The organism is Pseudomonas knackmussii B13 (genome assembly GCF_000689415.1).
GTDB classification, from domain to species: Bacteria; Pseudomonadota; Gammaproteobacteria; order Pseudomonadales; family Pseudomonadaceae; genus Pseudomonas; species Pseudomonas knackmussii.
On record NZ_HG322950.1, the window covers coordinates 2,035,476 to 2,093,146 of the forward strand.

Annotated in this window: 45 protein-coding genes and 2 pseudogenes (2 of these 47 cut by a window edge); 24 read left to right on the plus strand and 23 right to left on the minus strand. The window is 64.4% G+C overall.

All coding sequences use genetic code 11. The features are described 5' to 3' along the window. From tig to PKB_RS29015, 7 genes and pseudogenes are all read left to right on the plus strand, one after another. Window positions 1-1,301 carry the 3' portion of a trigger factor gene (gene tig / locus PKB_RS09770; RefSeq protein ID WP_043251233.1) on the plus strand. The gene continues 10 nt to the left of window position 1, outside the view, so the window shows 1,301 of its 1,311 coding nt (coding positions 11-1,311); its start codon lies off the left edge, out of view; its stop codon occupies window positions 1,299-1,301. A 97-nt stretch (window positions 1,302-1,398) separates the two neighbouring features. Next, window positions 1,399-2,037, plus strand: a complete 639-nt coding sequence (clpP, locus tag PKB_RS09775) for an ATP-dependent Clp endopeptidase proteolytic subunit ClpP (RefSeq protein WP_043251234.1) — start codon at window positions 1,399-1,401, stop codon at window positions 2,035-2,037. A 108-nt stretch (window positions 2,038-2,145) separates the two neighbouring features. Then, entirely contained in the window at window positions 2,146-3,426 is a 1,281-nt protein-coding gene (gene clpX / locus PKB_RS09780; RefSeq protein WP_043251235.1) for an ATP-dependent Clp protease ATP-binding subunit ClpX, read from the plus strand. 130 nt (window positions 3,427-3,556) lie between these two features. Then, window positions 3,557-5,953, plus strand: a complete 2,397-nt coding sequence (lon, locus tag PKB_RS09785; RefSeq protein WP_043251236.1) for an endopeptidase La — start codon at window positions 3,557-3,559, stop codon at window positions 5,951-5,953. A 136-nt stretch (window positions 5,954-6,089) separates the two neighbouring features. After that, complete coding sequence (hupB, locus tag PKB_RS09790) at window positions 6,090-6,362, plus strand: nucleoid-associated protein HU-beta (RefSeq protein WP_003087931.1); 273 nt, start codon at window positions 6,090-6,092, stop codon at window positions 6,360-6,362. Window positions 6,363-6,590: 228 nt separating this feature from the next. Next, window positions 6,591-8,468 (plus strand): SurA N-terminal domain-containing protein, encoded by a 1,878-nt coding sequence (locus PKB_RS09795; RefSeq protein WP_043251237.1) that lies wholly within the window; start codon window positions 6,591-6,593, stop codon window positions 8,466-8,468. Between the two features lie 108 nt (window positions 8,469-8,576). Then, window positions 8,577-9,519: pseudogene (locus tag PKB_RS29015) on the plus strand (transposase). 114 nt (window positions 9,520-9,633) lie between these two features. Here PKB_RS29015 and fabI read toward each other — a convergent pair. The 5 genes from fabI to PKB_RS09825 are packed head-to-tail and all read right to left on the minus strand — an operon-like array spanning window position 9,634 to window position 16,013. Beyond that, on the minus strand, window positions 9,634-10,431 hold the full coding sequence (gene fabI, locus PKB_RS09805) for an enoyl-ACP reductase FabI (protein WP_043251238.1): 798 nt from the start codon (window positions 10,429-10,431) through the stop codon (window positions 9,634-9,636). A 22-nt stretch (window positions 10,432-10,453) separates the two neighbouring features. Further along, entirely contained in the window at window positions 10,454-12,085 is a 1,632-nt protein-coding gene (locus tag PKB_RS09810) for an ABC transporter ATP-binding protein (protein ID WP_043251239.1), read from the minus strand. A gap of 1 nt (window position 12,086) precedes the next feature. Next, entirely contained in the window at window positions 12,087-13,106 is a 1,020-nt protein-coding gene (locus PKB_RS09815) for an ABC transporter permease (RefSeq protein ID WP_043251241.1), read from the minus strand. Between the two features lie 4 nt (window positions 13,107-13,110). Beyond that, entirely contained in the window at window positions 13,111-14,196 is a 1,086-nt protein-coding gene (locus tag PKB_RS09820; RefSeq protein ID WP_043251244.1) for a microcin C ABC transporter permease YejB, read from the minus strand. Next, window positions 14,196-16,013, minus strand: a complete 1,818-nt coding sequence (locus tag PKB_RS09825) for an extracellular solute-binding protein (RefSeq protein WP_043251248.1) — start codon at window positions 16,011-16,013, stop codon at window positions 14,196-14,198. Before PKB_RS09825 ends, PKB_RS09820 begins: the two co-directional genes overlap by 1 nt. Window positions 16,014-16,473: 460 nt before the next feature. Between PKB_RS09825 and PKB_RS09830 the strand changes: the two genes are divergently transcribed. Beyond that, window positions 16,474-17,916, plus strand: a complete 1,443-nt coding sequence (locus PKB_RS09830; RefSeq protein ID WP_043251250.1) for an HDOD domain-containing protein — start codon at window positions 16,474-16,476, stop codon at window positions 17,914-17,916. A gap of 10 nt (window positions 17,917-17,926) precedes the next feature. Here the strand turns inward: PKB_RS09830 and PKB_RS09835 are convergent, their stop codons facing one another. After that, the gene (locus PKB_RS09835) at window positions 17,927-19,516 is read right to left on the minus strand and encodes a LysM peptidoglycan-binding domain-containing protein (protein WP_043251252.1); all 1,590 of its coding nucleotides are present in this window, start codon (window positions 19,514-19,516) and stop codon (window positions 17,927-17,929) included. A gap of 79 nt (window positions 19,517-19,595) precedes the next feature. Next, window positions 19,596-20,375, minus strand: coding sequence for a hydroxyacylglutathione hydrolase (gloB, locus tag PKB_RS09840; protein WP_043251253.1), 780 nt, complete (start codon window positions 20,373-20,375; stop codon window positions 19,596-19,598). Window positions 20,376-20,487: 112 nt separating this feature from the next. Between gloB and PKB_RS09845 the strand changes: the two genes are divergently transcribed. The 8 genes from PKB_RS09845 (at window position 20,488) to nudC (ending at window position 29,976) form a co-directional block, all read left to right on the plus strand. Continuing rightward, window positions 20,488-21,246 (plus strand): class I SAM-dependent methyltransferase, encoded by a 759-nt coding sequence (locus PKB_RS09845; RefSeq protein WP_043251255.1) that lies wholly within the window; start codon window positions 20,488-20,490, stop codon window positions 21,244-21,246. 94 nt (window positions 21,247-21,340) lie between these two features. After that, window positions 21,341-21,787 carry a ribonuclease HI gene (gene rnhA, locus PKB_RS09850; protein WP_043251257.1) on the plus strand — a complete coding sequence of 149 codons (447 nt, stop codon included), beginning with the start codon at window positions 21,341-21,343 and terminating at the stop codon, window positions 21,785-21,787. 59 nt (window positions 21,788-21,846) lie between these two features. After that, window positions 21,847-22,590: a DNA polymerase III subunit epsilon gene (gene dnaQ / locus PKB_RS09855; protein WP_043251259.1), complete on the plus strand. Its 744-nt coding sequence runs from the start codon at window positions 21,847-21,849 to the stop codon at window positions 22,588-22,590. 193 nt (window positions 22,591-22,783) lie between these two features. Then, the gene (locus PKB_RS09860) at window positions 22,784-25,051 is read left to right on the plus strand and encodes an Orn/Lys/Arg family decarboxylase (RefSeq protein ID WP_043251261.1); all 2,268 of its coding nucleotides are present in this window, start codon (window positions 22,784-22,786) and stop codon (window positions 25,049-25,051) included. A gap of 38 nt (window positions 25,052-25,089) precedes the next feature. Beyond that, a complete protein-coding gene (locus PKB_RS09865) occupies window positions 25,090-26,442 on the plus strand; it encodes an amino acid permease (RefSeq protein WP_043251262.1) in 1,353 nt (450 codons plus the stop codon). Window positions 26,443-26,593: 151 nt separating this feature from the next. Further along, the gene (locus tag PKB_RS09870; RefSeq protein WP_043251264.1) at window positions 26,594-27,406 is read left to right on the plus strand and encodes a crotonase/enoyl-CoA hydratase family protein; all 813 of its coding nucleotides are present in this window, start codon (window positions 26,594-26,596) and stop codon (window positions 27,404-27,406) included. A gap of 39 nt (window positions 27,407-27,445) precedes the next feature. Next, on the plus strand, window positions 27,446-29,134 hold the full coding sequence (locus tag PKB_RS09875; RefSeq protein ID WP_043251265.1) for a FimL-related protein: 1,689 nt from the start codon (window positions 27,446-27,448) through the stop codon (window positions 29,132-29,134). Beyond that, entirely contained in the window at window positions 29,134-29,976 is an 843-nt protein-coding gene (nudC, locus tag PKB_RS09880) for an NAD(+) diphosphatase (RefSeq protein WP_043251268.1), read from the plus strand. The genes PKB_RS09875 and nudC overlap by 1 nt, the downstream gene beginning before the upstream one ends. 28 nt (window positions 29,977-30,004) lie before the next feature. Here nudC and PKB_RS09885 read toward each other — a convergent pair whose 3' ends face one another. Continuing rightward, complete coding sequence (locus tag PKB_RS09885; protein ID WP_043251270.1) at window positions 30,005-30,784, minus strand: TSUP family transporter; 780 nt, start codon at window positions 30,782-30,784, stop codon at window positions 30,005-30,007. Between the two features lie 100 nt (window positions 30,785-30,884). Here PKB_RS09885 and PKB_RS09890 point away from each other — a divergent pair, with 100 nt between their 5' ends. Next, window positions 30,885-31,529 (plus strand): hypothetical protein, encoded by a 645-nt coding sequence (locus PKB_RS09890; RefSeq protein ID WP_043251273.1) that lies wholly within the window; start codon window positions 30,885-30,887, stop codon window positions 31,527-31,529. Window positions 31,530-31,590: 61 nt separating this feature from the next. On the opposite strand, the gene PKB_RS09895 is transcribed toward PKB_RS09890, so the two are convergent. The 4 genes from PKB_RS09895 to PKB_RS09910 all read right to left on the minus strand — a co-directional run bounded on the left by PKB_RS09895 (window position 31,591) and on the right by PKB_RS09910 (window position 34,793). After that, window positions 31,591-32,358 (minus strand): SDR family oxidoreductase, encoded by a 768-nt coding sequence (locus PKB_RS09895; protein ID WP_043251276.1) that lies wholly within the window; start codon window positions 32,356-32,358, stop codon window positions 31,591-31,593. A 25-nt stretch (window positions 32,359-32,383) separates the two neighbouring features. Continuing rightward, a complete protein-coding gene (locus PKB_RS09900) occupies window positions 32,384-33,454 on the minus strand; it encodes a phosphotransferase family protein (RefSeq protein ID WP_043251279.1) in 1,071 nt (356 codons plus the stop codon). 259 nt (window positions 33,455-33,713) lie between these two features. Further along, window positions 33,714-34,025 (minus strand): SCP2 sterol-binding domain-containing protein, encoded by a 312-nt coding sequence (locus PKB_RS09905; RefSeq protein ID WP_009619228.1) that lies wholly within the window; start codon window positions 34,023-34,025, stop codon window positions 33,714-33,716. A gap of 57 nt (window positions 34,026-34,082) precedes the next feature. Next, window positions 34,083-34,793, minus strand: a complete 711-nt coding sequence (locus tag PKB_RS09910; protein WP_043251283.1) for a histidine phosphatase family protein — start codon at window positions 34,791-34,793, stop codon at window positions 34,083-34,085. Window positions 34,794-34,998: 205 nt separating this feature from the next. Here PKB_RS09910 and sohB point away from each other — a divergent pair, with 205 nt between their 5' ends. Both sohB and PKB_RS09920 read left to right on the plus strand, forming a co-directional pair. Then, the gene (sohB, locus tag PKB_RS09915; protein ID WP_043251285.1) at window positions 34,999-36,021 is read left to right on the plus strand and encodes a protease SohB; all 1,023 of its coding nucleotides are present in this window, start codon (window positions 34,999-35,001) and stop codon (window positions 36,019-36,021) included. A gap of 55 nt (window positions 36,022-36,076) precedes the next feature. Then, window positions 36,077-37,069, plus strand: coding sequence for a YhdH/YhfP family quinone oxidoreductase (locus PKB_RS09920; RefSeq protein WP_043251288.1), 993 nt, complete (start codon window positions 36,077-36,079; stop codon window positions 37,067-37,069). A 22-nt stretch (window positions 37,070-37,091) separates the two neighbouring features. Here PKB_RS09920 and PKB_RS09925 read toward each other — a convergent pair whose 3' ends face one another. Together PKB_RS09925 and PKB_RS09930 are read right to left on the minus strand one after the other, a co-directional pair. After that, on the minus strand, window positions 37,092-37,943 hold the full coding sequence (locus tag PKB_RS09925; protein WP_043251289.1) for an alpha/beta hydrolase family protein: 852 nt from the start codon (window positions 37,941-37,943) through the stop codon (window positions 37,092-37,094). Window positions 37,944-37,975: 32 nt separating this feature from the next. Then, entirely contained in the window at window positions 37,976-38,413 is a 438-nt protein-coding gene (locus PKB_RS09930; RefSeq protein ID WP_043251292.1) for a hotdog fold domain-containing protein, read from the minus strand. A 111-nt stretch (window positions 38,414-38,524) separates the two neighbouring features. Between PKB_RS09930 and PKB_RS09935 the strand changes: the two genes are divergently transcribed. Continuing rightward, complete coding sequence (locus PKB_RS09935; protein WP_043251294.1) at window positions 38,525-39,103, plus strand: TetR/AcrR family transcriptional regulator; 579 nt, start codon at window positions 38,525-38,527, stop codon at window positions 39,101-39,103. Between the two features lie 45 nt (window positions 39,104-39,148). Here the strand turns inward: PKB_RS09935 and PKB_RS09940 are convergent, their stop codons facing one another. The 4 genes and pseudogenes from PKB_RS09940 to PKB_RS30540 all read right to left on the minus strand — a co-directional run. Beyond that, window positions 39,149-40,399, minus strand: a complete 1,251-nt coding sequence (locus tag PKB_RS09940; protein ID WP_043251296.1) for a sugar MFS transporter — start codon at window positions 40,397-40,399, stop codon at window positions 39,149-39,151. Window positions 40,400-40,438: 39 nt separating this feature from the next. Then, complete coding sequence (locus PKB_RS09945) at window positions 40,439-41,305, minus strand: pirin family protein (protein WP_043251298.1); 867 nt, start codon at window positions 41,303-41,305, stop codon at window positions 40,439-40,441. A gap of 62 nt (window positions 41,306-41,367) precedes the next feature. Continuing rightward, window positions 41,368-41,913 (minus strand): PDC sensor domain-containing protein, encoded by a 546-nt coding sequence (locus PKB_RS30535; RefSeq protein ID WP_408004236.1) that lies wholly within the window; start codon window positions 41,911-41,913, stop codon window positions 41,368-41,370. An 18-nt stretch (window positions 41,914-41,931) separates the two neighbouring features. After that, window positions 41,932-43,005, minus strand: a pseudogene (locus tag PKB_RS30540) (methyl-accepting chemotaxis protein); the annotation flags it as partial. Between the two features lie 254 nt (window positions 43,006-43,259). Here PKB_RS30540 and PKB_RS09955 point away from each other — a divergent pair. Beyond that, a complete protein-coding gene (locus tag PKB_RS09955) occupies window positions 43,260-45,233 on the plus strand; it encodes a DUF1302 domain-containing protein (protein WP_052355226.1) in 1,974 nt (657 codons plus the stop codon). Window positions 45,234-45,256: 23 nt separating this feature from the next. Further along, complete coding sequence (locus PKB_RS09960) at window positions 45,257-46,627, plus strand: DUF1329 domain-containing protein (RefSeq protein WP_043251304.1); 1,371 nt, start codon at window positions 45,257-45,259, stop codon at window positions 46,625-46,627. A gap of 270 nt (window positions 46,628-46,897) precedes the next feature. Here the strand turns inward: PKB_RS09960 and guaD are convergent, their stop codons facing one another. From guaD to PKB_RS09985, 5 genes are all read right to left on the minus strand, one after another. Next, entirely contained in the window at window positions 46,898-48,196 is a 1,299-nt protein-coding gene (gene guaD, locus PKB_RS09965; RefSeq protein ID WP_043251307.1) for a guanine deaminase, read from the minus strand. An 80-nt stretch (window positions 48,197-48,276) separates the two neighbouring features. Next, entirely contained in the window at window positions 48,277-49,128 is an 852-nt protein-coding gene (gene xdhC / locus PKB_RS09970; RefSeq protein WP_043251309.1) for a xanthine dehydrogenase accessory protein XdhC, read from the minus strand. Between the two features lie 79 nt (window positions 49,129-49,207). Then, entirely contained in the window at window positions 49,208-51,598 is a 2,391-nt protein-coding gene (gene xdhB, locus PKB_RS09975; protein WP_043251311.1) for a xanthine dehydrogenase molybdopterin binding subunit, read from the minus strand. Next, on the minus strand, window positions 51,591-53,054 hold the full coding sequence (gene xdhA, locus PKB_RS09980) for a xanthine dehydrogenase small subunit (RefSeq protein ID WP_043251313.1): 1,464 nt from the start codon (window positions 53,052-53,054) through the stop codon (window positions 51,591-51,593). The genes xdhB and xdhA overlap by 8 nt, the downstream gene beginning before the upstream one ends. Window positions 53,055-53,485: 431 nt before the next feature. Beyond that, window positions 53,486-54,619, minus strand: coding sequence for an alkane 1-monooxygenase (locus PKB_RS09985; RefSeq protein ID WP_043251315.1), 1,134 nt, complete (start codon window positions 54,617-54,619; stop codon window positions 53,486-53,488). A 176-nt stretch (window positions 54,620-54,795) separates the two neighbouring features. Between PKB_RS09985 and PKB_RS09990 the strand changes: the two genes are divergently transcribed. Beyond that, window positions 54,796-55,455 (plus strand): GntR family transcriptional regulator, encoded by a 660-nt coding sequence (locus PKB_RS09990; RefSeq protein WP_043251317.1) that lies wholly within the window; start codon window positions 54,796-54,798, stop codon window positions 55,453-55,455. A 10-nt stretch (window positions 55,456-55,465) separates the two neighbouring features. Then, window positions 55,466-57,671, plus strand: partial view of a chromosome segregation protein SMC gene (gene smc / locus PKB_RS09995; RefSeq protein ID WP_043251319.1) — the 5' portion only. It continues 1,283 nt past the right edge of the window; 2,206 of the gene's 3,489 nt are visible here — the first part of the coding sequence; the start codon lies at window positions 55,466-55,468; its stop codon lies beyond the right edge, outside the window.

Genomic DNA, 57,671 nt, shown 5'->3' on the forward strand with positions numbered 1-57,671 from the left:
CCGTAGAAAGCACCTCCGCTCTTGAGCGCCGCATGACCGTTGGCGTGCCGGCCGAGCGTATCGAGACCGAAGTCAACAAGCGTCTGCAGCAGACCGCTCGTCGCGCCAAGGTTCCTGGCTTCCGTCCCGGCAAGGTGCCGATGAGCGTGATCCGTCAGCGCTACGAAGCCGCCGCTCGTCAGGAAGCCCTCGGTGACCTGATCCAGGAAACCTTCTACGAAGCCGTGGTCGAGCAGAAGCTGAACCCGGCTGGCGCTCCGTCCGTCGAGCCGAAATTGTTCGAGAAGGAAAAGGGCCTGGAATACATTGCGACCTTCGAAGTCTTCCCGGAATTCCAGGTTGCCGGCTTCGACGGCATCGAAATCGAGCGTCTGCAGGCTGACGTAGCCGACACCGATGTCGACAACATGCTGGAAATCCTGCGCAAGCAGAACACCCGTTTCGAGGCTGTCGAGCGCGCTGCGCAGAATGACGACCAAGTGAATATCGATTTCGTCGGCAAGATCGACGGCGAAGCCTTCGCTGGCGGTTCGGCCAAGGGCACCCTGCTGGTGCTGGGCTCTGGTCGCATGATCCCGGGCTTCGAAGAAGGCCTGGTCGGTGCCAAGGCTGGTGAAGAGCGCGTGCTCAGCCTCACCTTCCCCGAGAATTACCAGAACCTGGATCTGGCCAACAAGGCCGCAGAGTTCACCGTTACCGTGAACAGCGTCAGCGAACCCAAGCTGCCTGAGCTGAACGAGGCCTTCTTCGCCCTGTTCGGCATCAAGGAAAGCACCCTGGAAGGTTTCCGCACCGAAGTTCGCAAGAACATGGAGCGTGAGCTGCGTCAGGCGATCAAATCCAAGGTCAAGAACCAAGTAATGGAAGGTCTGGTTGCCAGCAACCCGATCGAAGTGCCGAAGGCCCTGATCAGCAACGAAGTGAACCGTCTGCGCGTGCAGGCTGTCCAGCAGTTCGGTGGCAACATCAAGCCCGAGCAACTGCCGGCAGAGCTGTTCGAAGAGCAGGCTAAGCGCCGCGTAGTGCTGGGCCTGATCGTTGCAGAACTGGTCAAGCAGCATGAATTGAAGGCTGACGAAGCCCGTGTTCGCGAAATGATCGAAGACATGGCTTCTGCCTACCAGGAACCCGAGCAAGTTGTTGCCTGGTATTACAAAAATGACCAGCAACTGAACGAGGTGCGCTCGGTTGTACTGGAAGAGCAAGTTGTAGATACTGTCCTGCAGAAGGCCAAAGTGACCGATAAGCAGGTATCTTACGAAGACGCGGTCAAGCCTGCTGAAGCTCAACAAGCAGCCTGATCTCAGCGGTACTTCGTTTGATCGTCATAAGCCAGCCTTCGGGCTGGCTTATGCGTCTTTGAGATATGTCTATTTCAATAGGGAGTGATCGTCGGACATGCCCAATTCTTACATGCCGCAAGTTCCGAACATCCAGGCCGCTGGTGGTCTGGTGCCGATGGTGGTGGAGCAATCCGCACGCGGTGAGCGTTCCTACGACATCTATTCGCGCCTGCTCAAGGAGCGAATCATCTTCCTGGTCGGTCAGGTCGAGGACTACATGGCCAACCTGGTGGTTGCCCAGTTGCTGTTCCTCGAGGCCGAGAACCCGGACAAGGACATCCATCTGTACATCAACTCGCCAGGCGGTTCGGTAACTGCTGGTATGTCCATCTACGACACCATGCAGTTCATCAAGCCGGACGTGTCGACCATCTGCGTCGGTCAGGCCTGCAGCATGGGCGCGCTGCTGCTCGCCGGCGGTGCTGCTGGCAAGCGTTACTGCCTGCCACATTCGCGGATGATGATCCACCAGCCTCTGGGTGGGTTCCAAGGTCAGGCCTCGGATATCGAGATCCATGCCAAGGAAATCCTCTTCATCAAGGAGCGTCTGAATCAGGTGCTGGCGCACCACACCGGCCAGCCGCTCGATGTGATTGCCCGTGACACCGACCGTGACCGCTTCATGAGTGGCGAGGAAGCGGTGCAATACGGTCTGATCGATCAGGTTTTCACTCAGCGTCCCTCTGCTGCCTGAGCCCCCGCCGTTGATGCAGCGGCCGGGAAACCGGCCGCTTCGCGGGCTTGAAAATGCCCGCATTTGCCTTCATCTTGTGTTTCAAGCTTATCCGACTGGAACGATCTAATGACTGATACCCGCAACGGCGAGGACAACGGCAAGCTGCTGTATTGCTCCTTCTGCGGCAAGAGCCAGCACGAAGTGCGCAAGTTGATTGCCGGCCCCTCGGTCTTTATCTGCGACGAGTGCGTTGACCTGTGCAATGACATCATCCGCGAGGAGGTGCAGGAAGCACAGGCGGAGAGTAGTGCGCACAAGCTTCCGGCGCCGAAAGAGATCCGTTCCATCCTCGATCAGTACGTGATCGGTCAGGAACGTGCGAAGAAAACTCTGGCGGTAGCGGTCTACAACCACTACAAGCGCCTGAATCAGCGCGATCGCAAGGACGATGTCGAGCTGGGTAAGAGCAACATCCTGCTGATCGGGCCGACCGGCTCGGGCAAGACCTTGCTCGCCGAAACGCTCGCACGCCTGCTCAACGTACCTTTCACCATCGCTGACGCCACGACTCTCACCGAGGCTGGTTATGTGGGTGAGGACGTCGAGAACATCATCCAGAAGCTGCTGCAGAAGTGCGATTACGATGTCGAGAAGGCCCAGATGGGCATTGTCTACATCGACGAGATCGACAAGATTTCGCGTAAGTCAGACAACCCGTCCATTACCCGTGACGTGTCTGGCGAAGGCGTACAGCAGGCCCTGCTGAAACTCATCGAGGGCACCGTTGCCTCGGTTCCGCCGCAAGGTGGTCGCAAGCATCCGCAGCAGGAATTCCTGCAGGTCGACACCCGCAACATCCTGTTCATCTGCGGTGGTGCGTTCGCGGGTCTGGAGAAGGTCATCCAGAACCGTTCGACCAAGGGTGGTATTGGCTTCAGTGCTGAAGTTCGCAGCCCGGATATGGGCAAGAAGGTCGGCGATGCACTGCGTGAGGTAGAGCCTGAGGATCTGGTCAAGTTCGGCCTGATTCCGGAGTTCGTTGGTCGTCTGCCGATCATCGCCACCCTCGAGGAGCTTGATGAGGCAGCGCTGATGCAGATCCTCACCGAGCCGAAGAACGCCCTTACCAAGCAGTACGCCAAGCTCTTCGAAATGGAAGGCGTGGATCTCGAGTTCCGTCCGGATGCCCTCAAGGCTGTGGCTCGCAAAGCCCTGGAGCGCAAGACCGGTGCTCGTGGCCTGCGCTCGATCCTCGAAGGCATTCTGCTCGACACCATGTACGAAATCCCCTCGCAGACCGATGTCAGCAAGGTGGTCATCGATGAAAGCGTCATCGATGGATCTTCTCAGCCTCTGCTGATCTACGAGAACAGCGAGCAGCCTGCCAAGGCTGCACCTGAGGCGTAAAAAGAGGGGCCGTCAGGCCCCTTTTTCTTTCCCGTCTACCGCGCTTGTTTTTTCCCGGGCCTAACCCCATCTTAGGTCCAAGGGTTTAACCCATCTTTTTTGGCCAAGTGCCGCTGTAGAGCCGAATATCATGAAAACACTCGTCGAGTTGCCTCTGCTTCCCCTCCGTGACGTAGTGGTTTACCCGCACATGGTCATCCCGCTGTTCGTAGGTCGGGAAAAGTCCATCGAGGCCCTCGAGGCCGCCATGACCAGCGACAAGCAGATTCTTCTGCTGGCGCAGAAGAACCCCGCCGATGACGATCCGGGCGAAGACGGCCTGTACCGCATGGGGACTGTGGCCACTGTCCTGCAACTGCTTAAGCTGCCCGACGGCACGGTCAAGGTGCTGGTCGAGGGCGAGCAGCGTGGCCGCGTCGAGCGTTTCATTGAGGAAGATGCCCATTGCCGCGCTGAAGTGTCGATCATCGACGAAGCATCGGTGGGCGAGCGCGAGTCCGAGGTCTTTATCCGCAGCCTGCTGAGCCAGTTCGAGCAGTACGTGCAGCTGGGCAAGAAGGTTCCGGCTGAAGTTCTGTCGTCGCTGAACAGCATTGATGAGCCTGGTCGCCTGGTCGATACCATGGCGGCACACATGGCGCTGAAGATCGAGCAGAAGCAGGAGATTCTGGAAATCACCGAGCTCGCTGCGCGTGTCGAGCACGTGCTGGCCATGCTGGATGCGGAAATCGATCTGCTGCAAGTCGAGAAGCGCATTCGTGGTCGCGTCAAGAAGCAGATGGAGCGCAGCCAGCGCGAGTACTACCTGAATGAGCAGATGAAGGCCATTCAGAAAGAGCTGGGCGACATCGACGAAGGCCACAATGAGGTCGAAGAGCTCAAGAAACGCATCGACGCAGCTGGTCTGACCAAGGAGGCGCTGGCTAAGGCCAACGCCGAGCTGAACAAACTTAAACAGATGTCGCCGATGTCTGCGGAAGCGACCGTTGTGCGCTCCTACATCGATTGGCTTGTGAATGTGCCGTGGAAGGCCGAGAGCAAGGTTCGTCATGATCTTGCCCGCGCCGAAGACATCCTCGACACCGATCACTACGGCCTGGACGAGGTCAAGGAACGCATCCTCGAGTATCTCGCTGTCCAGAAGCGCGTGAAAAAGGTGAAGGGTCCTGTTCTCTGCCTCGTAGGTCCGCCAGGTGTGGGTAAAACCTCGCTGGCTGAGTCCATCGCTCGTGCCACTAATCGCAAGTTCGTGCGTATGGCCTTGGGCGGCGTGCGTGACGAGGCTGAGATCCGTGGGCACCGTCGTACCTACATCGGCTCCATGCCTGGTCGCCTCATCCAGAAAATGACCAAGGTGGGCGTGCGCAACCCGCTGTTCCTGCTCGATGAAATCGACAAGATGGGCAGCGATATGCGCGGCGACCCGGCCTCGGCGCTGCTTGAGGTTCTAGATCCGGAGCAGAACCACAATTTCAACGACCACTACTTGGAAGTGGATTACGACCTGTCGGACGTGATGTTCCTCTGCACGGCCAACTCCATGAATATCCCGGCACCGCTGCTGGATCGCATGGAGGTCATTCGTCTGCCCGGCTACACCGAAGACGAGAAGGTCAACATCGCCTCGAAGTACCTGGTACCGAAGCAGACTGCGGCAAATGGTCTCAAGAAAGGCGAGCTTTCCTTCGAGGAAGGTGCCATCCGTGACATCATTCGCTACTACACCCGCGAGGCGGGCGTGCGCAGCCTGGAGCGGCAAATCGCCAAGGTCTGCCGCAAGGCGGTGAAGGAGGGCGCCAAGGCCAAGCGCATTGAGGCCAGGGTGTCTACCGAGACGCTGGAAAACTACCTGGGGGTACGCAAGTTCCGTTACGGGCTGGCTGAGCAGCAGGATCAAATCGGTCAGGTAACTGGTCTGGCCTGGACACAAGTTGGCGGTGAGCTGCTGACTATCGAGTCGGCCATTGTTCCGGGTAAAGGCTCGCTGACCAAGACCGGTTCACTGGGTGATGTAATGGCAGAGTCCATCACTGCGGCGCTGACAGTCGTGCGCAGTCGTGCGAAAAGCCTGGGTATTCCGGCCGATTTCCACGAGAAACACGACATTCACATTCATGTGCCGGAAGGCGCCACGCCCAAGGATGGTCCGAGCGCAGGCATTGGCATGTGCACTGCTCTGGTATCGGCGATCACTCAGATCCCGGTGCGGGCGGATGTCGCGATGACGGGCGAAATCACCCTTCGTGGACAGGTTCTGGCCATTGGTGGGCTGAAGGAAAAACTTCTGGCCGCTCACCGGGGGGGAATCAAAACTGTGATCATCCCCGAAGAAAATGTTCGAGACCTCAAGGAAATTCCGGACAACATTAAGGCAGATCTCGTTATTAAACCGGTTAAATGGATTGACGAGGTCCTGCAAATTGCGCTGCAATACACGCCGGAGCCCTTGCCCGATGCGGCTCCCGAGATGGTTGCAAAGGATGAAAAGCGCGAGTCTGATTCCAAGGAGCGAATCAGCACGCATTAGCCGGGGGGCTTTCTTGACACTGTTTTTGAGCCCTTGTTATAAAGCGGCACTTGCTTTGTCAGTCAGCAATCCAGCACCTGCTTTTGCTTACACCTAACACATAGAAACATACTCAACAGAAATAAGGGGACTTAGAGTGAACAAGTCGGAACTGATCGATGCAATTGCAGCATCTGCTGATATCCCGAAAGCTGTTGCCGGTCGCGCTCTGGACGCGGTGATCGAGTCCGTTACTGGCGCCCTGAAAGCCGGTGACTCCGTCGTACTGGTCGGCTTCGGTACCTTCGCTGTCAAAGAGCGTGCTGCCCGCACCGGTCGTAACCCGCAAACCGGCAAGCCGATCAAGATCGCTGCTGCTAAGATCCCGGGCTTCAAAGCCGGTAAAGCCCTGAAGGATGCTGTTAACTAAGCGTCTTTTTGGACTCGACCTGTCCGGCTCAGCTATCGGCTGAGTCGGCCGCGGAGCGGCGGTTCGGACCGCAAGGTCCAATACAACCGCTGGGGTCGCAGGCCTGGGCCTGCTGCTCCGCCAGTTACGAGAAGGCGCATCCTCGGATGCGCCTTTCTTTTATCCGCTTATCCATGACCCACGCCAAGCCGACACTGACGGCAGGCCGTGGCCGCTTTTGGGGGCCGCATGCTGCAAAACATCAGGGACAATTCTCAAGGCTGGATCGCCAAGACCATTATCGGGGGCTGCGTCGTTGTCATGGCGCTAGGAAGCTTCAATGCCATCATGCGGGCTTCCCACCACGAGAATGTCGCTGCCAAGGTGAACGGTGAAGACATCAGCCTCGGCGAGCTGCAGCGCGCTCAGGAGAACCAGCGGATGCAGCTGCAGCAGCGGCTGGGCAAAGACTTCGATGCCTCCGCGCTGGACGAAAAGCTCCTGAAGGACGCCGCTCTGAAGGGGTTGATCGAACGCCAACTGGTGCTGCAGGCCGCTCAGGGAGACAAGTTCGTCTTTTCGCAGCAGCAGGTTGACCAGCTGATTCTGCAGACCCCGGAATTCCAGGTGGATGGCAAGTTCAGCGCTGAGCGCTTCGACGAGTACGTGCGTCGAATGGGCGCCAGCCGCATGCAATTCCGCCAGATGCTCGAGCAGGAAATGCTTATCGGGCAGCTGCGCGCCGGTATTGCAGGTTCCGGTTTCGTGACCGATGCGGAGCTGCAGAGCTTTGCGCGTCTGGAGAAGCAGACCCGCGACTTTGCCACTCTGACCTTCAAGGCTGATCCGGCCAAAGCGGAAGTGTCGGACGCTGACCTGAAGAGCTACTACGACGCCCACAAGGCCGAGTTCATGAGCCCGGAGCAGGTCGTAATCGACTACGTGCAGCTGAAGAAGTCGTCCTTCTTCAACCAGGTCAACGTGAAGGACGAGGACCTGCAGGCTCAGTATCAGAAAGAAATTGCCGGTCTGTCCGAGCAGCGCGATGCCGCACACATTCTCGTCGAGGTGAATGCCAAGCAGACCGAAGCCCAGGCCAAGGCCAAGATCGAGGCGCTCAAGGCGCGCCTGGACAAAGGTGAGGACTTCGCCAAGCTGGCCAAGGAAGCCTCCAACGACGTGGGTTCCGCGTCCAATGGCGGTGACCTGGGTTACGCTGGCCGCGGTGTTTACGACCAGGCCTTCGAAGATGCCCTGTACGCCCTGAAGAACAAGGGTGACGTTTCCGCCCCGGTTCGTACGCAATACGGTTGGCACCTGATCAAGCTGATGGGTGTGCAGGCGCCGGATGTACCCAGCTTCGCAAGCCTGAAGCCCAAGCTTGAGCAGGATCTGAAAAGCCAACTGGTCGAGCAGCGCTTCGTTGAAGTAGGCAAGCAGCTCGAAAGCTCCGCTTACGAGGCATCCGACCTAAGCCAGCCGGCCCAGGAGCTGGGGCTGAAGGTGGAAACCAGCAAGCCGTTCGGCCGCGAAGGCGGCGAGGGCGTGGCTGCCAATCGTCAGGTGGTGCAGTCGGCATTCAGCACCGAGGTGCTGGAAGACGGCGCCAACAGTGGTGCGATCGAGCTGGATCCGGAAACTGTGGTCGTACTGCGCGTTAAAGAGCACCACAAGCCTGAGCAGCAGACTCTGGAGCAGGTTAGTGCGCCGATTCGCGAGCAGGTCAAGCGCGACCATGCTGCCGCGGCGGCCAAGGCTGCTGGCGAAGCTCTACTGGCTGGCCTGCGCGATGGCAAGACGCCGATCGCCCAGGCGCAAAACGGTCAGACCTGGAAGGTCGTCGAGGCCGCTTCGCGCAGTCAGGAAGGTGTCGACCCGCAGCTTCTGCAGGCGGTCTTCCGTATGGCGCGTCCGGCCAAGGCCGATCAGCCGACGTTCTCTGGCATCACCCTGAACAATGGCGATTACGTACTCGTTCGCCTGAATGGTGTCAGCGAACCGAGCGCCACCCTGAGCGACCAGGAGAAGGCCATGTATCGCCAGTTCCTGGCTTCGCGCAGCGGTCAGGAAGACTTCGCCGCCTTCCGTCGCCAACTGCAAGACCAGGCTAAGATCGAGAAGTACTGATCTACAGCCTTTATGGAAAGGGCCGCTTATCAGACTGTGTGAAAACCCAGCCGTCTGAGCACAAGCCAAAGACAATGCCCGTATCGATCGATACGGGCATTGTCGTTCATGGGCTATATCCGCGGTGAAGGGCGTGATCAGGGCAGCTTGTTTCCAGTGTCGCTGGATGAGTTGGTTCCCGAAGAACATCTGGTCCGCGTGATCGAGGCCTACGTGGCGCGGCTGGATCTGCAGCGGCTGGGCTTCAGCAAGGCGCAGGCGAGCAAGGTCGGACGCCCGGCCTATGATCCGGCCGACCTGCTCAAGCTGTACCTGTATGGCTACTTCCAGCGCATTCGTTCCTCGCGCCGACTGGAAGCCGAATGTCAGCGCAATGTCGAAGTGATGTGGCTGCTGGGCCGACTGGCGCCGGACTTCAAGACCATTGCCGACTTCCGCAAGGACAATGGCGCGGCGTTTCAGGCGAGCTGTCGTGCAGTTTTGCCGCCAGATCGGGTTGCTCGGTGGTCAGTTGGTGGCCATCGATGGCAGCAAATTCCAGGCGTGCGAGGATGCGGGCATCACGGCGTATGTACCGCCGAACCGTGGCGTTAACAATCATGGCAACGGCACGGCGCTGTTCGATCGCAGCGCCTTTACCTACGACGTGGATCATGACCGCTATCAGTGCCCGGCAGGCCAGTGGCTCCTGCTCAAACAGGTACGAGGCACAGAGAGGCTTTATGCGATCGCCGGCGACTGCCGCGCTTGCCCTTTGAAGGCGCCTTGCACGAATAGCCAGCGTCGCCCTCTCAGCCGTCATTCCCATGAGTCAGCTTTCGAGCGCATGCAGCAAAGCCTGAAGGCCCGGCCGGAGATGATGGCCAAGCGCCGGGCGATCGTCGAACACCCGTTCGGCAACCTGAAACAGTGGGTATTCGGCTACGGCCGCTTCCTGCTCCGACAGCTAGCGGGAGCCAGGACAGAGATGGCCCTGGCCGTGCAGGCCTACAACCTCAAACGTGCGATTCAGGTACTCGGCGCTCGGCGCCTGATTGAGTTGATGGCCTGAGGCTCTCCAGAAACACCAACGCCCCGAATCGGTCGGGGCGTTGGTATGGCCTCGCTCTCAGCGTGTTCTCACACAGCCTGATAAGCGGCCTATCTCGTGGGCGGGAGGGGAGTGTTATTCCTCGTCCAGCTGCCCCATCGCGGTGGTGTTGAAGCCGCCGTCGACGTAGAGGATCTCGCCGCTGATGCCGCTGGCCAGGTCGGAGCAGAGGAAGGCGCCGGCATTGCCGACTTCCTCGATGGTCACGTTACGGCGCAGGGGGGTCTGGCGCTCGTTAGCGGCGAGCATCTTGCGGAAGCTCTTGATGCCCGAGGCGGCGAGGGTGCGGATGGGGCCTGCGGATACAGCGTTGACGCGGGTGCCTTCCGGGCCGAGGCTGCCGGCCAGGTAGCGTACACCGGCTTCCAGGCTGGCCTTGGCCATGCCCATGACGTTGTAGTTCGGCATGGTGCGTTCGGCGCCCAGGTAGGAAAGGGTCAGCAGGCTACCGTTGCGGCCTTGCATCATCTCGCGTCCGGCCTTCGCCAGGGCGACGAAGCTGTAGGCGCTGATGTCGTGGGCAATCCTGAAGCCTTCGCGGGTGGTGACAGCGGTGAAGTCGCCGTCGAGCTGGTCGCCCGGGGCGAAGCCAACGGAGTGGACGATGATGTCCAGGCCATCCCACTTCTTGCTCAGCTCTTGGAACACGGCTTCGATTTCGGCGTCGTTGGCGACGTCGCACGGGAAGCACAGGTCAGCGCTGGAACCCCAGCCGGCGGCGAACTCTTCGACGCGGCCCTTGAGCTTTTCGTTCTGGTAGGTGAAGGCGAGCTCTGCGCCCTCGCGGTGCATTGCCGCGGCGATACCGGAGGCGATGGAGAGTTTGCTGGCGACACCGACGATCAGCGCGCGTTTACCGGCGAGAAAACCCATGTTCGTTCCTTCCTCTTTCAGGTCATTCATCAATCGCTTCTGCCGGGGCCATGAAAGCGGCTTCCAGCAGTTGCTGTGTGTAACGGTGGCTAGGCGCAGTGAAGATATCCTGCGCCGGGCCGCTTTCGACCACCTTGCCCTGTCGGATCACCAGCAACTGGTGGCTCAGGGCCTTCACCACCGCGAGATCGTGGCTGATGAACAGGTAGGTCAGGTTGTACTTGGCTTGCAGATGGCGCAACAGCTCCACCACCTGGCGCTGTACCGAGCGGTCGAGCGCCGAGGTGGGCTCGTCCAGCAGTATCAGCGCCGGTTTCAACACCAGTGCGCGGGCGATGGCGATACGCTGCCGTTGCCCGCCGGAAAACTCGTGGGGGTAGCGGTTCCGGGTTTCCGGATCCAGTCCCACCTCCACCAGTGCCTCTATGATCCTTTGTTGCTGTTCCTTCTCGTCACAAATTCCGTGAATCTCCAGGCCTTCGCCGACGATCTGGCCCACCGACAAACGGGGGCTCAGGCTGCCGAACGGGTCCTGGAAGACCACTTGCATCTCGCGCCGCAGCGGTCGTACCTGAGCCTGGTTCATGGCGTCCAGGGCATTGCCCTCGAAGCGAATGCCGCCGCGGCTGTCGATCAGACGCAGGATGGCCATGCCCAGTGTCGACTTGCCGGAACCGCTTTCGCCGACGATGCCCAGGGTCTGGCCCTGGCGCAGGCTGAATGCGATACCGTCCACGGCCTTGACGTGGTCCACCGTGCGCCGGAACACCCCTTTCTTGATCGGGAACCAGACACGCAGGTCGTCCACCTCCAGCAAAGTCGGCCCCGGCGGATTCTCCACCGGACCTCCCCGCGGCTCCGCCCCGAGCAGTTCCCGGGTATAGGGATGCTGCGGAGACTGGAACAGGTTTTCACAGGACGCTTGTTCGACGATGCAACCGCGCTGCATGACACATACCCGATGCGCAATTCTTCGCACGAGGTTCAGGTCGTGGGTAATCAGCAGCATGGCCATGCCCAGCCGGGCCTGCAGTTCGCGCAGCAGATCGAGGATCTTCAGCTGCACGGTGACATCCAGGGCTGTGGTCGGTTCGTCGGCGATCAGCAGTTCCGGCTCGCAGGCCAGCGCCATGGCGATCATCACCCGCTGTCGCTGGCCACCGGAGAGCTCATGGGGATAGGACTTCAGGCGCGTTGCCGGATCGGGGATGCCGACCAGGTCGAGAAGCTCCAGCGTGCGTTTGCGCGCTGCCTTGCCTTGCAGACCCTTGTGCAGGGCCAGCACCTCGCCGATCTGCTTCTCGATGGTGTGCAGGGGATTGAGCGAGGTCATCGGCTCCTGGAACACCATGGCGATGCGGTTGCCGCGAATGCCCCGCAGTTTGCGTTCCGGAGCCTGCAGCAGATCCAGTTCGCCATAGCGGACGCTACCGCAGGGATGGCGTGCGGTGGGGTAGGGCAGCAGGCGCAGGATGGAGTTGGCGGTTACAGACTTGCCGGAGCCGCTTTCGCCGACCAGGGCCAGGGTTTCCCCCCGGCGGATGTCGAAGCTGACTTTGTCTACCGCATGCACGATCTCGTTGCCGCTGGAGAAATCCACCGAGAGGTCGCGGATCTCGATGAGGTTGTCGTTAGGTTGCACAGAGGCGCTCATCTCACTTCCTCGGGTCGAATGCGTCGCGCGCTGCTTCGCCGATGAATACCAGCAGGCTAAGCATCAGGGCGAGTACGGCGAAGGCGCTGATGCCGAGCCAGGGCGCCTGCAGGTTGGATTTGCCCTGAGCGACCAGTTCGCCCAGGGACGGAGAACCGGCGGGCAGGCCGAAGCCGAGGAAGTCCAGCGAGGTCAGGGTGGCGATGGCGCCGGTCAGGATGAACGGCATGAAGGTCAGGGTGGAGATCATCGCGTTGGGCAGGATGTGGCGGAACATGATGGTGCCGTTCTTCATGCCCAGGGCGCGGGCTGCGCGCACATATTCGAGGTTGCGGCCACGGAGGAATTCCGCGCGCACCACGTCGACCAGGCTCATCCAGGAGAACAGCAGCATGATGCCCAGCAGCCACCAGAAGTTCGGCTGCACGAAGCTGGCGAGGATGATCAGCAGATAGAGCACAGGCAGCCCCGACCAGATTTCCAGGAAGCGCTGGCCGAGCAGGTCGACCCAGCCGCCGTAGAAGCCCTGCAGGGCGCCGACGAACACACCGATGATCGAGCTCAGCGCGGTCAGTACGAGGGCGAAGAGCACCGAGATGCGGAAGCCGTAGATCACGCGGGCGAGCACGTCGCGCGCCTGGTCGTCGGTACCCAGCCAGTTCTCCCGGGTCGGCGGCGACGGTACGGGGACGCGCAGGTCGTAGTTGATGGTGTCGTAGCTATAGGTGATGGGCGGCCACAGCACCCAGGCGTTCTTGTCGGTGAACTGCTGGCGCATGTAGGGCGCCTTGTAGTTGCCTTCGAGCGGGAACTCGCCGCCGAACACGGTTTCGGGATAACGCTTGAACGCCGGGAAGTACCACTGGCCGTCGTAGTGGACGACGAGCGGTTTGTCGTTGGCGATGATTTCCGCACCCAGGCTCAGGGTGAAGAGCACGAGGAACAGCCAGAGCGACCACCAGCCGCGCTTGTTGGCCTTGAAGCGCGCCCAGCGGCGCTGGTTCATCGGGGACAGGCGCATCGCATCACTCCCGGTTCTCGAAGTCGATGCGCGGATCGACCAGTGTGTAGAGGACGTCGCTGACCAGCTTCATGACCAGGCCGAACAAGGTGAAGATGAACAGGGTGCCGAAGACCACCGGGTAGTCGCGGTTGAGCGCCGACTCGAAGCTGAGCAGGCCGAGGCCGTCGAGGGAGAAGATCACCTCGATCAGCAGCGATCCGGTGAAGAACACGCCCAGCAACGCCGAAGGGATGCCGGCGATGATCAGCAGCATGGCGTTGCGGAATACATGGCCGTAGAGCACCTGGCGCTCGGTCAGGCCCTTGGCGCGTGCGGTGACCACGTACTGCTTGCCGATCTCGTCGAGGAAGCTGTTCTTGGTCAGCAGGGTGATGGTGGCGAAGTTGCCTATCACCAGTGCGGTGATCGGCAGGGCGAGGTGCCAGAAGTAGTCCTTGATCTTGCCGAAGGTACTGAGCTGATCGAAGTTGTTGGAAGTCAGGCCGCGTAGCGGGAACCAATCCCAGTAGCTGCCGCCGGCGAACAGCACGACCAGCAGGATGGCGAACAGGAAGGCCGGGATTGCGTAGCCGACGATGATCGCCGAGCTGGTCCAGATATCGAACTGGCTACCGTTGCGCACGGCCTTGGCGATGCCCAGTGGGATGGACACCAGGTACATGATCAGGGTGCTCCACAAGCCCAGCGAGATGGACACCGGCAGCTTCTCGACGATCAGATCGGTGACCTTGGCGTCGCGGAAGAAGCTGGTGCCGAAGTCCAGGTGGCAGTAGTTCTTGAGCATGATCCAGAAGCGCTCGGGCGCCGGCTTGTCGAAGCCGTACATGCGCTCGATCTCTTTCACCAGCTCCGGGTCCAGGCCCTGGCCACCGCGATACTGCGAGGAGCCGCCTGAGGCGAGCTCGCCGCCGCCACCTGCAATGCGCCCGGTGGCGCCGCCGGCAGCGTTGTTGATGCCTTCGAGCTTGGCGATCATCTGGTCCACCGGGCCGCCGGGAGCGGCCTGGATGATGATGAAGTTGATCAGCAGGATGCCGAACAGGGTCGGGATGATCAGCAACAGGCGGCGCAGGATATAGGCCAGCATCAGCGAGACTCCTGCTGCGCCGTAGCGGTGGAAGGTTCGGCGTTTTCACGCGCCTGCCACCAGGTCATCAGCGCATAGCTGTAGGGCGGCAGCTTCTGCGGATGGGCAAGGCGGTTCCAGTACGCCAGTCGCCAGGTGTCCAGGTACCAGTTGGGGACCACGTAGTGTCCCCATTGCAGGGCGCGATCCAGCGCGCGGGCGTGGTGCACCAGCGAGTCACGCGAGTCGGCGGCGATCAGGCCCTCGACCAGTGCATCGACCGCCGGATCGCGCAAGCCGATGAAGTTGCGACTGCCGGGATTGTCGGCACTGCTCGAATGCCAGAACTCACGCTGCTCGTTGCCTGGTGAATTGGACTGAGGCCAACTGGCGACCATCATGTCGAAGTCGCGCGAGCGCAGCCGATTGACGTACTGGGAGACATCGACCAGGCGAATCTGCAGGTCGATGCCCAGCTCGGACAGGTTGCGCTTGAAGGGCAGCAGCACGCGCTCGAAGTCAGCCTGGGCCAGCATGAACTCGAAACTCAGCGGCTTGCCGTCGGGGTCGACCATGCGGTCGTCGACGATCTTGTAGCCGGCGTCGAGCAGCAGGCGATAGGCCTTGCGCTTCTGTTCACGAATGATGCCGCTGCCGTCGCTTACCGGCGGCTCGAAGACGCTGTCGAAGACCTGCGGCGGCAGCTTGTCGCGAAGCGGTTCGAGGATCTTCAGTTCCTCGGCGTCTGGCAGTGCGTGGGCGGCCATTTCGGAGTTCTCGAAATAGCTGCGGTCGCGCTTGTAGGAGCCGAAGAACATCTGCTTGTTGGTCCACTCGAAGTCGAACAGCAGGCTGATGGCTTCGCGCACGCGCACGTCCTTGAATACTGGGCGGCGCATGTTGAAGACGAACCCTTGCATGCCCCAGGGATTGTCGTTGGGCAATTCCTGGCGAACGATGCGTCCGTCGCGCACGGCTGGCGAGTCGTAGGCGGTGGCCCAGTTCTTGGCGATGCGCTCTTCGTTGAAGTCGAACTGTCCGGCCTTGAAGGCTTCCAGGGCGACGGTGAGGTCGCGGTAGGAGTCGACGACCACGGCATCGAAGTTGTTGAAGCCGCGATTCACCGGCAGGTCCTTCGCCCAGTAGTCCTTGACCCGCTCGTAGCGAATCGAGCGTCCCGGGTCGACCTTGGCCACGCGATAGGGGCCGCTGCCCAGCGGCGGCTCCAGGCTGGTCTTGCCGAAGTCGCGGCTGTCCCACCAGTGCTTGGGCAGGATCGCGATTTGCCCGAGGATCAACGGCAGTTCGCGGTTGCCCGCACGCTTGAAGTCGAAGCGCACGCGCAGTCGATCTTCGGCTACCACCTTGTCGACGTCCGCATAGTAGTTGCGGTACATCGGGTCGCCCTTGGTCATCAGGGTGTTGAAGGTGAAGACCACGTCTTCGGCGGTCACTGGGGTGCCGTCGGCGAAGCGCGCCTGCGGTCGCAGATAGAAGCGCACGAAGCGTTGTTGTGGGTCCTTTTCGATCTTCTCGGCGAGCAGTCCGTATTCGGTGAAGGGCTCGTCCAGCGAGTGGAAGGTCAGGGTGTCGTAGACCAGGTTGATCTGCGACGCCGGATTGCCCTTGGGAATGAACGGATTGAGGCTGTCGAAGCCTCCGAAGTCGGAGAGTCGCAGGGTGCCGCCTTGCGGCGCCTTGGCGTTGACGTAGTCGAAGTGCTGGAAGTCGGCGGGGTACTTCGGTGGTTCGTCGTAAAGGGTGATGGCGTGCTGCGGGGCGGCTTGCGCCAGAGTCGCCAGACCCAACAGCGCGGCGGCCAGAATGCGGCGCATCATGGGCGCATCTCCCGGCAGGCAGCGCGTCGGCTTCCACGAATCCCTGCGGCGAGGCTGGCCGGCTCGAGAAGGTGCGCGGGAATCAGGGGCGGGTGCTTGGGCATCATGCAGTCGTCGGGTCCATTCGGGATGGCGTTGTTTGTACTGGGTCCGGTCCGCCTTGCGCAAGCGCGGAAAGCGCCACCCGGCGCATTTGGCGCGGGGCGACCGGGAGGATTCGGCATCAGGAAGCGAATAGACCGGGACTGACCCGCCGAGGTTTCCGCAAAGGGAACGAGATTCGCGTCGCAATTCGTTTGCCGTTGACGGCCACAGGCATGCAGGACGTCGGAGCGCGAAGCTATACCGGCCCGAGTTCTTCTAAAGTAACAGCTTGTTTCTCCAGCAAAAGTATATGCTGAATGGGCATAATGCCATTACAGCGTCAGAGCACCTCAAACGCATTTTCGAGGGTTGTCCCGTGAACACCGCCAAACAGGGGCTGGACTATTGGATCGAGCGCCTCAGCGAGGCCGAGCTGCCGGCCTTGGCCGCGGTGGTTCAGGACCTGCAGCAACTTGCCGCGCACGATCAGTCGTCGGTACGGCAACTGGCGGAAGTGCTGCTGCGCGATGCCAGCCTGACCTCCCAGGTGCTGCGGGTTGCCAACAGCGTCTACTACAACCCCTCGCAGGAAAGCATCCGTACCATTTCCCGCGCGATCGTACTGATCGGCTTCGAGAACGTGCGGCTGATCGGGCTTTCGGCCTGCCTGATCGACCAGTTGCTGGGCAAGGAGCCGCGCGAACAGCTGCTGGAGCTGCTCGCGCGTGCTTTCCATGCTGCCGTTCAGGCGCGCAACCTGGCGGGCTTCGTGCTCGCTCGCGAGCAGGAGGAAGTGTTCATCTCCGCGCTGCTCTACAACGTCGGAGAGCTGGCTTTCTGGGGCGGCGGCGGTGAGCAGGCCGATATGCTTTCGGCGCTCCTTCGGCAACCCGGGCAGGAGCAGGAGGCTGCGGTGCGCCAGGTGCTGGGGATCAGCTTCCGCCAATTGACGACGGGCCTGATGCGCAGTTGGGGATTGGGTGAGAGCCTCGGGATGGCGGCGTCCGGAGGCTCCCCGCGAGTCCCGGCTTCACGCGCCGTGGCTTTGGGGGTGCGGATCAGCGAGGCGGCACTGGATGGCTGGGACTGCCCCGAAATGGAAAAGCTCGTTGACCAGGTCGCGCAGTTCACTCAGTTGCCACGCGAGGAAGTGCTGCCGCTGATTCTGGCAAACGCCGAAGAGGCCGTTAAGGTGGCGGCGACCTTCGGTGCCAGTCGGCTGTGCAAGCTGATCCCGCAGACCGACCCGGAGCAGATCCGTCTGCAACGGGAACGGCGTCGTGCGGCGTTGCTCCAGCCGGATCTGGATCAAATGCGTCGCTGTCTTCAGGAGCTGGGCACGCTCGCCAGTGCGCCGGCGGGCATCGAGGCGGTGCTCGACAATCTGGTCGACGGACTACACCGCGGTGCGGGCCTGGAGCGCGTGATGGTGGCGGTGCTGGCCGAGCAGCAGACGCGCTATCGCGTGCGCCGGGCTGTCGGCGAGGGGAGTGACGCGTGGCTGGCGAATTTCGAGCTGCCTGTCGGCAAGGGCGCCGATGCGCACCTCTTCGACTACGTGCTCAAGAGTCGCGAACCGGTGTGGATGGGCGTTCCCGCCAGCTACGGACTGAGCGATCTGGTCAGCCAGACGCTGCGCCAGCACCTGGGGCAGGGCATGTTCTTCATTGCGCCCTTGCTGGCCGGCAAGCGACAGGTCGGTGTGCTCTATGCCGATAACCGCCCATCGGGGCGCGCGCTGCTGCATGAGCAATACGTGGCCTTCCGGCATTTCACTCAGGCGGTGGGGCGCTGCCTACAGGCCCTCAGCCAGCGCTGAGGGCTGGGCATCAGCGGCTGGCGGTATCGAGGTACAGGGTCAGGGTCTGGCCCGGCTTGAGGGCGTGGGCGCTGCGCGGGTTCCAGCGCTTGATGTGCTGCATCTCGACGTTGAAGCGCTTGGCGATCAGGTACATGGAATCGCCGCGTTGGACCTTGTAGTAGGTCGCCGCTTCTTTGGGCTTCTGTGCCTTGTCGTTGCTGGAGGCGCGCGCCATTAGCTGGCTGCCGCTCTGCAGCTTGAGGGTCTGGCCAGGCTTGATGCCGTGGCTGTCGAGATTGTTCCAGCGCTTCAGATCGTCGACGCCGACACCGGTTGAGCGGGCGATCTGCCAGAGGTTCTCGCCACTTTTTACCTTGTAGGTCCTGCTCGGCGCCGGGCGCGTCTCGGCCCTGGCCAATTGCGGCGGGCTTGCCGGCTCGGCCAGGTTGCCAGTGCCGCGGCCCGGGATCAGCAGGGCCTGGCCATGGCGCAGGCGACCATTACCCAGGCGATTGCTGTTCTTGAGTTCGGCAACGCTGACATCGAAGCGCTTGGCGATGCTGGCCAGGCTGTCGCCGCGGCGCACCTTGTACTGCTTCCAGCTCACCAATTCCTGCGGCTTGAGCGTGGCAAGGCCGGCCTTCAGGGTTGCTGCCTTGGCCTTGGGCACCAGCACCTGTTGCGGGCCATCCAGCGTAACGCGGCGAGTGAACGCGGGGTTGAGCTGGTAGAGCTCGTCGGCATCGACGTCGGCAAGGGCCGCGATTCGGTTCAGGTCCAGGCCCGGTTTGATCTTCACCGCCTTGAAATAGGCTTCGTTGGCGATTGGGTTCAGGTTGATGCCGTAGGCCTGGGGCGACATCACCAACTGCGACAGGGCCAGCAACTTGGGTACGTAGTCCTGGGTTTCCTGCGGCAGCGAAAGGTTCCAGTAGTCGGTCGGCAGGCCGAGCCGCTGGTTGCGTTCGATCGCCCGGCTCACCGTGCCTTCGCCGGCGTTGTAGGCGGCCAGCGCGAGCAGCCAGTCGCCGTTGAACATGTCGTGCAGGCGGTCCAGGTAGGTCAGCGCGGCGTTGGTCGAGGCCTTGATGTCGCGGCGGCCGTCGTACCAGCTGGTCTGGCGCAGGTTGAAGTGGGTGCCGGTGGCCGGCATGAACTGCCAGAGGCCAACCGCTTGCGCGCGGGAAATCGCCAGGGGGTTGTAGGCGCTCTCGATCATAGGCAGCAGCGCCAGTTCGAGCGGCATGTTGCGCGCTTCCAGGCGTTCCACCACGTAGTGCATGTACGGGCCGCCACGCTCGGTGGCCTGCTCGATGAAGTCCTGGTTGCTGACGTACCACAGGCGCTGACGCTCGATGCGCGGGTTGTTGTCGGTGGCGTCGGCTTGTAGCTGGAAACCGTGGCGTACGCGAACCCAGATGTCGCTGTCATCGGCATAGGCCGGGTTGAACTGAACGTCTACCGCGCGCGGTGCCGCGGGCTTGTAGTTGGCGTCCTGGGAGGACATGTGGCCGCTGGTCTGGCAGCCGGCCAGGGCGCCGGCGCCAAGCAGAATGGAGACTCGTATGGCACGAGCCAATGCGTCTAGATCGCTGGTCTTACTGGTCTTTGGCGGCATTGGCTGATGACTGTGTCCGGGGTAAAAATTTCGGGGATTCTAAAAACCGTCCCGGAGATGGTCAAGATTTCGCCAGACCTTAGAAGCTGTCCTTCCACTGCCGAATCACCGCAAAGACCTCTGCGGGACTGAGGATTTGCTCGCCTTTCCGCTCGTCGGCTGCCTGTCGCACGCTGCTTTCAGCGACCCGCAGGAAGGGGTTGGTGGCGCGTTCCAGGGCAATGTTCGAGGGCAGGCTGATGCGGCCCTGTTCGCGCCAGGCGGTGACTTCGGCAAAGCGCGCAGCCAGCTGCGGGTTCTCCGGCTCCACGGCGCGGGCGAAGCGCAGGTTGCTCAGGGTGTATTCGTGGGTGCAGTAGACGCGCGTGGTGCCGGGCAGGGCGGCCAATCGACTCAGCGAGTTGTGCATTTGCGCAGGCGTACCCTCGAACAGGCGTCCACAGCCGCCGGCGAACAGCGTGTCGCCGCAGAACAGCAGGGGCGCGTCGGCGTCGTCATGGAAGTAGGCGATGTGCCCGAGGGTGTGGCCGGGAACGTGCAGCACCTTGAAGGCGAGGCCGAGCACTTCCACCTTGTCGCCATCCTCCAACGCCTGATCGCAGGCGGGAATGCGCTCGCCGGCCGGGCCCAGGACTCGTGCGCCGAAACCTTCCTTGAGACGGGCTACGCCGCCGACGTGGTCGTGATGGTGATGGGTCGCCAGGATGTCGCTGAGCGTCCAGTCCGGATGGGCGGCGAGCCAGGCCTCTACCGGCGCGGCGTCGCCCGGGTCGACCACCGCGCAGCGGCGTTGCGCGGCATCCTGCAGGAGCCAGATGTAGTTGTCGGAAAAGGCGGGGAGGGCGTCGATCTGTATCATGGTCGGAAGTCGCTAAGCAGGATGGGTTGGCGCATAGTTAGCGCAATGGTCCGCCCTGCGAGCGCCGCTGTCGAGTCGTGGGACGGATGCCGAGTGGCTGCAGGGGGTACGTATGGAACGGGAAGCGTTTGCCCAGGCCGATGCCGACTGGCTGGAGCTGATCGCCGAAGCGCGGGACTGGCTGCAGGGGCCCGTGGGCGGAATGATGCTGGCCGAGGAGCAGCGCCTGCTTACCGATGAGCTGGCGCGATACTTCGGCGGCTACCTGGTGCACTACGGGCCGCACGCCGAGCTGCCGGCGAGTACCGGCAACATCCAGCGCGGAGTGCGTCTCGGGCCGCCGCTGCCGGGCGTCGAGATCGCCTGCGACGAATGCGCCTGGCCGCTGGGTGAACACGCTGCCGACGTGGTGCTGCTGCAGCACGGCCTGGACTTCTGCTTGTCACCGCACCGCCTGCTGCGCGAGGCCGCGCGCAGCGTCCGCCCTGGCGGACATCTGCTAGTGCTGGGCGTGAATCCGCGTAGTGCTTGGGGCTTGCGTCACTACTTCGCGCGCGACGGCTTGCGCAGGGCACGTTGCATTTCCCCCGGAAGGGTCTGCGACTGGCTTAACCTGCTGGGCTTCGCGCTGGAGAAACGCCGCTTCGGATGCTATCGTCCGCCGCTTGCTTCGGCGCTCTGGCAGGCCCGCCTGGCGCGCATGGAACGCTGGGGCAAGGGCTTGAAGGGCACTGGCGCCGGCTTCTATCTGCTGGTCGCACGCAAGCTGGTGGTTGGCCTGCGGCCGGTGCGTCAACCGCGCCGTGAGGCACGTGGCCAACTGGTGCCGCTGCCGGTGGCCAAGGTCAGCCGGCGAGATTCCAAACTCTAGCGTCGTCCCGTTGCGGGGCCCTCCCTTGCGCCGGATGCACCTTCGTGCCGGGCACGGATGAGCCTTTGCTGCCTGGCGGCGGACTGAAGGTGTTATGAGCGAAGAAGAAAAGGTCGTGATCTATACCGACGGCGCCTGCAAGGGCAATCCTGGCCGCGGTGGCTGGGGGGCGGTGCTCTTCTACAAAGGTGCCGAGCGCGAGCTCTGGGGCGGCGAGGTGGAAACCACCAACAACCGCATGGAGCTGACCGCCGCCATCATGGCCCTGGCGGCGCTCAAGCGGTCGTGCGAGATCCGTCTGGTCACCGACTCCGAGTACGTCATGAAAGGCATCAAGGAGTGGCTGCCGAACTGGAAGAAGCGCGGCTGGAAGACCGCTGCCAAGCAGCCGGTGAAGAACGCCGACCTGTGGCAGGCGCTGGATGAGCAGGTCAACCGGCATAATGTCGAGTGGCAGTGGGTGCGCGGGCACACCGGGCATCCGGGCAACGAGCGGGCCGACATGCTGGCCAACCGCGGCGTCGCCGAACTGCCGCGCTGAAGATTACAACGGGCGCCCGGGCGGCGCCCTTCACGTTTTACCGAGCAGGGTTCTGAAAGATGCGCAGCGTCGTACTGGATACCGAAACCACCGGCATGCCGGTGACCGATGGCCACCGGATCATCGAGATCGGCTGCGTCGAACTGGAAGGGCGACGCCTGACCGGTCGTCATTTCCACGTCTATCTGCAGCCGGATCGCGAAGTCGACGAAGGTGCCATCGCGGTCCACGGCATCACCAATGATTTCCTCAAAGACAAGCCGCGCTTCCGCGAAGTCGCCGACGAGTTCTTCGAGTTCATCACCGGTGCGCAGCTGATCATCCACAACGCAGCGTTCGACGTCGGCTTCATCAACAACGAATTCGCCCTGCTGGGGCAGAGCGAGCGCGCCGAGGTCACCGACTATTGCTCGGTACTCGACACCCTGCTGATGGCGCGTGAGCGCCACCCGGGCCAGCGCAACAACCTCGATGCCCTGTGCAAACGCTATGGCGTCGACAACTCCGGCCGCGACCTGCACGGCGCATTGCTCGACGCCGAGATCCTCGCCGACGTCTACCTGGCAATGACCGGCGGGCAGACCAGCCTGTCGCTGGCCGGCCAGGGCGCCGAGGGCGACGGCAGTGGGCGTCCCCAGGTCAGCGCCATTCGCCGCCTGGCTGCCGAGCGTGGCCTGACCCGGGTCATTCGTGCCAGCGACGAAGAGCTCGCGGCGCATGCCGCGCGTCTGGCGGCGATCGAGAAATCCGCCGGCGGGCCGTCGCTTTGGGCGCAACTGGAGGCTTCCGCTCCACAGGAGTAACGCCCGATTTACCTGTAGGAACGACCCGCGGCCGCGCGTTTGTGGACAAGGTCCGTTCCTGCGGGGAAACGCCAATCCCTGTCGCCCGTGCGACCATTTGTTACAACGGTAAGCCAGCTATATTTCCCTACATTTAGTAAGCCCATATTCTGCGAGGACAGACGGCAGAGTCCGTCAGCTTCCGGGGCTCACAATGTACAAAGACCTGAAATTCCCCATCCTCATCGTCCACCGCGACATCAAGGCCGACACGGTCGCGGGGGATCGCGTCCGCGGCATCGCCCGCGAGCTGGAGCAGGACGGCTTCAGCATCCTCTCCACTGCCAGTTCTGCCGAAGGCCGCATCGTCGCCTCGACCCACCATGGGCTGGCCTGCATTTTGGTCGCCGCCGAGGGGGCGGGGGAGAACCAGCGCCTGCTGCAGGACGTCGTCGAGCTGATCCGCGTGGCACGGGTACGCGCGGCGCAGCTGCCGATCTTCGCCCTCGGCGAGCAGATGACCATCGAGAACGCGCCGGCCGAATCCATGGCCGACCTGCATCAATTGCGCGGCATCCTCTACTTGTTCGAGGACACGGTTCCGTTCCTTGCCCGCCAGGTTTCGCGTGCTGCGCGCAAGTACCTGGAAGGGGTGCTGCCACCGTTCTTCCGCGCCCTCGTCGAGCACACTGCGCAGTCCAACTATTCCTGGCATACACCGGGGCACGGTGGTGGGGTGGCCTATCGCAAGAGCCCGGTGGGGCAGGCGTTCCACCAGTTCTTCGGGGAGAACACGCTGCGTTCGGACCTGTCGGTCTCGGTGCCGGAGCTGGGCTCGCTACTCGACCACACCGGCCCGCTGGCCGACGCCGAGGCGCGCGCGGCGCGCAACTTCGGCGCTGACCACACCTTCTTCGTGATCAACGGCACGTCCACGGCGAACAAGATCGTCTGGCATTCCATGGTCTGTCGCGATGACCTGGTGCTGGTCGACCGCAACTGCCACAAGTCGGTGTTGCACTCGATCATCATGACCGGCGCCATCCCGCTCTACCTGTGCCCTGAGCGCAACGAGCTGGGCATCATCGGACCGATTCCGCTATCGGAGTTCAGCCGCGAGTCGATTGCCGCGAAGATCGCGGCTAGTCCATTGGCCCGCGGGCGCGAGCCAAAAGTGAAGCTGGCGGTGGTGACCAACTCGACCTACGACGGCCTCTGCTACAACGCCGAGCTGATCAAGCAGACACTGAACGGTAGCGTCGAGGTGCTGCACTTCGATGAAGCCTGGTACGCCTACGCGGCCTTCCACGAGTTCTATGACCGACGCTATGGCATGGCGACCAGCCGCAGCGAGCACGGGCCGCTGGTGTTCACCACGCACTCGACGCACAAGATGCTCGCCGCCTTCAGTCAGGCCTCGATGATCCATGTGCAGGACGGCGGCGCGCGGCGCCTCGACCGTGCGCGCTTCAACGAAGCCTTCATGATGCACATCTCGACTTCGCCGCAGTACGGCATCATCGCCTCGCTGGACGTGGCCTCGGCGATGATGGAGGGCACAGCCGGTCGCTCGCTGATCCAGGAGACCTTCGACGAGGCGCTAAGCTTCCGCCGCGCGCTGGCCAACGTGCAGCAGAGCCTGACGCCCGAAGACTGGTGGTTCTGCGTCTGGCAGCCGCCGGGTGTCGAAGGGACTGACGAAGTACGGACGCGCGATTGGCTGCTTGTGCCCGACGCCGACTGGCATGGCTTCGGCGACGTGGCCAATGACTACGTGCTGCTCGACCCGATCAAGGTCACGCTGGCCACTCCCGGGCTCAATGCGGCCGGCAAGCTGGAAGAACACGGGATCCCCGCGGCAGTGGTCAGTCGCTTCCTCTGGGAGCGCGGCCTGGTGGTGGAGAAGACCGGCCTCTATTCCTTCCTGGTGCTGTTCTCCCTGGGCGTGACCAAGGGCAAGTGGAGCACCCTGGTTACCGAATTGCTGGAGTTCAAGCGCAGCTACGACCGCAATGCGCCGCTGGCCGAAGTCCTGCCCAGCGTGCTCCAGGCCGATGGCGCCTGCTACCTGGGCATGGGACTGCGCGATCTCTGCGAGCGCCTGCATGCCTGCTATCGCCAGCACGCCACGGCCAAGGCCATGAAGCGCATGTATACGGTGCTCCCGGAGGTGGCGATGCGCCCGGCCGACGCTTACGCCAAGCTGGTGCGCGGGGAGGTCGAGGCGGTACCGATCGACCAGCTGCTGGGGCGTATCGCGGCGGTGATGCTGGTGCCTTATCCGCCGGGCATTCCGCTGATCATGCCGGGCGAGCGCTTCACCGAGGAAACCCGCTCGATCCTCGATTATCTGGCCTTCGCCAGGATCTTCGAGCGCAGCTTCCCGGGCTTCGATTCGGACGTGCACGGCCTGCAATCGCAGGAAGTCGACGGAGAGCGCTGCTATACAGTGGAGTGCATCGTGGAAAACGCCGACAGCTGAGTCCGTCGTTGTACGTCGGACGGCTCTAAGGAGAGAGGATGAGCGGGGGAGGCGCTGCCAAGAAAGGCAGCATGGGGTTCTGGAGCTGCACCGCTCTGGTGGTCGGCAACATGGTCGGCTCAGGGGTGTTCCTGCTGCCGTCCAGCCTGGCTAGCTATGGCGGACTCAGTCTGTTCGGCTGGCTGGTGTCGAGCACAGGGGCAGTCCTGCTGGCGCTCACCTTCTCCCGCCTGGCGCGGCTCAACCCCGGCGCAGGCGGTCCATACGCCTACACCCGTGACGGCTTTGGCAGCTTTGCCGGCTACCTATGCGCATGGACCTACTGGAAAGCCGCGTGGATCGGCAACGCGGCGATTTCCGTGACCCTGGTCGGCTACCTGCGGGTGTTCATCCCGGCGTTGGCCGATCCAGTGCTGATGGTCGCCACCGCCATCGGCTGCATCTGGTTCTGCACCTTCGTCAACTTGCGCGGCATCGCTGCATTTGCGGTGATGCAGAACCTGCTGACCGCGCTCAAGCTGATTCCGCTGCTGCTGATCGGCATCCTCGGCTGGACTCAGTTCCACGGGGAGTACCTGGTCATCCCGCCGGTGGAGCAACTGCCCAACATGGGCTATGCGCACGCAATCGCCACGACTGCGGCGCTGACCCTGTGGTCCTTCATCGGCCTCGAGTCGGCGACGGTACCGGCTGACGATGTGCGCGACCCCAAGCGCACCATTCCTCGCGCCACTCTGTTCGGCACCCTGGTGGCGGCCGCCGTCTACATACTGTCGATCACTGCGGTGCAGGGCTTGCTGCCGCCGGACGTGCTGGCCAAGTCGACTTCGCCGTTCGCCGATGCTGCGCGCCTGTTGCTCGGTGACTGGGGTTACTACCTGGTAGCCGGCGGTGCGGTGATCGCCTGCCTCGGTGCGCTCAACGGCTGGGTGCTGCTGCAGGGGCAGATCCCGGTCGCGCCGGCGCGTGACGGCCTGTTCCCGGAGTCCTTCAGCAAGCTCAACAAATACGGCGCACCGGCCAACGGGTTGTGGTCGTCGGGGCTGCTGGTGACGGTGCTGGTGCTGATCGACGGGCGTGGCGAGCTGGTCGAGGTGTTCAACGTCATCATCCTGCTCGGCACCATGACCGGCGTGGTGCCGTATGCCTTCTGCACTGCGGCGCTGCTTCAGCTGCTGGCGGTGCGCCCCGAGTCCTTCTCGCCGCGCTCGCGGCCGCAGCTGGTGGCGGTCGGCGCGCTCGGCTTCCTCTACTCGCTGTGGGCCCTCTACGGCACTGGCGAGCAGGCGATCTTCTGGGGCTTCCTGGTATTCATGGCGGGTATCCCGATGTATACCTGGCGGCAATGGCGGAACCGCCAGCAGGGGCTGCCCGTGGCCGTTTCCGAGTAGCTTGGCGGGGCTTGCGCCCTGCTGCATTCGGGGCGTGGCCTGCGTCACATAGCCTGGCATCGACTTTTGTCCTTGCCTTGTTATAGTGGCGCGTCACCACTACAAGACCTGCCGCGCACAGCAGAGCAGGGCACCTCCGAGGACCACCTCCGTGACCGAGTACAAAGCATTTCGCGTCGAGCTGGCCGATAAGGTCGCCCACGTCATCATCAATCGCCCGGAAAAAATCAACGCGATGAACGCGGACTTCTGGCGCGAGATCGTCGACATCTTCCGCTGGGCCGACGAGACCGACGAGGTCCGCGTGGTGGTCATATCCGGCGCCGGCAAGCACTTCTCCGCCGGCATCGACCTGATGCTGCTGGCACAGGCCGGCAGCCAGCTGGGCAAGGACGTCGGCCGCAACGCCCGCAAGCTGCGCCGCACCATCCTCGAGCTGCAGGCTTCCTTCAATGCCATCGACGATTGCAGCAAGCCGGTGATCGCCGCGATCCAGGGCTACTGCCTGGGCGGCGCCATCGACCTGATCTCGGCGTGCGACATGCGTTATTGCAGCGATGACGCGCAGTTCTCCATCAAGGAGATCGACATGGGCATGGCCGCGGACGTCGGCACTTTGCAGCGTCTGCCGCGCCTGATCGGCGATGGCGTCATGCGCGAGCTGGCCTACACCGGGCGTATGGTCGACGCCAGCGAAGCGGCGCGCATCGGCCTGGTGAACCGCAGCTATGCCGACAGTTCGGCGCTGCTGGACGGCGTGTTCGAGATCGCCCGGCAGATCGCCGCCAAGTCTCCGATCGCCGTTCGCGGCACCAAGGAAATGATCCGTTACGCCCGCGACCACAGCGTCGCGGACGGCCTGGAGTACATCGCCACCTGGAACGCTGCGATGCTCCAGTCGGCTGACCTGCAGGCGGCCATCGCTGCGCACATGAGCAAGAAGCAGCCGGAGTTCGCCGACTGATGCCACTCTCCATTTCCGCGCAGGAGGCGCGCTAGGCCGATGGTCACCGGAGCCACCTCCCTCAGTCTGGTGCGCGACGAGCTGTTCGCCACCATGGAACAGGCCGAGCAGAACCTGGAGCAGTTCATTGCCGAGCGGCAGAACGGCAGCCTCCTGCAGCATGCGGTGGAATGCCTGGCGCAGATTCGCGGCACGCTCAACCTGATCGAGCTGGTCGGTGCCGAGCTGCTGGCCCAGGAAGCGCTGCAGCTGGCCACCGACATTCCCACCGGCGTCGGTGAGGAGCGCGATGGCCAACTCGCTGCGCTGGGCAATGCGCTCTACGTGCTGCGTCGTTATCTCGAGAACCTCGAGACCAATCGCCAGGAAATCCCCGAACTCCTTCTGCCGGCGATCAACGACGTGCGTCTCGCCGCCGGCCAGCCGATGTTGCCGGAGAGCTTCTTCTTCAGCGCGCGCCTGGATCTGCCGCGCCCGCCGGTTTCGCAAACCACTGCTGCGGTAGCCGACCCTGCGGGCGAAGTACGTCGCCTGCGCCACCTGTACCAGGCCGGCCTGCTCGGTCTGGTCCGCGAGCAGCCGCTCTACCCGAGCCTCAAAGCCATGGGGCGTGCCCTGGCAGGGCTGGATCAACTGCTCGGCCTGGGTGCGCGCACGCGCCTTTGCTGGGTAGGTGCGGGGGCACTGGAATCGATGGTGGATGCGCAAATGCTGCCGCGCCGCACGCGCAAGCAGCTGTTCTCGCGCATCGACCGGGAGCTCAAGCAACTGCTGGCTAACGAGGCCTACGAGCCGCCACGTCAACTGCTCAAAGAGCTGCTCTATCTGACCGCGCTGGCGGACACCAAGGGGCCGCGCGCAAGCGAGCTCAAGGCTGTGTTCGGCCTGGCTCCCTTGCCGTTTACCGACCACCTGCTGGAGGACGAGTCGCAGCGCCTGTCCGGCCCGGGGCGCGAGGTGATGCGTTCGCTGTCCGTGGCGATCCGTGAGGAGCTGACCGCGGTCAAGGATCAGCTGGACCTGATCGAGCGCGGCGTATCCCAGGGCGATGCCCTGGCGACGCTGCACAGCCAGCTCGGCAAGCTGGGCAAGACCCTCGGCATGGTGGGCCTGAACTCCGCGGCCACCGCCTTGCAGACCCAGACGACGGTGGTTTCCGGCTGGGTAGCCAAGGGCGCCGTGGAGTCACCTGCGGCACTCAATACCCTGGCCGATGCGCTGCTCTATGTGGAAAGCATGGTCGCCAGCCTGGAGCACGGGCAGCGTCCCGGCACTCGCGCAGCCGCCGTCGACCTGAACGCTGAACCGTCCGCTGATTCCTTCGCCGTGCACCAACTGGCCGAGGCGCGTATCGTGGTGATCGATGAGGCGCAGGGCGGTCTGGCCTTGGCGAAGCGCGCGATCACTGCCTATCTGGAGTCCAACGGCGACAAGCTGCACCTGGCCAACGTACCGCTCAGCCTGCAAGCCGTGCGTGGCGGGCTCTGGTTCCTCGACCAGGTACGTGCCGCCGAGCTGGTTGGCGCCTGCGCCGACTACATCCAGCGGCAGATGATCGAGTCGACGCAGATGCCGTCGGAGCAGATGCTGGAAACCCTGGCCGATGCCCTGACCGGCCTTGAGTACTATCTGGAGGGTGGAGCCGTGCTGCGATTCGAAGGTCAGCCCCATGCACTGGACGTCGCCGCCGAGAGCGTGCGCGCCCTGGGCCTTGAGGTGGCCGCCTGATGCGTACCGGGCGTTGGCAATCGGCCTTGCTCGACCCGGCTGCCGCAGGTGGCTGGGCCCTGGCCCACTACAAGCAGCAGTTTCTCGGCGATGCCAATGGCGTGCTGTTTCCCCGCGAGTGGCTAAAGCGCCAGGACCTGCGCGTGCTCTCCGAGCACGGGGTAGGGCACTTCGATGGCGATGCCATCTACCTGCTGGAAGTGGATGCGCCGGAGCGCCTGGAAGGCTGCGACTGGATCGGTCTGCGTCATTTCATGCTGGAAGCCGACGAAGACCTGTTCGCCATGCTCGGCTTCGCCAGCCAGATCGGTACCTGGGCTCGCGAGAATCGCTTCTGCGGCAGTTGCGGCGCGCCGATGCAGCGGATGCCGCGCGACCGCGCAATGCGCTGCGAGACCTGTGATATCCAACGCTACCCGTTGCTCTCGCCGAGCATGATCGTGCTGGTCACCCGCGGCGATGAGCTTCTGCTGGCGCGTTCGCCACGCTTCGTGCCGGGCATGTACAGCACCCTGGCCGGCTTCTGCGAGCCGGGCGAGTCGGTGGAGCACTGCGTGGCCCGCGAGGTGCGTGAGGAAGTCGGTCTTGAGATCGGCAACATCCGCTACCTGGGCAGCCAGTCCTGGCCATTCCCGCATTCGCTGATGCTCGGATTCCATGCCGATTACGTCAGCGGTGAGATCGTCATGCAGCCGGACGAAATCGAGGACGCGCGCTGGTTCCGTATTGACGAGCTGCCACGCCTGCCGGCCGGGCGTTCCATTGCCCGCTACCTGATCGACGTCTTCCTGGCGCGCCGCGCCGGTCTTCCCGATCCCGTCCTGCCGGGCGGCGGTCACTGAACGCGGCGGCGCTCGCCGCCGCGTCCCCTCAAACGACGCTGAACCAGTGCTGCCAGGCCAGGCGCGCGGTTAACGCCAGCACCACCAGAATGAACACCGGGCGAATGAACTTTGCGCCGCCGCCGATGGCCGTGCGTGCCCCCAGGTAAGCGCCGACCATCAGCGCGCTGCCCATGCACAGGCCCAGCAGCCAGATCACCTGACCCGAAGCGACGAAGACCGCCAGCGCCATGATGTTGCTGATGAAGTTCATGGTGCGTGCCACGCCGCTGGCGCGGACCAGGTCCAGCGGATACATCAGCAGGCTGCTGACGGTCCAGAAAGCGCCGGTGCCGGGGCCGGCCACGCCGTCGTAGAAGCCCAGGCCCAGGCCCTGCGGCCACTGGCGCTTCTGGCCGACGCGGGCGTCGGCATCCAGTGGCGCCTTGGGCGTGCCGCCGAACAGCATGTAGATACCGCAGGAGAACACCACCACCGGCAGCATGCGGTTGAGCCATTCCGCCGGCAGCAGGTGCGCGGCCCAGGCGCCGATGGCTGCGCCAATGGCGGTAGCGATCAGAGCGTTACGCCATTTCGCCGGGTGGAACAGCTTGCGCTTGTAGAAGGTGAAGCTGGCGGTCGCCGAGCCGAAGGTCGAGCTCAGCTTGTTGGTGCCCAACGCCAGGTGCGGCGGCACGCCCGCGGTGAGCAGGGCAGGGATGGTGAGCAGTCCGCCGCCGCCGGCAATGGCATCGATGAAGCCGGCGATGAACGCGACGACGGCGAGAATGGCGAGGGTCAGCGGGTCAACGGTGAGTTCGAGAAGCATGAAATGTACGACCTGGGTCCAAGGCTGCGACGGAGCGACTGGTGGCGCCGCCGAGGGCTGCGCATAATGCCGGCAATTCTACCTGCTAGGAACTGAATGCATGCAGTACGACGGTCTGGCCTGGACATTCGCGCTGGTCGCCCTGCTGGCGCTGCTGGTCGCCGCCCGAATCCTCTTCGACCGCCATTGGTTCCTCGGCTGGCTGCGCGGCTGCGCTGGCCTGGTCTTCGTCGCGCTGGCCGGGTTGGTCGCGCTGGCTGCGTGGGACCTGCGCAGCTACCAGCCGCTCCCGGCAGACCGCCCGCTGGCCACCCTGAGCTTCCGCCAACTGGCGCCGCAACGCTTCGAGGTGAAGGTTCTGGAAGGCAACAGCGAGCGTAGCCTGGAGCTGGACGGCGATCTCTGGCAACTGGACGTGCGCATCATGCAGTGGAAGGGCCTGGCGGCACTGATCGGCCTCGCTCCTGGCTATCGCCTGCAGAGCCTCAGCGGGCGCTTCCTGGCCGTCGAACAGCAGAGCCAGGCGCGTCGCCTGGAACTCGCGAGCAGCGGCTCCGGTATCGATCTCTGGCGCTGGCTGCGCGATGGCCAGCACGACCTGCTGATCTTCAGGCCGCAGGCGGGGCGCGTGAGCTTCCTGCCTCTGGCCGACCAGGCGGTGTTCTCCGTGCATTCGGGGCCTGCGGGGTTGCAAGCCGAGCCGGTCAACCAGGCAGCAATCCAGGCGCTGCAGAACTGGCGGTAGGCGCGAGTCGGTAAATGAAAAAGGGAGCGCGAAGGCTCCCTTTTTCATGCCGCGATGGACCTCAGGAGAGGAAGCCGCCGTCGACGTTCAGTGCAACGCCAGTGGTGTAGCTGGAGGCGTCGCTGGCGAGGTACAGCACGGTGCCGGCCATCTCGCTCGGGTCGGCTACGCGCTTGAGCGGGATGCGTTGCAGGGCGACCTTGAGGATCGAGTCGTTCTTGGTCAGGGCCGAGGCGAACTTGGTGTCGGTCAGGCCCGGCAGCAGGGCGTTGCAGCGGATGCCGAACTGCGCGCATTCCTTGGCGAAGACCTTGGTCATGCTGATCACCGCTGCCTTGGTCACCGAGTAGATGCCCTGGAATTCCCCCGGGCTCACGCCATTGATCGAGGCCACGTTGATGATGCTGCCGCCGCCATGTTCCTTCATCAGCTTGCCGCCTTCGATGGACATGAAGTAGTAGCCGCGGATGTTCACGTCGACGGTCTTCTGGAAGGCCGACAGGTCGGTGTCCAGCACGTTGCAGAACTGCGGGTTGGTGGCGGCGTTGTTGACCAGGATGTCCAGGCGACCGAACTGTTCGCGGATCTGCGCGAAGACGCTCTGGATCTGCTCCATCTCGCCGATGTGGCAGGCGATTGCGGTCGCCTTGCCGCCAGCGGCGATGATCTCGTCGGCCACGGCCTGGCAGCCGTCGATCTTGCGGCTGGAGACGATCACGTGGGCGCCCTGCTGGGCCAGCAGCTTGGCGATGGCCTCGCCGATGCCGCGGCTGGCGCCGGAGACGAAGGCGATCTTGCCGTCGAGGTCGAACAGGTGGGTCTTGGACATGGGGTTCCCCTTGTTGTGATCGGTGTTACAGCGATGACTTGGCGATGACCTGCAGGCTCATCTGCTCCAGCAGCTTGTTCATGTGGATGAACTGAGCGAAGCGTTTGTCCTGGGTCTGGCCGTGGAAGAAGCGGTAGTAGATCTGCTGCACGATGCCGGCCAGGCGGAACAGGCCGTAGGTGTAGTAGAAGTCGAGGTTCTGAATCTGCGGCAGGCCGGCGCGCTCGGCGTAGTAGTCGGCGAATTGCTGGCGGGTCAGCATGCCCGGCAGGTGGCTGGGCTGGCGGCGCATCAGTTGCACCGGCGCCGGGTCCTTGGCTTCGATCCAGTAGGCGAGGGTGTTGCCCAGGTCCATCAGCGGGTCGCCGATGGTGGTCAGTTCCCAGTCCAGCACGCCGATGATGCGCATCGGGTCCTTCGGGTCGAGGATGACGTTGTCGAAGCGGTAGTCGTTGTGGACGATGCCCGGCTTGTGGTGGTCGGCCGGCATCTTCTCGCGCAGCCAGGCCTTGACCGGCTCCCAGCTCGGCGCATCGGGGGTCAGGGCACGCTCGTAGCGGTCGGTCCAGCCGGTGATCTGGCGCTGTACGTAGCCTTCCGGCTTGCCCAGGTCAGCCAGGCCGCAGGCGACGTAGTCGACGTTGTGCAGTTCGACCATGCGGTCGACGAAGTTCTTGCACAGCTGGTTGGTCTGCTGCTCGTCGAGCTTGAGCTCCGGCGGCAGGTCGGCGCGCAGGATGATGCCGTTGACCCGCTCCATGACGTAGAACTCGGCGCCGATCACCGACTCGTCGGTGCAGTGCACGTAGGCTTTCGGGCAGTAGGGGAAGCCGGCGTTGAGCTGGTTGAGGATGCGGAATTCGCGGCCCATGTCGTGTGCCGACTTGGCCTTGTGGCCGAACGGTGGGCGGCGCAGCACCAGCTCGTGGCTGGGGTATTCCAGCAGGTAGGTCAGGTTCGACGCGCCACCGGGGAACTGGCTGATCTTGGGTTCGCCCTGCAGCCCCGGAATATGGGCCTTCAGGTAGGGATCGATGGCAGCGGCGTCGAGTTCTTCGCCTTGGCGGATGCGGGTGGACTGGTCTGTCAGCGACATGCTTATCCCTTCTCGTGGGCGGTGGCTGCAGGAGCAGCGACTCTCGGGAATATCATGCTGGGCAATGATGGCGCCCCGAGATAATTGGCTAATCTAATGCTCACCCAAGGTCCCTACAAGAATGCGCAGGCTGTTATTGGCGAGCGTGTTGGCCGTCGATCAAGCTGCCTGATTCGGCTTTCGGCGGGCCTTGCAGGCGAAAAAAAACCGGAGCCGCAAAGCTCCGGTTTTTCTGTGCTGGCTGGCAGCGTTCCGCGGATCAGACCGGGAACAGCTCGCCCAGCTTCATGGCCAGCATCATGTCGCCTTCGGCGCGCAGCTTGCCGGCCATGAAGGCCTGCATGCCGTCGGTCTCACCGCTGGTGATGCCCTTCAGGGTCTCGCTGTCCATGATCAGGGTGACGTTCGGGTTCGGCGCGTCGCCTTGTACGACTTCGCAGGTGCCATCCTTGACGACCAGGTAGTGGTTGTCGCCGTCTTCGATGTTGAACTGGAACACCAGGTCCAGGCCTGCGGCGGCGCCGGCGTTGAATTTGCTCTTCATGGTGGAGACGATGTCAGCAACGCTCATGGTTCTATCCCTTTTCTAGGTTTTCTCGCGCGCCCCGAGGGGCGCAGTGGGCCGGGCTCAGCGGTAGGTGATGAGCTCCGGCGCCTTCAACAGTTCCAGATGCACGTGACTGTTGAAGGAAGCCAGGGACACTTCGCTGCCGCGGAACTTCAGGCGGTTGAGCGAAGTGTTGACGATCTGCCAGTTCAGCTCGAAGGCCTTGATCGCCGGCATGCCGACGATCAGCTGGAGCAGGGCGGTGATGGTGCCGCCGGAGGTGAACACGGCAATGTTGTCGCGCCCGCTGGCTTGTTGCAGCAGGCGCTGCAGGCCGTCGTGCACGGTGTCGAGGAATTCCTGCCAACTGACCAGGCCGTCCTTGTGGTGCTCGCCGGAAACCCAACGGGCGATGACGAAGGAGAACAGGCGCTGGAACTCGGCACGATGCTGCGCCGCATTGCGCAGGATGTGCAGGGCTTGGGGGTCGATTTCGAGCAGGTCGTCGAGGTGCGCGCGGATCACCGCGTCGGCTTCGAATTCATTGAACGCCGCATCGATTTCCAGGTCGGGTACCGCCAGGCCGGCTGCGGCCATGCGCTGCAGTGCCGCTTCGGCAGTGTGGCGTTGGCGACGCAGGTCGCCGGCCAGGCAGCGGTCCAGGCGCAGGCCCAGCCCGGCCAGGTGTTCGCCGAGGATTTCAGCCTGGCGCACTCCGGTCGGCGAGAGCACGTCGTAATCGTCGGCGCCGAATGAAGCCTGGCCATGTCGAATCAGATAGATGCTGCCCACGCACGGACCTCGGCAGGGGTGAAAGTTCCGCGAGGTTATGAGGAAGGCCTGGGGCTGTCAACGAAAAAACATACGCTTGTTTGAATGCCATTCCCGCCGCTGATGACGGCGCTCCGCGGCGCTGGCTGCGGCCTGGCCGGCTGGGTATGCTTGCTGGATTCTCCGTTCCGGTCGGCGGGCGGGGCAAAGGTGAATAGGGGGAAGTGTGGAGTTTCTTCTGGATTACGCGGGCTTTCTGGCCAAGACCCTTACCGTGGTGGTGGCGGTCGTGGTGGTGTTGGTGACGATAGCGGCATTGCGTGGCCGCGGTCGTCGCTCCGGCGGCCACCTGGAAGTGCGCAAGCTCAACGACTTCTACAAGGACCTGCGCGAGCGCCTGCAGAGCAGCGTGCTGGACAAGGACAAGCTCAAGGCCCTGCGCAAGTCGGAACACAAGGCGGTCAAGCAGGCGAAGAAGGCCGGCAGCCAGAAGAGCCGTGTCTACGTCCTGGACTTCGACGGCGACATCAAGGCCTCCGCCACCGAGCACCTGCGCAACGAGATCACCGCGCTGCTCAGCCTGGCGACGCCCAAGGACGAAGTGGTGCTGCGCCTGGAAAGCGGTGGCGGCATGGTCCACAGCTACGGCCTGGCCGCTTCCCAGTTGGCGCGCATCCGACAGGCCGGCGTGCCGCTGACGGTGTGCGTCGACAAGGTCGCCGCCAGCGGCGGCTACATGATGGCTTGCATCGGTGAGCGCATCCTTTCCGCTCCCTTCGCGATCCTCGGTTCCATCGGTGTGGTGGCGCAATTGCCGAACGTGCACCGCCTGCTGAAGAAGCACGACGTCGATTTCGAGGTGCTCACCGCTGGCGAGTACAAGCGCACCCTGACCGTGTTCGGCGAGAACACCGACAAGGGCCGTGAGAAGTTCCAGGAAGACCTGGAAACCACCCACGAGCTGTTCAAGAGCTTCGTCGCCCACTACCGGCCGAAGCTCGCCATCGACGAGATCGCCACCGGCGAAGTCTGGCTGGGCCAGGCAGCACTCGGCCGCAAGCTGGTCGATGAACTGAAGACCAGCGACGAGTATCTGGCCGAACGCGCCCGCGATGCGGACGTCTATCACCTGCAGTACCTGCAGAAGAAGAGCGTTCAGGAGCGCCTGGGCGTCGGCGCCAGCACGGTGATCGACCGCGTGCTGCTGAGCTGGTGGGAGCGCCTGGGGCGCAGCCGCTACTGGCAATGATTTCCCGGGACGGTGGATGCACCGTCTCTGCGACAGGATTGAAAAGGAGATCGACATGAGTGCATTCAAGGCCCTTTGGGTCACCGAAACCCCGCACGGCCTGTACGAGCAGCAAGTGGTCGAGCGCGACACCTCCGAGTTGCCCGCAGGCGACGTGCTGATCCGGGTCCGCTACTCGTCGCTGAACTACAAGGATGCGTTGTCCGCCAGCGGCAACCGTGGCGTCACCCGCAAGTACCCGCACACGCCGGGCATCGATGCGGCCGGAGTGGTGGAGGAGTCCTCTGTCGGTGAGTTCGCGCCCGGCGACGAGGTGATCGTCACCGGCTACGACCTGGGCATGAACACCGATGGTGGTTTCGGCCAGTACATCCGCGTGCCGGCCGCCTGGGTCATCAAGCGCCCGCAAGGCCTGAGCCTGCGCGAGGCGATGATCCTCGGCACCGCTGGCCTGACCGCCGCGCTGTGCATCGACAAGCTGGAGCAGGCCGGCCTCACCCCGGCTTCCGGCCCGGTGCTGGTCACCGGCGCCAGCGGCGGCGTCGGCAGCATCGCGGTGATGCTGCTGGCGCAACTGGGCTATAGCGTGGCGGCCTCGACCGGCAAGCTGGAGCAGGCGGAGTTCCTCAATGGACTGGGCGCGCGCCAGATCATCGATCGCGCCACCGTCGCCGATGGCGTCGACAAGCCGCTGCTCAAGGAGCAGTGGGCCGGCGCAGTCGACACCGTGGGCGGCGATATCCTGTTCAACGTGGTCAAGTCGCTGCAATACGGCGGCAGCGTGGCCTGCTGCGGGCTGACCGCCGGTGCCGGTTTCAAGGCATCGGTGCTGCCGTTCATCCTGCGTGGCGTGAATCTGCTCGGCGTGGACTCGGTCGAGCTGCCGCTGGTGGTCAAGGCGTCTATGTGGGATCGCCTGTCCCTGCAGTGGAAGCTGCCGCGTCTGGAAGAGCTGGTGCGCGAAATCAGCCTCGACGACCTGCCTGCCGCCATCAACCAGATCCTCGCCGGCAAGCTGGTCGGCCGGGTGCTGGTCGACCTCGCCTGACTGCCGTAGCGGAGCTGGGCGCTTAGCCCAGCTCCGGTAGCAGATAACGCTCCCACAGCGACTCGGCGAACTGCGGCCGGAAGAAGCCGAAGTGGCCGATGCGCTTCACGCCCAGTTGTTCCGGGGCGATCCGCCGGTTCACCTTGGGCGCGCTCTGGTAGAAGCCCAGCAGGGCCTCGGTGCTGCGCTGGGACATCATTTCATCGTCGGTGAACGACAGCGACACGATAGGCGTGTGCACCGCCGAATAGCGGATGCGCATCTGCTCGCCCTCGCCGAGCGCGTACTGCGGATGCAGGCACCAGCGCCGCCATTGCTCGATCACGCCGCGCGGCAGGTCTCCGACGATGCCCAGGCGGCGTCCCGGGAAGTAGCCCAGCAGCGGCGTTACTACCGGTGCGATCAGGTGCCAGAGCAACCAGGCGCGGCTACGCAGGCCGGCCGTGTTGTCGCGCCAGTAGCCGCTGCCGCTGGCGATGCTGAAGGCGCGCGTGATGCGCGCTCGGCCATCGACGAAGGGCAGGATTTGCCCGCCAAGGCTATGGCCGATCCAGTACAGCGGCTTGTCTCCGGCGGCCTCGGCGACAGCGGAGAGTACGGCGCTGCAGTCGAGTCGGCCCCAGTCGACCACGTTCGCTTTCACCTCCCGCAACGACCCGCGGCGCGACTGGCCCATGCCGTGGTAGTCGAAGGTGACGACCAGGTAGCCGCGCTCGGCCAGCCAGCCGGCGAAGGCAGCGTAGAAACGCTGCTCGACACCCATGGCCGGGACGATCAGGGCGGCGCCGCGCATTTCGCCGAGCGGCTGGTACCAGAGGCTGGCCAGGCTTTGTCCCTGGGCGTTGTCGAGGTCGCGGGGGTGCGGGGTGATCATGGCTGTTGGCTCCAGAGTCCGTTCGGAAAAGGTCAGGCCTGGCTGACGTACATGGTGATTTCGGCGCGGAACACCAGCTTGTCGCCGACATAGGCCAGCACCGGCACCTTGAGGTCGCCCTCGGCGCTCCAGTCGACGGCGCCGCCATCGGCCACCGCGCGGATGTCGCCGTCGGCCTTGGCCAGGTATTCCACGGTCATGCCGCGGGGAATCCAGCGACGACCAGCAGGGATAGAGACATCGGTCATGGTCCCGGCGGCCAGTTCGGCGGCATTGCATAGCGCAATCGCATGCACGGTGCCGATATGATTGAGCACTTCGCGGCGCTTGGCGAAAGTCACCTCGGCATAGCCCGGGCGCAGCTCGACGAAGGTCGGCGCGATGCTGGCGAAGTAGGGCGCGACCTGGCCGATCATGGCGCTGAACTGCTCGGGACCGACCTGACGGTACATCTGCATCATCTGACTCATGGCAACTCCAGGGGATTCGGATTGAAGGATGGTTGCGCGCCAGGGCAGTATACGAAGACTAGAAATTAATTCTAGAAAAATATTCTAGAAGCGATCCGCACAAGGAATCCCATGGGCCGAGCTTCCCGCAAAGACGACATCCTCCAGGCCGCGTTGGCCTGTTTCAGCGAGTTTGGGGTGGATGCCACCACCATCGAGATGATCCGCGACCGTTCCGGTGCCAGCATCGGCAGCCTCTACCACCACTTCGGCAACCGCGAGCGGATCATCGGCGCGCTCTACCTGGAGGGCGTTGGCCAGTACGCGGCGATGCTCGAAGCCGGCTTGGCGCAGGACATGGGCGCCGAGTCGTGCATCAAGCTGTTCGTCACCTGCTACATCGACTGGGTGATGGCCAACCCCGACTGGGCGCGCTTCGTCCTGCACAACCGCGGACGGGTCGAGCACAGCGAGATGGGCGATGAATTGCGCGAGGCCAACCGCCAGCAGGGCCGGCGCATTGCCGAACTGCTGCGGATGCACCGGGAAGCCGGGGCGCTGCGCGACATGCCCCTGGAGCTGTTCAACTCGGTGGTGATAGGCCCGACCCACGATTTCGTGCGCAACTGGCTGGCCGGACGTACCCGGATCGAGCTGAAGGATTGCCGCGATCTGCTGGCGCAGATCGCCTGGGAAAGCGTGCGGGCGTAGAAGGGATGGGGCGAACCGCTGCGGGGAGCGGTTCGCCGCAGCGGATCAGGGCGCGGTTGCGGTGCGCTTGGCGGGGAGCTCATCGGCGCGGTAGCCGCGGGCGCCGAACCAGCTGATGTAGAGGTAGCAGACCAGCGGGATGGCGAACGAGTAGAGCAGGCCGATGTGGTCGGCGCAGAAGCCCTGCAGCAGCGGCATCAGCGCGCCGCCGACGATGGCCATGCAGAGCAGGCCCGAACCTTTGCTGGTGAGGTTGCCCAGGCCTTCGAGGGCCAGCGAGAAGATGGTCGGGAACATGATCGAGTTGAACAGGCCGATCAGGATCAGCGCCCACATCGCCACGTGACCGCCAATGCTGATGGCAACCGCCAGCAGCGCGGCGTTGACCAGCGCGTTGAACGCCAGCATGCGGTTCGGGCGGATGCTGCGCATCAACACGCTGCCGATGAAGCGGCCAACCATGGCGCCGCCCCAGTACAGCGACAGGTATTTGCTGGCCTTCTCGCTCGGTAGGCCGGCGATGTCCGGCTGGCCCATCAGGCTGACCAGGTAGCTGCCGATGGCTACTTCGGCGCCGACGTAGGCGAAGATGCCGATCACGCCGAAGACCAGATGGCGATGGGCGAACAGCGAATGCTGGCCGGACGCAGAACCGTCGCTGGGTTCGCCGTGGGTGATCTTCGGCAGGCGGAAGAGGGCGATCAGCACGGCGATAGCCAGCAGCAGGCCGGCCAGCACCAGGTACGGCATTTTCACCGAGTCCGCCTCGGCGGTGGCGCTGCCAATTTCACCGGCGGCGCCGGCACCGATCGCAAGGATGGTCACCGAGCCCACCAAAGGGCCGACCGTGGTGCCCAGCGAGTTGAAGGCCTGGGTCATGTTCAATCGACTGGCCGCCGATTCGGGGCTGCCGAGGATGTTCACGTACGGGTTGGCCGCCACCTGCAGCAGGGTGATGCCGGACGCGAGGATGAACAGCGCGGCGAGGAAGAACATATAGGACTGCGCGCTGGCCGCCGGCACGAACAGCAGGCAACCGACACCGGCGGTCAGCAGGCCGAGGATGATCCCGCTCTTGTAGCCCAGGCGCTCGACCAGGCGGCCGGAGGGGAAGGACATCACGAAGTAGGCGGTGAAGAAGCTGAACTGGATCAGCGACGCCTGCACGTAATTGAGGGTGAACACCGCCTTCAGGTGCGGCACCAGGATGTCATTCAGCGAGGTGATCAGGCCCCACATGAAGAAGAGCACGGTGAGCACCGTGAGCGCACTGGTATGACGATTGTTGTCTGGCATGGAAGCTCCAGGACGTGGATGAATGGGGAGGACGCGCGTTCAGCGCGGCAGCTCGATGCGCCTCTGCTCGCCGGGCACGCGCGGCCAGTCACCGGCGGCCCAGCGCTGTCGGGCCTGCTCGATCAACGCCGGATCGCTGGCTACGAAGTTCCAGTTCATCCGCCGTGGCGCATCCAGCGGCGCGCCGCCGATGAGCACCGCGCGGCAATCGCTGCAGGCGCTCAAGACCGGGCTTTCCCCGGAGGGCAGGACGAGCAGCTCGCGCAAGGGCGCGGGATTGTCGTCGAGCAGGGCTTCGCCTTCCAAGAGGTAAAGTGCTCTTTCAGCAATTTCAGGCGAAAGAATCAGAGTGCTCCCGGCTACCAGCTCGAGATCGGCGTAGAGCGTTGGCGAAAGCACCTTCACCGGCGACTCCAGGCAGAATCCGCTGCCGGCGATCAGGCGGATGCGCACGCCGAGGCTTTCGCTCTGCGGCAACTGTGCGGCGGGCACGTGCTGGTAGCTGGGCTCCCGGCCTTCTTCGGCCTGCGGCAAGGCCAGCCAGACCTGCAGGCCGTGCATCCGCGAACCGCTTTCGCGAAGCGCCTGCGGCGTGCGCTCGACATGGGCGACGCCGCGGCCGGCGGTCATCCAGCTGACGTCGCCGGGGCGTACCAACTGGTCCGAACCGAGGCTGTCCTTGTGCTGCACCTCGCCTTCGAGCAGGTAGGTGAGGGTGGACAGGCCGATGTGCGGGTGCTGGTGGATGTTCATGCCCTGGCCCGGCGCGAAGTCGGTGGCGAGCATGTGGTCGAAGAACACGAAGGGGCCGACGCTGCGGCACTGCGCGGCGGGCAGCGCGCGCAGGATGGACATGCCTTCGACGTCTTCGGCGCGAGGACGGATGGCGAGCGGAGCGGGATTCATGACGGCGATTCCGGCGGGACGATGGGCAATAGGATAGCCGCTCGCCGCCGGAGCCACCCGGCTCAGAGCAGGGCTGAGAGTCGCACGTCGGCGCCGAGCACGCGGACCAGCGCACCGCTGGCGTCGAACAGCGGGACCGAGACGGTCAGGCAATAGTCGTCGGTGGCGCTGGAGCGGTACACCGGCGTGACATGGCCCAGCCCGCTGTCCTTCACGGCGCGGAACCAGGGGCGCTGCGACCAGTCGCGGCCACGGGCATCACTGCTGGCGCCGGCAGCAACGCCAGCAGCGAACAGGTTGTCCGATAGCTGCACGCCGTTGCCGCCCACCAGGTAGAACAGCTCGAAGCGCTCGTCCTCGGCGAGCGTCTGGCGCAGCAGGCGCTCCGCATCCTCTATCGAGCCAAGCAGGCGCGAATCGCCGGCCAGTTGCTGGACGTGCTCCAGCACTTCGCGGTGCAGGCGCAGGCGAAAGGCGCCGAGGCCCTCCAGCAGGCGGTCGGCATTGCCGCGCACGGCCTGGCTGTGTTGCTGCACCTGGCCGGCCTTGCCGCGCAGATCGGCGGCCACCTGCGCGATGCTCTGCACGTCGCCGTTGATGGCGCGCACGGCCTGGCCGATCTGCTCGGTGCCGCTGGCGATATGAATGACGCGCTCGTCGAGGCTGTCCATGGACTGGCGTGTGCGTTCCAGGCCCTCGCTCATCGCAGCCATGCCCTCACGGCCGGCGGCTACCGCCTGGTGCACGCGCGTACCGGCTTCGCCCAGCTCGGCCATGCCAGTGCGGAAGGCGTCGATGATCCGCCCGACATCGCCGGTGGCATGGGTGGTGTGGCCCGCCAGTCGGCGTACTTCATCGGCGACGACCGCGAAGCCACGGCCGTGCTCGCCGGCGCGTGCCGCCTCGATGGCCGCGTTGAGCGCCAGCAGGTTGGTCTGCTGGCTGATGTTGGCGATCACCCCGATCACCTGGCTGACTTCCTCGAGCTGGCCGAGCAGGCGCTGGATCACCGCTTCCAGTTGCGCCTCGCTGTCGCCGATCGCCTCGACCTGGCCGAGCACCTGGCGGCCGCTGTCCTGGCAGGCGCGCAGGGTCGCGGCGACCTGACCGGAGAGCTGCGACACCTGGCCGGCGCTGGGTACCAGCTCGGCATCGAGGCTGGTGCTGACCTGCTCGCTGGCGCTGGCGATCAGCTCCGCGCTCTGCGCCAGCGCCTGGCCGCTGCTTTCGGTGATGGCGGCGATCTGCGCCAGTTGCGGCGCGTGGGCGGCAATATCGACGGCGGCGCCCAGGCTCAGGCGCATGCGTTGCTGCAGGCTGTCGGTGAAGCGATTCAGTCGCGCCTGCAAGGGTTGCCGCTCCGGCAGGCGGACGGTCAGGTCGTGATGGTCCAGCAGGGCCGCGAGGCTCGCCTCTTCGGCGGCCTGGCGGGTGGTTTGGCGCAACAGCTGCAGCATGGCGATCTCCTTCGACGGTCTTCGGCTGCAAGCAAGCGAAGTGCCATCAGTGTGCATGCCATTCTCCGCGATCCCGGCACGCGCCCTTGCCCAATCGGGAGACGGGATGGCCGGAAATGCACCGCAGCGGTGCAAGGCGGGGCGGATTTGTGAATCGCTCTGGCGCGAAGCGTCATTGCTGGCGCTGGCGCACTCGGGTCCAATCCGGTCTGGCGCGGCCCTCTCCGGACGCGCCGCCACCATGACGAATGGCTCTCGGATGGCTTGGCAGGGGGAAAAATAGTTTGTTACCTTGTCGGTACGATAGTGCCAATTTCTTGCGTGCAGCGGAGACAAGGGAGCCACGGGGCGCCGGCAAGCGCCCCAGTTGAGGGGAGCATTACTGCAGGGCGGCCCGCCGCATGGGCGCCAGCCAGCAGCCGAGAAACGAATAAAAACAGCGCCGGACGCAATGCCCGGGGCGATAAATCTTGGCCGTCATGGAGGTAATACCGTCGATGAGCATTCATCTGTGCATCGAGAGGGGGTGGGGCAATCCGCTACGTTGGGCACCTCGTCGCGCGGGCGCGCTGGTCGGGCTGCTGCCGTTGCTGGTCGCCGGTTCCGCACACGCCATCGAATTCAGTCTCGCCGATCAACAGGTCACCGGTTCGCTGGACAGCACGCTGTCCTACGGCGCGATGTGGCGCGTACAAAGCCGCGACTCGAGCAACATCACCGATATCAACGCCGACGACGGCAACCGCAACTTCGATACCGGGCTGGTCTCGGAGGTCTACAAGCTGACCTCGGACCTCTCCGCCAAATACGAGAACTACGGCCTGTTCATGCGTGGCACCGCGTACTACGACACGCAGATCATGGACAAGCGCAATGACTACCTCGACACCACCGACGGCGTCGAGCGGCCCAGCCAGTCGTTCCCGCAGGACGACCACTTCACCGAAGACACCCGGCACATCGCCGGCCGCAAGGCCGAGTTGCTCGATGCCTATCTGTCGGGCAGCTGGGACGTTGCCAATCACCCGCTGACCGGCCGCGTGGGCCGCCAGGTGTTGAACTGGGGCGAGAGCACCTTCTACCGGGGCGGCATCAACACCATCAACCCGGTGGACGCCTCGCGCTTCCACCTGCCGGGTTCCGAGCTCAAGGAAGTGCTGGTGCCGATGGAGGCGCTGAGCTTCAACCTCGGCCTCACCGACAACCTGTCGATGGAAAGCTACTACCAGTGGAAGTGGAAGGAGACCCGCCTGGACCCGGTGGGCACCTACTTCTCCGACACCGACCTGTTCGCCGACGGCGGCAACACCGCCTACACCACCGAAACCAATCCGCTGATCAAGCAACTGCTGGCCGGATACCCGACGGTGGCCTCGCTGGGGCTGCTGGGCAACGGTCCGCACGGGCCCAACGCCTACCTCAACCCCACCACCGGCACCTTCAAGGTGGCCAATATCGGCAAGGACATCGAAGCCCGCGACAGCGGCCAATACGGCGTGGCTTTCCGCTACGTGGCAGAACAGCTGAACTCCACCGAGTTCGGTCTGTACTTCGTCAACTATCACGCCAAGGAACCGCAGGTTGCCGTCGACCTGCGCAACTACCAGGGCGTCAACGTCGCCGCGCTGAACAGCCTGCTCGGCCCGCTGGGGCTCGGCGACGCAGTGCCTGGCCTGGCGACCCTCGACATGGCCAGCAACGCCGAGGCGCGCCGCGACTACGTCGAAGACATCCGCATGTATGGCTTCAGCTTCAACACCACCCTGGGCGATGCCTCGCTGGCGGGTGAGGTCGCCTACCGGCCGAACATGCCGATCAGCATTTCCGCCACCGACGACCTGCTTGGCGACCTGCTGACCCAAGGCGTTCTGGGGCAAACCAACCTCTACGACGGCAGCGTCGCGGCTGCTCAGGCCTGCGCGCCGGTAGCCGGCAAGGAGCTGTGCCGCGGCAGCGTGTTCGAGAACTACGAGCGCGCCGAGACCTACAACGCATCGCTGACCGGCATCTACAACTTCGGCCCGCACATGACCTTCGACTCGGTGATCGGCGTCGCCGAGGTGGCCGGCGAGTTCATCCGTGGCAGCAGCCTGAAGTACACCGCCTGGGACGGCAGCGTCCGCCGCTTCGTCGGTGCGCAGGACAAGGCCTACGTCAACGGCAATGGCGACGACGTACAGATCAGCCGCGACAGCTATGGCTACACGCTGCTGCTGTCGGGCTCCTGGAACGACGTCTTCGCCGGCGTGAAGCTGTCGCCCTACGCGGTCTTCCAGGACGACTTCCAGGGCAACTCGGACCGCACCGGCAACTTCATCGAAGGCCGCAAGGCCTATACCCTGGGCGCCGATGCGAGCTACCTGAACAGCTTCCAGGTGGGGCTGCAGTACACCGACTTCTACGGTGCCGGCGACAACAACTCCATGCGCGACCGGGACAACGTCTCGATCACCGCGAAATACTCGTTCTGATCACTCAGGTTACGGAGAGCCGTATGTTCACGAAGAAACCCCTGATCGCCCTGCTGGCCCTCGCGGCGCTGGCGGCGACCGAAGCGCGCGCGGCGGTCAGCCCGTCGCAGGCGGAGCAGCTCAAGAGCACCCTGACCCCGCTGGGGGCGGAGAGGGCGGCGAGCGCCGACGGCAAGATCCCGGCCTGGACCGGCGGCCTGACCCAGGCGCCCGCCGGCTATAAGGGGCCGGGTTACCACCACGTCGACCCCTATGCCAGCGACAAGCCGCTGTTCACCATCTCCAAGGCCAACCTGGATCAGTACAAGGACCACCTGACGCCGGGTCAGATCGCGCTTATCAACACCTACCCGGATACGTTCAAGATTCCGGTCTATGAGACCCGACGCTCCGGCGCGGCGCCGCAGTGGGTGTACGACAACACCTACCGCAATGCCACTACCGCCAAGCTAGTAGAGGGCGGCAACGGCTTCGCCGACGCCTACGGCGGCATTCCCTTCCCGATTCCGCAAAGCGGCGTGGAAGCGCTGTGGAACCACATCGCGCGCTACCGCGGCACCTACATCGAACGTCGTTCGGCGCAGACTGGCGTGCAGCGCAACGGCGCCTACTCGCTGGTGACCTCCCAGGATGCGGCGCTGTTCCGCTTCTACGATCCCAAGGGCAGCTTCGACAAGCTCGACAACACGCTCTTCTACTACATGACCTTCACCACCGCCCCGGCCCGCCTGGCCGGTGAGGGCGCGCTGGTGCAGGAGACCCTCGACCAGGTCAAGGAACCGCGCCAGGCCTGGGGCTACAGCCCGGGTCAGCGCCGCGTGCGCCGCGCGCCGACGCTGGCCTACGACACCCCGATCGAGGACTCCGACGGCCTGCGCACCGCCGACGACACCGACATGTACAACGGTGCGCCGGACCGCTACGACTGGACCCTGGTGGGCAAGAAGGAAATCTACATCCCGTACAACAACTACCGGATCACCAGCCCGGACGTGAAGTACAAGGACCTGCTGCTGCCCGGCCACGTCAATCCGCAATACACCCGCTACGAGCTGCACCGCGTGTGGGTGGTCGACGGCAAGCTGAAGCCCGGCGCGCGCCACATCTACTCGCGTCGCACCCTGTACCTCGACGAGGACAGCTGGGGCGCAGCGGTGGTCGACCAGTACGACGGTCGCGGCGAGCTGTGGCGTGTGTCCATGGCCTACCTGAAGAACTTCTACGAGCAGCCGATGGTGTGGACCGCGCTGGACACCTTCCACGACCTGCAGTCGCGCCGCTACAGTGTGCAGTGGCTGGACAACGAGGAAGCCGGCACCGCCGACTTCAGCAAGCCGGCGCCGGATACCGCCGAGTTCAGCCCGTCGGCCCTGCGCCGCAAGGCTTCGCGCTGAGTCAGTCGCAATGCAGAAAGGGGGCCTTCGGGCCCCCTTTTTCTTTTCTGCTTTTCGTAGGAGCGATCGGTGCAGGGCATTTCGCGGATGAGATCCGCTGGCATGCGCCGCAATGTCCGGCAACTGTAGGAGCGGACCTTGTCCGCGATTCGCGCGCATGGCGCGCTCCTACAGGTGTGCGCCGCAGCGTCCGGGTGTAGGGGCGGGAAGAAAAGCGGCCGCGCCGGCGGGTGGTCCTGAGCGAGGGCCCGGCCGGCGCGACCGTAAGACTCAGCCGCGGCGATGCACCGAGCGGCCGTGGGCGAAGGTTTCGCGCACCGTGCGGTCGTCGCCGAGCATGATCAGCGCGAACAGGCGTTCTTCCAGGCTTCGTGCCTGCTGCATGCGGTACGCCATCAGCGGGGTGGCCTTGTAGTCGAGGACCACGAAGTCGGCCTCGTTGCCCTGGGTGAAGCTGCCGACCTTGTCCTGCAGCTCCAACGCGCGGGCGCCGCCGAGGGTGGCCAGGTACAGCGACTTGAACGGGTCGAGCTTGATGCCCTGCAGCTGCATCACCTTGTAGGCCTCGTTCAGCGATTGCAGCTGCGAGAAGCTGGTGCCGGCGCCGACATCGGTGCCCAAGCCGACCTTGACCTTGTGCTTCTCCAGCTTCGCCAGGTCGAACAGGCCGCTGCCGAGGAACAGGTTGGAGGTAGGGCAGAAGGCCACGGCCGAGTCGGTTTCCGCCAGGCGCTGGCATTCGCCGTCGCACAGGTGCACGCCGTGGGCGAACACCGAGCGCGCGCCGAGCAGGCCGTGGTGGTCGTAGACGTCCAGGTAGCCGCTGCGCTCGGGGAACAGTTCCTTGACCCACTCGATTTCCTTGCGGTTCTCCGACAGGTGCGTGTGCATGTACACGCCCGGGTGTTCCTTGAGCAGGCGCGCGGCCGCGTCGAGTTGCTCGGGCGTGCTGGTCGGGGCGAAGCGCGGGGTCACCGCGTAGAGCAGGCGGCCCTTGCCGTGCCAGCGCTCGATCAGCGCCTTGCTGTCGCGATAGCTGCTTTCGGCGGTGTCGGTCAGGTAGTCCGGGGCGTTGCGGTCCATCATCACCTTGCCGGCGATCATGCGCAGGTCGAGCTTGCCGGCGGCATCGAAGAAGGCATCCACCGACTGCGGATGCACGGTGCCGAACACCAGTGCGGTGGTGGTGCCGTTGCGCAGCAGTTCCTTGAGGAAGATGCCGGCGACGTCGGCGGCATGGGCCGGGTCGGCGAACTGCTTCTCGGTGGGGAAGGTGTAGGTGTTCAGCCAGTCCAGCAGTTGCTCGCCGTAGGAGGCGATCATGCCGGTCTGCGGGTAGTGGATGTGGGTGTCGATGAAGCCGGGGGTGATCAGCGCGTCGCGGTATTCCACCACCTCCACGCCGCCCAGTTGCGGCAGCAGGTCGGCGGCGTGGCCGAGGCGCGCGACCTTGCCGTCCTCCACGACCAGGATGCCGTCTTCGAAGTACTGGTAGGACTTCTCCACGCCGACTTCGGCGGGGTCGGCGACGCTGTGCAGGAGGGCGGCGCGGTAGGCTTTGGTAGTCATGCTCTTCTCTCGATCCTGGAAACGACGGGTCTCGCGGGGCTCAACCCATCCTACGAATATTCGGTTGGCGGGCCTTGATTTCAGGCACCGCTTTCGGCGGGGGGCGCCCGGCGGCTGACGGGCAGCAGCTTGGCCACGCTGTTCTCGCCGCTGGCCTTTTCCTGGCCGAAGGTGGCGTTGTAGGTGGCGATCACCTCGCCGGCGATGGACACGGCGATCTCCACCGGCAGCTTGCCCTTCACCTCGGCGATGCCCATGGGGCAGCGCATGCGCTGCACGGTCTCGCTGGCGAAGCCGCGGTCGCGCAGGCGGTGCTCGAACTTGGCGCGCTTGGTGTCCGAGCCGATCAGGCCGAAGTAGGCGAAGTCGTTGCACTTGAGGATGGCCGCGGTCAGCTCCAGGTCCAGCGCGTGGTTGTGCGTCATGACGATGAAGTAGCTGCCGGCCGGCATGTTCTCGACCTCGTCGACCACCTCGTCATTCAACACCTTTTCCACGCCGGCGGGGATGCTCTCGGGGAACTCCGCCTCGCGCGAGTCGATCCAGCTCACCTTGCACGGCAGGCTGGCGAGCAGCGGCACCAGCGCGCGGCCGACGTGGCCGGCGCCGAACACCGCTATATGAGCCTGCGGCTGGCCCATCGGCTCGAACAGCAGCACGGTGGCGCCGCCGCAGCACTGGCCGAGGCTCGCGCCCAGGCTGAAGCGCTCCAGGCGCGGCTCGCGGCTGCGCTGCTCGAGCATCTCGCGGGCGATCTGCTGGGCCTTGTACTCCAGGTGGCCGCCGCCGATGGTGTCGTACAGCTTCTCGGCGCTGACGACCATCTTCGAGCCGGCATTGCGCGGCGTGGAGCCGCGCTCCTCGATGATGGTCACCAGCACGGCGGCTTCGCCGCGTTGCTGCAGGTCGGCGAGGGCGCTGATCCAGTTCATGGCTTCACCTCGGTAGTTGGCTTTTCGTAGGAGCGAGCTTGCTCGCGAAGGGGGCGAGAGCAAGCTCGCTCCTACAGGGTTACGCCGGTTCGGTTTGGGTTTGTGGCAGGGCGGCCTGCTGCGCCTTCAGCTTGCGCATCTGCTCCACGCCCCAGAGCACCCGCTCCGGCGTCGCCGGGGCGTCGATCTGCGGCTGCACGCGGTAGTCCGCCAGGCTCGCCACGGCGTCCTTGATCGCGCAGAACACCGAGATGCCGAGCATGAACGGCGGCTCGCCGACGGCCTTGGAGTGGAACACCGTCTGCTCCGGGTTCTTGCGGTTCTCCACCAGCTTCACCCGCAAATCCTGCGGCATGTCGGCGATGGCCGGGATCTTGTAGCTCGCCGGGCCGTTGGTCATCAGCTTGCCCTTGGCGTTCCAGACCAGCTCTTCCATGGTCAGCCAGCCCATGCCCTGGACGAAGCCGCCTTCCACCTGGCCGATGTCGATGGCGGGGTTCAGCGAGTCGCCGACGTCATGGAGGATGTCGGTGCGCAGCATGCGGTACTCGCCGGTGAGGGTGTCGACCAGCACTTCCGAGCAGGACACGCCGAAGGCGTAGTAGTAGAACGGCCGGCCGCGCGCCTTGTCGCGGTCGTAATAGATCTTCGGCGTGCGGTAAAAGCCGGTGGAGGAGAGCGATACCTGGCCGAAGTAGGCCTGCTGGATCAGCTCCTCGAAAGGCACGAACTGGTCGCGCACGCGCACCTGGTTGTTGCGGAACTCGACGTCTTCCTCAGTGACCTTCCAGTGCCTGGCGGCGAACTCGACCAGGCGCTGCTTGATGATCTCCGCGGCGTTCTGCGCGGCCTTGCCGTTCAAGTCGGCACCGGAGGACGCGGCGGTCGGCGAGGTGTTCGGCACCTTGTCGGTGTTGGTCGCGGTGATCTGCACGCGCTCGATGTCGACCTGGAAGACTTCTGCCACCACCTGCGCGACCTTGGTGTTCAGGCCCTGGCCCATCTCGGTGCCACCGTGGTTCAGGTGGATGCTGCCGTCGGTGTAGATGTGGATCAGCGCGCCGGCCTGGTTGAGGAAGGTGGCGGTGAAGCTGATGCCGAATTTAACCGGGGTCAGCGCCAGGCCTTTCTTCAGCACCGGGCTCTTGGCGTTGAATTCGCGTATCTCGGCGCGGCGCTTGGTGTATTCGGCGCTGGCCTCCAGTTCGGCAGTCATTTCCTCCAGCAGGTTGTGCTCCACCTGCTGGTAGTAGTGGGTGACGTTGCGGTCTTCCTTGCCGTAGTAGTTGCGCTTGCGCACCTCCAGCGGGTCCTTGCCCAGGTGGCGGGCGACGGCGTCCATGATTTCCTCGATGGCGACCATCCCTTGCGGGCCGCCGAAGCCGCGGTAGGCGGTGTTCGAGGCGGTGTTGGTCTTGCAGCGGTGGCCGTTGACCGTGGCGTTGCCGAGGAAGTAGGCGTTGTCGGAGTGGAACATCGCGCGGTCGACGATGGAGCCGGAGAGGTCCGGCGAGTAGCCGCAGTTGCCGGCCAAGTCGATGTTGATGCCGTGCAGCAGGCCGTCATCGTCGAAGCCGACGTCGTACTCGACGTAGAAGGGGTGGCGCTTGCCGGTCATCTGCATGTCTTCGACGCGCGGCAGGCGCATCTTCGCCGGGCGCCCGGTCAGGCGCGCGATGACGGCGCACAGGCAGGCGGGCGCGGCTGCCTGGGTTTCCTTGCCGCCGAAGCCGCCGCCCATGCGGCGCATGTCGATCACCACCTTGTTGAAGGAAATGCCGAGCACTTCGGCGACGAGCTTCTGCACCTCAGTGGGGTTCTGCGTGGAGGTGTAGACGATCACGCCGCCGTCCTCGGTGGGCATGACCGAGGAGATTTGCGTCTCCAGGTAGAAGTGCTCCTGGCCGCCGATGTGCAGGGTGCCCTGGATGCGGTTCGGTGCGCTGGCCAGCATGGCGGCCGAGTCGCCGATCTTGTGTTGATGGCTGTCGAGCACGAAGTGCTTCTTGCGCAGTGCCTCGACCACGTCGAGCACCGGTTCCAGGTCCTCGTACTCAATGATCGCTGCCATGGCTGCCTTGCGTGCGGTCTCCAGGCTGTCGGCGGCCACCGCGATGACCATCTGGCCGACGTACTCGACCTTGCCGTCGGCCAGCAGCGGGTCGCCGGCGACCACCGGGCCGATATCCAGCTGGCCGGGCACGTCGTCCTTGGTGATGGCAATGGCCACGCCGGGGAAGTCGTAGCAGGGGCTGACGTCCAGCTTGGTGATGCGCGCGTGGGCGCGGTCGCTCATGCGGGCGTAGACGTGCAACTGGTTGGGGAATTCCAGGCGGTCGTCGATGTACACCGCTTCGCCGCTGACATGCTTGGGAGCGCTTTCGTGCTTGACGCTCTTGCCGACGCCAGTGGTCAGGTCGGCGCGGAACAGGGCGGCGAGTTCTTCCTGGCTTTTCTTGTGCTTATGCATATGCGGTCACCCGAGTAACGGCCTGGGGCGCTTCCAGCTCGAGGAAGCATTTGCGCAGCAGGTTCTGCGCGGTGAGCAGGCGGTATTCCTTGCTGGCGCGGAAGTCCGAGAGCGGGGTGAAGTCTTCGCCCAGGGCTTCGGCTGCGCGTTCGAAGGTCGCAGCGCTGAACGGCTGGCCGAGCAGGGCGGCCTCGCAGGCTTGCGCGCGTTTCGGGATCGCGGCCATGCCGCCGAAGCCGCTGCGCACGGCAGTGATGCGGCAGTCCTCGACGGTGATGCTGAAGGCTGCGCAGACGGCCGAGATGTCGTCGTCCAGGCGCTTGGAGACCTTGTAGGCGCGGAACGCCTGCTTGGTCTGCGGGCGCGGGACGATGATCTTCTCGATGAACTCGCCTTCCTGGCGCGCGGTGACCTTGTAGTCGATGAAGTATTCGTCGATCGGCAGCTCGCGGCTGTCGTTGCCCTTGCGCAGCACGATGCGCGCGCCCAGGGCGATCAGCAGTGGCGGCGAGTCGCCGATGGGAGAGGCGTTGCCGATGTTGCCGCCCAGGGTGCCCTGGTTGCGGATCTGCAGCGAGGCGAAGCGGTGCAGCAGCTCGCCGAAGTCCGGGTAGTCGTCGGCCAGCACTTCGTAGCAGTCGGTCAGCGCGGCAGCTGCGCCCAGTTCGATGCGGTCGGCGAAGACTTCGACACGCTTCATTTCCTCGACATGGCCGACATAGATCATCACCGGCAGTTCGCGGTGGAACTGGGTGACTTCCAGGGCCAGGTCGGTGCCGCCGGCCAGCAGGCGGGCCTGCGGGTTGGCGCTGTAGAGGTCGGCCAGGTCGGCGATGGTCAGCGGCAGCAGGCAGCGCTTGTCGCCGCTGTTCAGCTCGGCGGTCTCGCGCGGGGCGATGGCCTTGAGCTGGGCGATGGTCTGGGCTTGCGCGGCGTCGTACTGGTCCGGCTGCTTCTGGCAGCAGGACTGCTCGGCGGCATCGAGGATCGGCCGGTAGCCGGTGCAGCGGCAGAGGTTGCCGGCCAGCGCTTCATAGGCTTCGGCCTTGCGCGCTTCGGTGGTTTCGCCGGTGCTGTTCTTTTGCAGGGCGAACAGCGACATGACGAAGCCGGGGGTACAGAAGCCGCATTGCGAGCCGTGGCAATCGACCATGGCCTGCTGCACGCCGTGCAGTTCGCCGCGGTGCTTGAGGTCATCGACCACGATCAGCTGCTTGCCATGCAGGGCAGAAACGAAGGTCAGGCAGGAGTTGAGGGTGCGATAGCGGATGCGCTCGGCGCCTTCGTCGCCGACCAGCTCGCCCACCACCACGGTGCAGGCACCGCAGTCACCGGAGGCGCAGCCCTCCTTGGTGCCGGTCTTGCCGAGGTGCTGGCGCAGGTAGTTGAGCACGGTGAGATTCGGGTCGAGGCGGTCTTCGACACGCAGCTCGCGATTGAGCAGGAACCTGATCAAGGCATGCCTCCAGGCGGTTTCTTGTTTTTGGACGGGGCGCGATGGAGCGAATCTAGGAAAAGCTGACTTTCAAGTCAATATAATTCTGATTTGTCGGTCAGCTATTTCTGCGGGGCCGGCAGGAAAAGGCGACGGCGGAGGCGTGGGCTTTTCGTAGGAGCGGATCTTATCCGCGAAAATCCACTCGCCATGCCTACATGCGCGCCACTGGCGCGCATAGCGGGCAAGGTCTGCTCCTACGCTGTTTTATGGGTCCCCGCGTTCGCGGGGAAGACGCAAGAGAAGACGAATCTTGATCCCGTCACTCCCGCGAACGCGGGAGCCCAAAATACAGTTGCTCCTAAAAGGGGATTCGAGTGAAGCGGGGGCACAAAAAAAGACGGCAGCCGGGGGTATGTCGGCTGCCGTAAAGGCGTGGAGGGTGGAAGGGGTCAGGCGCGCTGGGTGTCGCTGAGCTGGTATTCCTCGCCGGCGTAGTAGGCCCGCACGCGGGGATTCATCACGGCGCGCCAGAGTGGCGGGAACAGCGCCAGGACGATCATCCCGGCATAGCCGTTGGGCAGTTGCGGGCTGGCGTCGTAGTGGCGCAGCACCTGGTAGCGGCGCTTGGCGTAGGCGTGGTGGTCGGAATGCCGCTGCAGGTGGAAGAGGAACAAGTTGGTCAGCAGGAAGTTGCTGTTCCAGCTGTGCTCGTGGGTAGTGCGTTCGTAGCGCCCGTCGTCCAGGCGCCGGCGGTGCAGGCCGTAGTGTTCGACGTAGTTGACGATTTCCAGCAGGGTGAAGGCCATCGCTGACTGGCCGAGGAAGTACACCGCGCCGATCCAGCCGAAGGCGACGCTGAACCCGACCAGGAAGAGCGCGCTGATGACGTACCACCAGATCAGCTCGTTGCGCCAATGCAGCGCCGGCAGGCCCTTGCGTTTCAGACGTTGGGCCTCCAGGCGCCAGGCGTTGAGGAAGTTGTGCTTGTAGGCGTGGGGAAGGAAGGCGTACAGGCTCTGGTCGTAGCGCGAGGAGGAGGCGTCGTCGGGGGTGGAGACGTTCACGTGGTGGCCACGGACGTGCTCGACCTTGAACCCGGCATAGCACACCGCCGCCAGCAGTAGTCCGCCGGCCATCTGCTCCAGTTGCGGGTCCTTGTGGATCAGCTCGTGGGACACGGTGATGCCGATGGCGCCCATCACGGTGCCTACCGAAAGAATCCAGCCGAGCTTGCCGACCCAGTTCCACGCCTCGTAATGGGCGAGCACCCAGCCGCCGTAGACGAGCATGCCCAGCAGCAGCGGCACGGTCAGCAGGCTGAGGAAACGGTAGTAGCCCTCGCGCTCCAGCACCGGCACCTCGGTGGTTTCGTCGGGGTTGGCCGGGTCGCGGCCGACGATGGCATCGAGAATCGGGATCACCAGGAACACCACGCTGATGACGAACCAGCCCCAGGCATTGGGATGGTCGCTGCCGTACGACCACCAGTAGCTCACGGGGATGCCGAACACCGGCACCAGCCAGATCCAGTAGCCGGCTTTCTTCAGGCTCAGCATCCAGGCAGGGGGAAGGAAGGCGAACATGGCGCAACTCTCTATTTGTAGGATTGTCGGACAATCATGCGCCGATATGGCCTAGGACACGCACCAACCTTCGTACAGTCCTTCCCCTTGACCGGAGCCAAGACGGGTAACACCCTGTGTTACACTTCGGCGCCCCCGAGCCCCTCCCGATCAGCCCCGCAGCGATAAGGACAACCATGACGTTCAAGGCCCCGGACAGCCTGGCTGAACAGATTGCCCACCACCTCGCCGAACGCATCATCCGAGGGGAACTCAAGGAGCGCGAGCGCATCCAGGAGCAGAAGGTCACCCAGTCGCTGAACGTCAGCCGCGGCTCGGTTCGCGAGGCCCTGCTGATCCTCGAGCGCCGCCACCTGGTCGTCATCCTGCCGCGCCGCGGCGCGCAAGTTTCCGAACTCTCCGCAAGCCACGTGGAAAGCCTCTACGCGCTGGTCATGGAGCTGTACATCCTGCTCGCCGTGGCGGTGGCCAAGCGCTGGCGTGAACAGGCCGACCTGCAGCCTTTCCTGGCAATCCAGCAGCGTCTGCAGAGCGACCTGCAGCGCGGCGACATCAACGCTTTCGTCGAGTCCAGCTTCGCCATCATGCGCGCTGCCTATCCGTTCGCCGCCAATCCTTATCTCGAGGAAACGCTGGAGAACCTGCTGCCGGCGATCAGCCGCACCTACCACCTGGCGCTGGAGCGGCGCAAAGGCGAAATGAGCCAGTTCATCGTCAGTTTCGCCCGGCTGCTGCAGGCGGTGATCGACCGCGACGAGGAGTCGATCCGCAGCACCCTGCACGAGTACGGCCGCCGCAACAGCCAGCTGGTCCTGGCCGCCCTGGCCGAGCGTTGAGGAGCCCGGCATGCGCCTGAAGTGCATCAAGCTGGCCGGCTTCAAGTCCTTCGTCGATCCGACCACCGTCAGCTTCCCGAGCAACATGGCCGCCGTGGTCGGCCCCAACGGCTGCGGCAAGTCGAACATCATCGACGCCGTTCGCTGGGTAATGGGCGAGAGTTCGGCGAAGAACCTCCGTGGCGAGTCGATGACCGACGTCATCTTCAACGGCTCCAACACGCGCAAGCCGGTGACCCAGGCGTCCATCGAGCTGATCTTCGACAACTCGGACAACACCCTGGTCGGCGAATACGCCGCCTACGCCGAGATTTCCATCCGCCGCCGCGTTACCCGCGACGGCCAGAACACCTACTTCCTCAACGGCACCAAGTGCCGGCGCCGCGATATCACCGACATCTTCCTCGGCACCGGCCTGGGCCCGCGCAGCTACTCGATCATCGAGCAGGGGATGATCTCCAAGCTGATCGAGGCCAAGCCGGAGGACCTGCGCAACTTCATCGAGGAAGCCGCCGGCATCTCCAAGTACAAGGAGCGCCGCCGCGAGACCGAGAACCGCATCCGCCGCACCCAGGAGAACCTGGCGCGCCTGTCCGACCTGCGCGAAGAGCTGGAGCGCCAGCTCGAACGCCTGCACCGCCAGGCCCAGTCGGCGGAGAAGTACCAGGAATACAAGGCCGAGGAGCGCCAGCTCAAGGCCCAGCTCGGCGCCCTGCGCTGGCGTGACCTGAACGAGCAGGTCGGGCAGAAGGAGCGGGTAATCGGCGACCAGGAAGTCGCCTTCGAGGCGCTGGTGGCCGAGCAGCGCAGCGCCGACGCCAGCATCGAACGCCTGCGCGACGGTCACCACGAGCTGTCCGAGCGCTTCAACCAGGTGCAGGGCCGCTTCTACTCGGTGGGCGGCGACATCGCCCGCGTCGAGCAGAGCATCCAGCACGGCCAGCAGCGACTGCGCCAGTTGCAGGACGACCTGCGCGAAGCCGAGCGCGCGCGCCAGGAAACCGAATCCCACCTGGGCCACGACCGCACCTTGCTGTCGACCCTCGGCGAAGAGCTGGAAATGCTCGCGCCGGAACAGGAGATCAGCGCCGCCGCCGCCGAAGAGGCCGGTGCCGCGCTGGAGCAGGCCGAAGCCGGCATGCACGACTGGCAGCAGCGCTGGGATGCCTTCAACCAGCAGAGCGCCGAACCGCGCCGCGAGGCGGAGGTTCAGCAGTCGCGCATCCAGCACCTGGAGCAGAGCCTGGAGCGCCAGGGCGAGCGCGAGCGCCGCCTGGGCGAAGAGCGACAGCAGCTGGCTGCCGATCCGGAAGGCGCGGCCATCCTCGAGCTGAGCGAGCAGATGGCGGCAGTCGAGTTGCAGTTGGAAGAGCTGCAGGCCGAGGAGCTGGAGCTGGTCGAGCGTCTGGAGCTGGCGCGTCAGGCCTTGCAGGACGGCAACGTCGCGCAGCATCAGGCGCAGGGCGAACTGCAGCGCCTGAACGGCCGCATCGCCTCTCTCGAAGCGCTGCAGCAGGCGGCCCTCGATCCGGGCGCCGGCACCGCTGACTGGTTGCGCGAGCAAGGGCTGGAGCAGCGCCCGCGTTTGGCCGAAGGGCTGCGCGTGGAGGCAGGCTGGGAGCAGGCAGTGGAGGCGGTGCTTGGCGCCGATCTGCAAGCCGTCCTGCTGGACGATTTCAATGGGCTGTCGTTCGACAGCCTGGAGCAGGGCGAGCTGCGCCTGCTCGACCTTTCGCGTGGCGCTGCCGCGCAGGCCGGGAGCCTGCTGGACAAGGTCAGCAGCGACTTCGACCTGTCGCCCTGGCTGGCCGGCGTGCGCCCGGTCGAAACGCTGGAACAAGCCCTGGCGCAGCGCGCTTCGCTGGCGGCCGGGCAAAGCCTGGTCAGCCGCGATGGCTATTGGGTCGGGCGGCATTTCCTCCGCACTCGCCGCGGCGAATCCGCCGACAGCGGCGTGCTGGCGCGCGGCCAGGAACTGGAACGCCTGCACGCCGAGCGCGAAGTGCTGGAAGAGCGCCTCGCCGGCCTCGACGAGCAACTCGAGCAGCAACGCCAGGCCCAGCGCCAGGCTGAAGATGGCCGCGAGCAGCTGCGCCGGCGCATCCAGGAAGAGGGGCGCCGCCAGGGTGAGCTGAAGGCATCGCTCTCGGCGCAGCAGGCCAAAGTCGAGCAACTGACCCTGCGTCGTCGCCGCCTCGATGAAGAACTCGCTGAAC

Excerpts from the sequence above, each read along its gene's own strand:
- PKB_RS09795 (WP_043251237.1), top strand. The coding sequence starts at position 6,591 with ATGCTGCAAAACATCAGGGACAATTCTCAAGGCTGGATCGCCAAGACC.
- PKB_RS09960 (WP_043251304.1), top strand. The coding sequence starts at position 45,257 with ATGTTCACGAAGAAACCCCTGATCGCCCTGCTGGCCCTCGCGGCGCTG.
- PKB_RS09895 (WP_043251276.1), bottom strand. The coding sequence starts at position 32,358 with ATGTCCAAGACCCACCTGTTCGACCTCGACGGCAAGATCGCCTTCGTC.
- PKB_RS09945 (WP_043251298.1), bottom strand. The coding sequence starts at position 41,305 with ATGAATCCCGCTCCGCTCGCCATCCGTCCTCGCGCCGAAGACGTCGAA.
- PKB_RS09990 (WP_043251317.1), top strand. The coding sequence starts at position 54,796 with ATGACGTTCAAGGCCCCGGACAGCCTGGCTGAACAGATTGCCCACCAC.
- PKB_RS09900 (WP_043251279.1), bottom strand. The coding sequence starts at position 33,454 with ATGTCGCTGACAGACCAGTCCACCCGCATCCGCCAAGGCGAAGAACTC.
- PKB_RS09885 (WP_043251270.1), bottom strand. The coding sequence starts at position 30,784 with ATGCTTCTCGAACTCACCGTTGACCCGCTGACCCTCGCCATTCTCGCC.
- fabI (WP_043251238.1), bottom strand. The coding sequence starts at position 10,431 with ATGGGTTTTCTCGCCGGTAAACGCGCGCTGATCGTCGGTGTCGCCAGC.
- PKB_RS09865 (WP_043251262.1), top strand. The coding sequence starts at position 25,090 with ATGAGCGGGGGAGGCGCTGCCAAGAAAGGCAGCATGGGGTTCTGGAGC.
- PKB_RS09905 (WP_009619228.1), bottom strand. The coding sequence starts at position 34,025 with ATGAGCGTTGCTGACATCGTCTCCACCATGAAGAGCAAATTCAACGCC.
- PKB_RS09860 (WP_043251261.1), top strand. The coding sequence starts at position 22,784 with ATGTACAAAGACCTGAAATTCCCCATCCTCATCGTCCACCGCGACATC.
- PKB_RS09845 (WP_043251255.1), top strand. The coding sequence starts at position 20,488 with ATGGAACGGGAAGCGTTTGCCCAGGCCGATGCCGACTGGCTGGAGCTG.
- PKB_RS09815 (WP_043251241.1), bottom strand. The coding sequence starts at position 13,106 with ATGCGCCTGTCCCCGATGAACCAGCGCCGCTGGGCGCGCTTCAAGGCC.
- gloB (WP_043251253.1), bottom strand. The coding sequence starts at position 20,375 with ATGATACAGATCGACGCCCTCCCCGCCTTTTCCGACAACTACATCTGG.
- PKB_RS09935 (WP_043251294.1), top strand. The coding sequence starts at position 38,525 with ATGGGCCGAGCTTCCCGCAAAGACGACATCCTCCAGGCCGCGTTGGCC.
- PKB_RS09890 (WP_043251273.1), top strand. The coding sequence starts at position 30,885 with ATGCAGTACGACGGTCTGGCCTGGACATTCGCGCTGGTCGCCCTGCTG.
- PKB_RS09820 (WP_043251244.1), bottom strand. The coding sequence starts at position 14,196 with ATGCTGGCCTATATCCTGCGCCGCCTGTTGCTGATCATCCCGACCCTG.
- nudC (WP_043251268.1), top strand. The coding sequence starts at position 29,134 with ATGCGTACCGGGCGTTGGCAATCGGCCTTGCTCGACCCGGCTGCCGCA.
- guaD (WP_043251307.1), bottom strand. The coding sequence starts at position 48,196 with ATGACTACCAAAGCCTACCGCGCCGCCCTCCTGCACAGCGTCGCCGAC.
- xdhC (WP_043251309.1), bottom strand. The coding sequence starts at position 49,128 with ATGAACTGGATCAGCGCCCTCGCCGACCTGCAGCAACGCGGCGAAGCC.
- PKB_RS09955 (WP_052355226.1), top strand. The coding sequence starts at position 43,260 with ATGAGCATTCATCTGTGCATCGAGAGGGGGTGGGGCAATCCGCTACGT.
- PKB_RS09875 (WP_043251265.1), top strand. The coding sequence starts at position 27,446 with ATGGTCACCGGAGCCACCTCCCTCAGTCTGGTGCGCGACGAGCTGTTC.
- xdhB (WP_043251311.1), bottom strand. The coding sequence starts at position 51,598 with ATGCATAAGCACAAGAAAAGCCAGGAAGAACTCGCCGCCCTGTTCCGC.
- PKB_RS09825 (WP_043251248.1), bottom strand. The coding sequence starts at position 16,013 with ATGATGCGCCGCATTCTGGCCGCCGCGCTGTTGGGTCTGGCGACTCTG.
- PKB_RS09940 (WP_043251296.1), bottom strand. The coding sequence starts at position 40,399 with ATGCCAGACAACAATCGTCATACCAGTGCGCTCACGGTGCTCACCGTG.
- PKB_RS09985 (WP_043251315.1), bottom strand. The coding sequence starts at position 54,619 with ATGTTCGCCTTCCTTCCCCCTGCCTGGATGCTGAGCCTGAAGAAAGCC.
- dnaQ (WP_043251259.1), top strand. The coding sequence starts at position 21,847 with ATGCGCAGCGTCGTACTGGATACCGAAACCACCGGCATGCCGGTGACC.
- PKB_RS09930 (WP_043251292.1), bottom strand. The coding sequence starts at position 38,413 with ATGAGTCAGATGATGCAGATGTACCGTCAGGTCGGTCCCGAGCAGTTC.
- PKB_RS09835 (WP_043251252.1), bottom strand. The coding sequence starts at position 19,516 with ATGCCGCCAAAGACCAGTAAGACCAGCGATCTAGACGCATTGGCTCGT.
- PKB_RS09925 (WP_043251289.1), bottom strand. The coding sequence starts at position 37,943 with ATGATCACCCCGCACCCCCGCGACCTCGACAACGCCCAGGGACAAAGC.
- PKB_RS09810 (WP_043251239.1), bottom strand. The coding sequence starts at position 12,085 with ATGAGCGCCTCTGTGCAACCTAACGACAACCTCATCGAGATCCGCGAC.
- PKB_RS09920 (WP_043251288.1), top strand. The coding sequence starts at position 36,077 with ATGAGTGCATTCAAGGCCCTTTGGGTCACCGAAACCCCGCACGGCCTG.
- clpP (WP_043251234.1), top strand. The coding sequence starts at position 1,399 with ATGCCCAATTCTTACATGCCGCAAGTTCCGAACATCCAGGCCGCTGGT.
- rnhA (WP_043251257.1), top strand. The coding sequence starts at position 21,341 with ATGAGCGAAGAAGAAAAGGTCGTGATCTATACCGACGGCGCCTGCAAG.
- lon (WP_043251236.1), top strand. The coding sequence starts at position 3,557 with ATGAAAACACTCGTCGAGTTGCCTCTGCTTCCCCTCCGTGACGTAGTG.
- clpX (WP_043251235.1), top strand. The coding sequence starts at position 2,146 with ATGACTGATACCCGCAACGGCGAGGACAACGGCAAGCTGCTGTATTGC.